Source organism: Leeia aquatica (genome assembly GCF_012641365.1).
Lineage (GTDB): Bacteria > Pseudomonadota > Gammaproteobacteria > Burkholderiales > Leeiaceae > Leeia > Leeia aquatica.
Genome location: NZ_JABAIM010000005.1, coordinates 1 through 56,800, shown reverse-complemented (window position 1 = coordinate 56,800; position 56,800 = coordinate 1). Strand labels below are relative to the sequence as shown.

The following is a 56,800-nucleotide window of genomic DNA, read 5'->3' as shown; positions in this document are numbered from 1 at the left end:
GGTAGGCGGCGCTGGAGCGGAAGTAGGTGTAGAGCTGCATGGGCTGGGGCTCCGTTTCAACATCGTGTTAAAAAGGCGGCTGTCAGAGTGACAGCCGCCTTGCAGGACCGGGTTGCTTCCGCGCTTACTCCATGCGGTAGTTCGGTGCTTCCTTGGTGATCTGCACGTCGTGGACGTGGCTTTCACGTACCCCGGCGCTGGTGATCTGTACAAACTCGGCGCGATCCTTCACATCGGCAATGCTGGCGCAACCCAGGTAGCCCATGCTGGAGCGCAGGCCGCCCATCAGTTGGTGGATCACGGCACTGATCGGCCCCTTATAGGGGACGCGGCCTTCGATGCCTTCCGGCACCAGCTTTTCGGCATTGCCTTCATTGTCCTGGAAGTAGCGGTCGCTGGAGCCTTGCTGCATGGCACCGAGCGAACCCATGCCACGGTAGGATTTGTAGGAGCGGCCCTGATACAGCTCGGTTTCACCCGGCGCTTCTTCGGTACCGGCAAACAGCCCACCCAGCATCACGCAATCGGCCCCGGCGGCAATCGCCTTGGAGATGTCACCCGAGAAGCGGATGCCACCGTCCGCGATCAGCGGTACGCCGGTATTGGCCAAGGCCGTAGCGACGTTGTCGATGGCGGTGATCTGCGGTACCCCCACACCGGCCACAATCCGGGTGGTGCAGATGGAGCCGGGGCCAATGCCCACCTTGACCGCATCGGCACCATGATCAGCCAGCGCACGAGCCGCGTCGCCGGTGGCGATGTTGCCGCCAATCACCTGTACATGCGGGAAATGCTTTTTCACCCATTCCACCCGCTTGAGCACACCTTCCGAGTGCCCATGTGCGGTGTCGACCACGATGACGTCCACGCCCGCTTCGGCCAGCAGGGTCACGCGCTCTTCGGTGCCTTCACCCACGCCAACAGCCGCGCCCACGCGCAGACGGCCGAGGTCATCCTTGCAGGCCAGCGGGTGTTCGCTGGATTTCAGAATGTCTTTTACCGTGATCAGGCCGCGCAGTTCAAAGGCCTCGTTGATCACCAGCACGCGCTCCAGGCGGTGCTGATGCATCAGGTTCATGGCCTCTTCACGGCTGGCACCTTCACGCACGGTGACCAGGCGGTCACGCGGGGTCATGATGCTGGATACCGGCTGATCCAGCCGATTTTCAAAGCGCAGGTCGCGGTTGGTGACAATGCCGACCACCTTGCCGTGGTCGACCACCGGCAGGCCGGAGATGCGGTGCTGGCGGGTGAGCGTCATTACTTCGCGCACGGTCAGGCTGGACGGAATGGTGATCGGGTCTTTGACCACGCCACTCTCGAAGCGCTTGACCTTGGACACTTCACGCGCCTGCTTTTCAGCGGGCATGTTCTTGTGCACGATGCCAATGCCACCTTCCTGTGCCAGCGCAATCGCCAGCCGGGCTTCGGTCACGGTGTCCATGGCAGCGGACAGCAGCGGGATGTTCAGGGTGATGTTGCGGCTCAGGCGGGTGGTCAGGCTCACGTCTCGCGGCAGGATGGCGGAGTGCGCCGGAACCAGCAGGACATCGTCGAAAGTGAGGGCTTGTCGAATGACACGCATCGGGGGGTTCCTTCCGGCAAAGCAGAATTATATCGAAAACAGCCACTTGCGGTAAAGGCGCTGGCCGCTTGTCTACCACTGTTGTGCTGAGGGTTGGAGACCCTATACTGCAAAGTGAGCAGAATCGATGAGGTGAATCATGCGTCGTTTTGGACTGGTGTTGATGATGTGTCTGAGCATGCCTTGGGCGTGGTCTGCATGTCGCCAGCCTTTACGGGTGGCGCTGGAAGATTGGCCACCCTATGTTCATGTCGGGGCGAATGGTCAACCCGTCGGGCTGGAGGTGGAGTTACTGCAGGCGGTGGCGCGGGAAGCCGGATGCACTGTCAAGTTTCTGGGCAATATCCCTCGGCAGCGACGTATGGCTTTGTTCAAGCTGGGCAAGCTGGATGTGATGTACGCCGCATCGGACACGCCGGAACGACGGACATTTGCCTTGTTCAGTGAGTCCTACCGGGATGAAGTGGTGCGCGTGATGGCCGATGGCAGCAATCCTCCGCAGCCCCTGCCGGCCAGTTTTTCCACTATCCTTGAGCGGCGTTTGCCACTGCTGGTGCCGCATGGAGGCTTCTTCGGGACGGAGTATGAGCAGCTGATGCCGCAGCTGAGCGAAGGGCACTTGCTGCTGCCCTTTGAAGAATACCAGCAAGGGGTGGAAATGCTGCGGGTCGGTCGGGCCAGGCTGATCATGGGGGATGAAGTCGCCTTGCAGTTCCTGACATCACGCCATGACGATGGTGTCAAGCTGGTACCCCTGCCGTTTGTAGCCAGCCGCGGTCCGGTACATTACATGCTGAGCAAGATGACGCTCACCCCGGCAGACAAGGCGGCGCTCGACAAGGCGATAGCCAAGGTCATTCGCAGTGGGGAGCGGGCCCGTATTCTGGCCCGCTATGGTGTTCAGGACTGAGCCTTGTGCCGTTGCCAGGCTTCAGTAAAACGCAGGGCCCGCTCGCGGACGGTGGCCACGCTATCGCCGGCTTTGTATAGTGCACCACCAATGCCAAAGCCATTGGCCCCCGCTCCCACATAGTCAGCCATGGTGTCCGGCGTCACCCCTCCGACGGGGAGTAGTTTGCAGTGCGATGGCAACACACTGCGCAAGGCACGAATAGCTCCGGGAGGCACCAGTTCCGCCGGGAAAAATTTGAGTCCATGCGCCCCGGCTGCCAGTGCGGCAAAGCACTCGGTCGCGGTTTGCACCCCGGGCAGGGAGATCATGCCCGCCGCCCGGGTTGCCCGGATGACTTCCGGGTTGCAGTTGGGCGAAACCACCAGTTGGGCGCCTAGCGCTGCCAGTTGCTGCACCTGATCCACTTCCAGCACGGTACCGGCCCCCACCAGCATGCGATCTCCACAGTGAGACAGCAGCCGATGAATGCTGTTGAGTGGATCGGGCGAGTTCAGCGGGACTTCCAGCATGCGCCAGCCTGCCGCATACAGCATGTCGGCCATCGGGATGGCCTCGTCCGGCGTGATGCCCCGCAGGATGGCAACCATGGGTAGCTGCTGCCAGGCCTGTTCAAAGCGTGTTTCATGATTCATACCAGTTGCGCCTCCTTGGCCACCCGCCACAAGCCGCGCATGACGGCCTGATCACCATCAATCAGCTGACTCTCGATGCCCCGGCTGGCCAAGGCACTGGCGTAGTGGTCTGAGAGCGGGGCGCTGGCGACGATGGCTACCTGCTGCAAATCCGGATAACGGGCCAAACCTTGCACCAGTTCATATCCAATCAACAAGCCAGACAGCCAGGCGGCCAGGCTGGAGGGAGGCATTTCAGCCTGTACCCCGCGGGCACGTACCCCAAACAGCTGGGTCAGCCAGTCAGGATGCGAGCGGGCATTGTTCAGGCCATCGTGGAATGCGGCTGCATCCCACGGTCCGTCAGAGGTCACCCCTGCAATCAGGCTGTGTTGCCGCAGGATGGCATACAGCTCACCTGTCATGGCCGTATGTAGCCCGGAAATCCGGGCGCCTTCCAGCCGGATCCACTTGCTGTGGGTGCCGGGCGCAATCAGCAGGGGTACCGGTGCGCTGAGCCCCAGCGCCTGGGTTTCTTCTCCCCGCATCACATCGCGGAATCCGGCGCAGTCTTCAAAACTGGACACCCCGGGGATGATGGCGACCTGTCGTTGCTCGGCTTCAAAGCGCACTAGGCCTCGGCTCAAGGTAGCGAGGTCAGCGGGGGCCGGCAAGTAGGGGGCTTCGCGCCACCCCAGTTTGCTGCCGGCCATGCCACACAGCAGCATGGGGACACCGGGGCACGCATCCAGCCAGTCGTGCAATCCGGCAAGCATCGCAGCGGTGGCTTCGCCCGCCGGGAAGCGGGTGACGCCGTGGGCGGCATGGCGTGTCTCCAGAACTTCACCCTGCGGGTTGAAACGAAACGCCCGCAGATTGGAAGAGCCCCAATCGACGCCGATCAGTACGGTCGTCATGGCTGGCCCTCGTCAAAGCGCTCTTGCTGCCGGCGCAGCATGCGGCCACCGCGCTGGCCGGTCAGCACGCCATCGATCACGGAGAGCACACCATTGACCCACACCTGGTGAATGCCTTGGGCAGGCTGCTTAGGGTCGGCAAAGGTGGCGGTATCGCGAATGTGCGCGGGCGAAAACACTACCAGATCGGCCGCGCAGCCGACCTGCAGGCGGCCGCGTCGCCGCAGGCCAAAGGTATCAGCGGACAGCGTGGTCATGCGGCGGATGGCTTCCGGCAGGTGAAACAGCTTTTCCTCACGGCAATAGTGGCCGAGCACGCGCGGGAAGGCCCCCCACAGGCGTGGGTGCGGGTGGGCATCACGCGGCAGGCCATCCGAGCCGATCATGGTATGCGGGTAGGCGAGGATACGGCGTACATCGTCCTCGTGCATCTGGAAATAAATGCCCCCTGCAGGAGACAGACGGCGCGCCGCTTCTTTCTGGTCAACACCCCATTCTGCCGCCACCTCGGCCAGATCGCGGCCATTGTGCTCCGGGTGGGGTTCGGACCAGCTGACCAGTACCTTGATCTTGCCGTCCACGTAGTCCGGGTTCAGGGTGGTGGAGCCTGCGGTGTAGGGGTAGGCATCCAGCCCGACCGGATGGCGACGCCGCCGCTCGGTGACGCAGGCCAGACTCTCGTTGCTGCGACCCCAGTTGGCCGGACCCGCGCATTTGTGATGGGACAGCACCACCTGCAAGCCCGCAGCTTCGCCTGCATCGCAGGCCTCATGAATGGAGTCGATCACCCCGGCGTATTCGTCACGGATGTGCGAGGTGTACACCCCGCCGTGGCGTGCTGCCACCTTGGCCAGCGCGATCACTTCGTCGTTACCGGCGATTTTGCTGGTGGGGTAGAACAGACCGGAGCTGAAACCCAGCGCGCCGGACTGCATGCCTTCTTCCAGCAGGGCCTGCATCTGCTCGACCTGTGCGGCGCTGGCTGCTTGTGCGGGATCATCCAGCACGTTCACCCGCAGCGTGGAGTGTCCGACCAGCAGGCCGATGTTAACAGTAGGCCCGGCCGCATCCACCGCCGCTGCGTAGGCGGCTACGGTAGGGTAACAATAGTCCGCCTGGGACCCGATCAGGTTGAGCGGTGCGGGGGGCGTGCGATCGGCCACCCACGGCACCAGGCTGATGCCGCAGTTGCCGACCACAACCGTGGTCACGCCCTGGGTCAACTTGGCCTGCATGGCGGGGGCGCTGACGGCCTGCTGGTCGTCGTGCGCGTGTACATCAATAAAGCCGGGACTGATGATCCAGCCGCTGGCATCGTGCTGCTGCTGTCCGTGCAGGCTGCCAGCCGGGGCAATAGCGGCGATGCGGCCGGCCTGTATGCCAATGTCGGCCTGATAGCCGGGGGTGGCGCTGCCGTCGAGCAGGGTGCCGCCGTGCAGTACGGTATCGTAGATGGGGGTGGTCATGACTCAGAAAACTCCAGAAGAATCCGGTGGGTCGGCGTCGTCGCTGGCGCGCAGGGTTTCCAGTCGCGCCCGCGCCCGACGCACTTTTTCAATGCTGCGGGGGCCGCGCCGCAAGGCGGTGCCAATGGCAAGAATGTCCATGATGCCCAGGTGCACCAGGCGGGAGACACCCGGCGTGTGGGGGTCACCATAACGTGGCAGGCGGACCAGCAAGGGAATATCGGCTACCCAGGCCAGCGGGGACCCTGCCGTGGTCAAGGCGATGGTGGTGGCACCGCGCTGCTTGGCAATCTTCAGGCTGTCGATCACTTCCTGGCTGCGTCCAGTGTGTGAGATGGCAAACGCCACGTCACCCGGCTCCAGTAGCCCGGCGGACAGCCGTTGCAAGTGCCCGTCGGTAAAGGCGCTGGCGGCAATGTCCAGCCGCAGGAAGCGCAGATAAGCATCCTCTGCCACGATGCCGGACCCGGCGCCGACGCCAAAGAAGTAGATGCGCGGGGCCAGTGCCAGCGCCCGGATGGCGGCTTCGGTCGCCAACGGGTCGATCAGGTCGCGGCTGTGCTGGAAGGCATGGCTGATGGCATCGCACACCTTGTGGATCAGGGTGTGGGTGTCATCGCTGGCTTCGACCGTTTCCGAATTGTAAGGCAGGCCGCTGGCGACACTATGCGCCAGCTGTACCTTGAAAGCGCGCAGGCCCTCGCAGCCAATGGCCCGACAAAAGCGGGTGACACTGGGCTCGGACACCTGCGCCTTGAGTGCCAGCTCCGCAATGCTGGCGTGCATGGCGAAGTCCACATCGGCCAGCACCGCCTCGCCCACCTTGCGTTCTGCCGGGCGTAATTGCTCCAGCGTGTCGCGGATGTGCAGGATCAGGTTGGCTGAGGGCATGGTGTCTATCCGCAGGTCAGAAGCAGGTGTGAATGATGTCTTGCACCTGATAACCGTCGTCTACCAGCAGCAGGTGTGGCCACTTGTCAAAGGTGGTGCAGGGGTGCGAAATGCCACACATCACCAGATCCCCCACCTGCAAGTCCTGCCGGATAGTGCCTTCCGGCAGCCGCAGATAGGCATGCTGGTCGTTCATCTTCTCGACCTTGCTGCCTGCGGGCAAAGCCTGCAACGGATCGCTGCTGCCGGGGCGATGCCATTGCTGAGGCAGTGGCAGCTCGATGTCGTAGGAGGCATCACGCTTGCCCATGGTGAGAATGGCCAAGTCGGCTTCCGGGCGGGATTGCACCATGCTCCAGACTTCCAGCGCAGGCTGCAACCCGGTATCGCTTGCGCCCAGCCGTTGCTGCATCTCACGGATCAGGCCGTGGTAGAAGCCATGGTCATGGGTCAGGTAGCAGCCGCTGCGCAGAATCGGCAGCAGGGGCCGTGACAGGGTGGGCAGGTTGGCAAAGCCTTCCGCGACCCGGTCAAAATAGGCGGAGCCACCTGCACTGATGATGACCTGTTCGCCCGCAAAGCCCGGCCCGTGGTCGATCTGTTGCAGCACACTGGCGAGTTCGCTGAGGAAGTGCTGTACCGCAGCCAGATCTTGCTCACGATTGGCACTGACCAGCAGACCTTCATAGCCTTCCACCCCAGCGAGGTGGACACCGGGCGCTGCGGCCACGCTGCGGGCCAGCGCCAGTGCGTCCGCGGCTGAACGGCAACCAGTACGGCCTCCGCTGAAGCCCAGCTCGATCAGCACCGAGAACCCGCGTTGCAAGCCGGTTGACTGGGCCGCGTGTTGCAGCCGTTCTACCCCGGCCACACTGTCGACCAGCAACAGCAGCTCAAAATCCGGATCGGCTTGCAGCAGGCGCGCCGCCAGCTGCAGCTCGGCGGGGGCGACCAGCTGATTGGCAAGCAATACACGACGAACGCCAAAGCGGTGGGCGGTCTGTACCTGCGGCAGGGTCGCCAGGGTCATGCCCCAGGCCCCTTGCGCCAGTTGGGCGTCAAACAGCTGCGGGCTCATGGTGGTCTTGCCGTGCGGCGCCAGCTGTACGCCGTAGTGGCGGCAGAAGGCCTCCATCCATTGCAGATTGTGTTGCAATACACTGCTTTTCAGGACGGCCACCGGAAACGGTGTGTCACCACGCAGGATGTTCCACTGCTGTGCCGCGACTTGCGATGGCAACAGGGGCGCATGCAGGGGCAGGCCCTTGCTGCCAGGCAGCAAGGGGGCTTCCTGCAGGGCGGCCAGCTGCAGGCCACCACGGGGTAAAGGGTTATAACGCATATCAGGACTCAATTCAGACGTTGGCCGCTCTGGCTGTCGAACAGGTGGATCTTGTCATCCGGGAAGTGCAGATGGGCAATATCACCGGGCTGCAGATTCAGGCGGCGGTGGGCGGCCACACAGAATACCGCATCACCCACCCTGCTGTAGAAATGCGTTTCCGCACCGGTGGGCTCCACCACATCCACTTTCAGCGGGATACCGCCGTGCGCGTGCAGTTCAATGTGTTCAGGGCGGATGCCCAGCGTCAAACTCTGGCCGGGCACGGCACTGTTGGCGGGCAGCGGTACCACGATACCGGCATCATGCATCAGCACCAGGCCCTCATCGCCTGCGGCTACCGTACCGGGGATGAAGTTCATCGACGGTGAACCGATAAAGCCAGCCACAAACAGGTTGGCCGGGCGATCGTACAGCTCCAGCGGGCGACCCACCTGCTCGATATTGCCGGCGTTCATCACCACGATGCGGTCGGCCATGGTCATGGCTTCGATCTGGTCGTGGGTCACATAGATCACGGTGTTCTTCAGGCGCTGGTGCAGCGCCTTGATCTCGGTGCGCATCTGCACCCGCAGCTTGGCGTCGAGATTGGACAGCGGTTCGTCAAACAGGAACAGTGAGGGTTCACGCACCACGGCGCGGCCCATGGCCACTCGCTGGCGTTGGCCGCCGGACAGCGCGCGCGGCAGTCGCTCCAGATACGGTGCCAGATTCAGCATTTTGGCGGCCGCTTCAATACGCGGACGAAATCCCGATTCCGGCTCCTTGCGCAGGCGTGGCCCAAAGGCGATGTTTTCGTAAACCGACAGGTGGGGGTAGAGCGCGTAGCTCTGGAACACCATGGCGATATTGCGCTTTTGCGGCGGCAGCTGGTTGGCGCGGGTGCCCCCGATCATCAGGTCACCCCCACTGATGTCTTCCAGCCCGGCCACCATACGCATCAACGTGGTTTTGCCGCAGCCGCTGGGGCCGACCAGTACCACGAATTCACCATCTGCAATGTCGAGGTCTACCCCATGCACCACCTGGGTGTCACCGTAGCGCTTGAAAATGCCCTTCAGTTGTACCGCTGCCATGCCTGTTCCCCTTTTGCTACCTGCTGCTTGCCGCGTGATGCAGCATTGTTGTCAATCAGAATGCTTCCAGTGTCAGTTCTTCCGCCATCACCCGGTTACCGGCCATCAAGCCGCCGTCGACGGGCAGGCTGACGCCGCTGATCATGCGGGCATCGTCCGAGGCCAGGAACCAGGCGGCTTTGGCGATGTCCAGCGGTGTGGCGAAGTCGCCCAGCGGATACCACTTCTTCAGGTGCTCGAACACCTGCGGGTTCTTGTCGACGCGCGCCTGCCAGGCGGGTGTCTTGACCGTACCGGGGCAGACAATGTTGGCGCGGATGCCATGGCGGCCATATTCCAGTGCCAATGCGCGGGTATAGCTGATCAAGCCCGCTTTGGCTGCGCTATACGCCGGGTGGCCCAGCGCTGCCATACCATTGACGGAACCGATCAATACGATAGCCCCTTTACCTTGCTGCATCATGCCGGGGCGAACCGCCTCCACACTGTGGTAGGTGCCATTGAGGTTGAGCGCGATGTCCTGTTGCCACAAGGCGGGGGTGGTGTGCTGCAAGGTGGTGGCTGCGGCTGCCCCAGCATTGGCAATCAACACCTGAACCGGGCCATGCGCTTGCAACAGCGGGGCCAGCGCCTGCTGTACGGCGTCGGCATCGGTCAGATCGGCGGTGGCGGTCAGGCAGGCGGCACCCAGTTCGGCTTGCAGGCTGGCCAGCGCGGGGGCGTCCCGGTCCAGGGCAATCACCCGGTCGCCCTGTTCGATAAAGTACTGGCACAGACTGTGACCGATGCCGCCACAGGCGCCGGTAATCAAGGTAAGTCGGTTCATGACAGGTTCCGTGTGTAGGACGACAGGGTCTGGCCCAGCTGGTCCAGCAGGTGAGGGCGCAGCAACCCATGGTTATAAAAGCCGAATTCGGTGATGCCGAGCGCGGTGAGCGCACGCAATGCGGCATCCAGTTGCTGACCATCGGCGAGGTCCGGCGGGCCCGGGCGCAGGATGGCACGAATGCGATCTGCCGGAATGCCACGCTGTAGCAGGTCCAGAGCGTCAGCTGCGACCTGATCTGCATTGGGCTCGTAGAAGGGGACTTCCAGACGGTCAGCCACTTGCGCCAGCGCCTTCAGGTCACTGCCTTCGGTCCAGCAATGGGCGGTAGGCCGTTGCACGGTCGGGATCACCGTCAGTTGCATGGATGCCGGCAAGGCGGTGCGAATGTGCTGCACCAGTGCGGTGACCCGAGCCTGATGCAATTGATGGTACTGACGCAGGGTGTCATCTTCCAGCAGGTCGCTTGCCAGCCAGTGCAGGGCTTGAGTGCTGCTGGCATCGACGGGCGCGCGCAGATAGCGGTCGATACGGCTGGCAATGCGCTGCTGCAGTCCGGCGACATCCAGACCAGCCTGCCCCCCCAAGTGATGGCATGCATCACAGAAGCACAGGCCCAGTTGGGCATCCAGCCAGGCATTGCTGCGCAGCTGGGCAAATTCATGATGGTAGCCGTGTGCATAGGGCAACCAGCCTGGTGTTTCCAGTACCAGGCTGCTCAGCTGCGGGTATTGACTGCTGAGGTCTCGGCACAAGGACACGGCATAGTCGAACACCGCCGGTTGCGATGGGCACAGGCTGTACAGATAAGGATCGCCAAACGCATTGCGGGTGACGTAATCCAGGTGCAGCTGGCCCAGGCGGCTATTGTGCAGCAGCACCGTCCAGCCATGCACGGCAACGCGGCCATCGTCCAGCACCTCGTCCAGCACCCGGCGCAAGGCCGGTGTGCTGTGGGGCAGGGGCTGCAGCTCACCGTATTGACGGGCATCCGGCTCGAAGTACACCACGCCATCTTCAGGGAAGATCACCTTGCCCTGGCGTGCATGCGGGCGCAGGAACTTGCCCGCGTGATAGCTGCTGGCCAAGGTGATGCCATTGAGGTTCCGCGCCTGCAACTGATCGATAAAAGCGGTCACGCCGGTATCGAGCACGTCCCAGCCATAGCTGTACAGGCTGCGATGTGGTGTGGTCATGTCTTGCCCTTGTGAAATTTTCCGACAAATGATACGAGACTGGTTTTATGAATTGCAAGCCGTTTTTAGTACCAATGATGTATTTTTTTCTTGATGAGAAATATTGTTGCGTTGCCAGTTGACATTTGTTCTTTCATCGAACAAACTAAGCCGCACAAGTTGAGATGATTGTTTTTAATGGATTATTTTGTCTGGCTGTTGCGGCGGGCTCAAGCGGTTGTTGGGCGCAAAATCCGTGGAAAACAAAAATCGGGGGCGTGACTTGTTTTGTGATACAAGTTTGATACCATGTGTGGCGTAAGCAAGGGGTTGTGTAGGATAGTTTCATGAAAGACGAGCTTGTGTGAGGCACGGCTTGTCGCAATAAATCACTCAGGAGGAGAGCATGAAAGTACGTTTGACCCAAGGTTTGACCCGTATGGCCTTTGCGCTGACCGCGACCGGTGTACTCAGCCTGGCTGCGCCGATGGCGCATGCCGAGACGGTGCGTGTCACGGTGGCGTATTACAGCGATCAGACCGAGCCGTATTTCAAGAAAATGGCCGAGGCCTTCCAGAAGGCTAACCCGGGTAGCGAAATCAAGATTGAAATGGTGAACTGGGACAGCCTGCAGCAAAAACTGCAGACGGACATCTCCGGCGGCACCAATGCCGACCTCGCCATCATTGGTACCCGCTGGCTGCTGGACTTCGTGAAGGATGATGTGGCGGAGCCGCTGGATGGTTACATGGACGGCGCATTCAAGGACCGCTTCATTGGCGCCTTCATGGCACCGGGTCAGATCAAGGGCAAGACCTATGGCTTGCCGATCGCAGCCTCTGCCCGTGCGCTGTATTACAACAAGGAACAACTGGCCAAGGCAGGCTTCCCGAATGGTCCGAAGACCTGGGATGATGTGGTTGCCGCTTCCAAGAAGATCAAGGCGAACGGCGGCTACGGTTTCGGCCTGCAAGGCAAGGAAATCGAAACTGACGTGTACTGGTACTATGGTCTGTGGACCAACGGTGGTGACGTGGTGGGCAAGGATGGCAAGGCCGCGTTCAACTCGCCGGCCGGTATCAAGGCGGCCACCCTGTACAAGTCGATGATCGACCAGGGCCTGACCCAGCCGGGCGTGACCAACTACAGCCGTGAAGACGTACAGAACCTGTTCAAGCAGGGCCGTGTGTCGATGGTGATTTCGGCCCCGTTCCTGGCCAAGCAGATCAAGAAGGAAGCACCGAACCTGCAATACGGTATTGCACCGGTGCCGATGGGCTCGGCCAATGCCACCTATGCCGTGACCGATTCCATGGTGATGTTCAAGAACGCCAAGTCGAAGAAGACGGCCTGGAAGTTCCTGGACTTCCTGTTCACCAAGGGCCCGCGTGTCGCCTTCTCCTCGGGTGAAGGCTTCCTGCCGACCACCAAGGAAGAAGCCACTGCGCCGCAGTTCGGCGAGCCGGATACCAAGGCATTCGTGAACCTGCTGCCGACCGCACGTTTCGCACCGACCGTTACCGGCTGGGAAGATACTGCCAAGGCGGTGAGCGATGCCATGCAAGCCGTGTATCTGGGCAAGGCCAAGCCGGCGGATGCCCTGAAGGCGGCAGCCGAGCAAGCCAACAAGGCACTGGGCAAGTAAGCCCGTGCTGCCCCGCTGCGATAGCGGCGGGGCCCGCATCTCCTCTGCGCTGAGCAGCTTGCCGCCGGATGACTCCGGCGGGTTTTTCCTCTTGCATAGGTAGTTTTGCATGACGCAGACCGCTTCAGGCCGGCCGTTGACGCCGTGGCTGCTGATCATCCCCAGCTTCATGCTGGCGCTGTTCATTATCAGTTACCCCCTGTTCAATATCGTCAACCAGTCGGTGCACGATGTGTCCCGCTTTGGTTTGTTGCGCGATTTCAACGGGTTGGAGAACTTCCGTACTGTTTTTGCTGACCCGGTGTTCATGGAGACGGTCTGGCGCACCCTGTGGTGGACGCTGGGCGTGGTCGGAGGCACGGTGCTAGTTTCCGTGCCCATTGCCCTGATCCTGCATCAGGATTTCTATGGTCGTGGCATAGCGCGTACCATCGTCATGCTGCCGTGGTCGGTATCGCTGACCATGACCGCCATTGTCTGGCGCTGGGCGTTCAATGACGAATACGGCATGGTCAATGTCACCTTGCAGAAGCTGGGTTTAATCTCAGGTCCCATCCACTGGCTGGCCACGGCAGACTGGGCTTTCCCGGTGGAAATTGGCGTCGGTATTCTGGTGTCAGTGCCGTTTACCGTGACCATTTTCCTCGGTGGCCTGTCTTCCGTGCCATCGGATATCTATGAGGCCGCACGGCTGGATGGTGCCAGCCGCTGGCAGCAGTTCCGCCGCCTGACGCTGCCTTTGCTGCGCCCTTTCATCAATATGGCCGTCGTGTTGAACGTGATTTACGTGTTCAACTCCTTCCCCATCATCTGGGTGATGACGCAGGGTGGCCCGAGCAACTCGACACATATTCTGGTGACCTACCTGTACGAGCTGGGCTTCCGCCTGGGCCGTCCGGGTGAGGCGGCGGCGGTATCACTGGTGATGCTGGCAATCCTGATGTGTTTTACCGTGCTGTATGTGCGCATGCAGCCCAAAGAGAGTGAGGGGGCATGATGCAGATCGACAAGCCCAAACTGTGGCGCAGCCTGTGGTGCTGGCTGGCCTTGGCGCCCTTTGCCCTGATTGTGCTGTTTCCGTTTGCGGTGATGTTCTTTACCGCAGTGAAGCCACCGGAAGAAGTGTTTACCTATCCGGCACGCTGGCTGCCCAGCAGCTTCCGCTGGCAGAACTTTGCCGACATGTGGGAGGCGGTGCAGTTCGGTACCGCGCTGAAGAACAGCCTGATCATCAGCGTGCTGTCCACCTTGATTGCCATTGCGGTAAGTGTACCTGCTGCCTATGCGCTGGCGCGCTTCCCGTTCCGTGGCAAGGGCTTTTATCGCCAGTTCCTGCTGGTCACGCAGATGCTGTCGCCCATCCTGCTGGTGCTGGGCTTGTTCCGGCTGGCCACCATGATTCCTTATGGTGACGGCAATCTGGTGGATTCCCACATTGGGGTGATCGTGTCCTACGCCGCGTTCAATATTGCGTTTGCGGTGTGGATGCTGTCTTCCTACTTCGCCACCATTCCGCGTGATCTGGAAGAGGCTGCCTGGCTGGAGGGCTGTGGCCGGGTGCGTTCCGTGTTCAAGGTATTCCTGCCGCTGGCGGTACCGGCCATGGTAGTGACGGCCATCTTCACCTTCATCAATGCCTGGAATGAGTTTGCCGTGGTGTACACCTTGATCCGCTCGGATGAGAGCAAGACGCTGACGGTGCGGATTACCGATCTGGTCGCAGGTCGGTACTCGGTCGAGTGGCATCAGGTCATGGCCGCAACGCTGCTGGCCACGCTGCCGGTGTCGGTGTTGTTTGCCTGGCTGCAGCGCTTCCTGGTCAAGGGCCTGTCGCTGGGCGCGGTCAAGTAATTATCAAGTCACGGGCGGAGAGCATCCGCCCTCATGGAGTGCATGTTCATGAGCAAGGAAAAGGTCATTTACGGCGCGGTGCCATCCGGCGCCGGCGGGCAACGCTTGCCATTTTCCCCGGCGATCCGGGCGGGCGATTTTGTGTTCATTTCCGGCCAGGTGGCCATGAACGATAAAGGCGAGATCGAGTACGGTGGCATCGAAGCGCAGACGCGGCAGACCTTCCGCAATGTGGAGCGGGTGCTGGGGCTGGCCGGTTGCAGCCTGCAGGATGTGGTCAAAGTCACTGTCTGGCTGGATGACACCCGTGATTTCTGGACCTTTAACCGCGTGTATCAGGAGTACTTTCCAGAGAACCCACCGACCCGCTCCTGTGTGCAGGCCAGCATGATGGTGGATTGCAAGGTGGAAATCGAGGTGGTGGCTTACAAACCGCTGTAAGAAAGCCGGCAGGCAATATTGGAAGGAGTGGGGGGCATGCGCAAGATACTGGGTAGTCTGGTGGTACTGGGCGCAATGGCCGCTCAGGCGGATACACTGCGGTTTACGGTAGCCTACTACAGCCCCGCAACGCAGCCCTACTTCGAAAAAATGGCACGCCAGTTTGAGAGCACCCACCCCGGCCATCGGATCAAGATCGAGATGGCCGGCTGGGATGGGCTGCAAAAGAAGCTGCAGGCTGATCTGGAGCAGGGACGTAACGCGGATATCGCGATTGTCGGGACCCGCTGGCTGCTGGACTATGTCAAGCATGACCAGCTGGAGCCGCTGGATCGCTACATGAGCAGCGAGTTCGAAGGGCGCTTCATCGGCACCTTTCTCGAGCCCTCGCAGATTGACAACAAGACCTGGGGCTTGCCGATAGCGGCGTCCGCCCGTGCCATGTATTACAACAAGCGCCTGCTGACCCAGGCCGGTTTCCCGGATGGCCCCAAGACCTGGGACGATGTGGTGACGGCCTCGCGCAAGATCAAGACAAGCGGTGGCTATGGTTTTGGTTTGCAGGGCAAGGATATCGAGACGGACATCTACTGGTACTATGCGCTGTGGTCGTTTGGCGGTGAGGTGGTGGTGGGCAAGTGGCCGACATTTGCCAACACACCGGGCGTCAAGGCCGCCACACTCTACAAGCAGATGATTGATGAAGGGCTGACCCAGCCGAATGTCACCCAGTACAGCCGTGAGGATGTGGGCAACCTGTTCAAGAAGGGCAATCTGGGTATGGTGATTTCTGCTCCCTTCCTGATCAATCAGCTAAAAGCCGAAGCACCGGGCATGCAGTACGGCATCGCACCCATTCCGACGCAGCAGCGGGGGGCCACCTATGCGGTGACCGATTCGGTGGTAATGTTCCGCAACGCCCGGAACAAGGTGCTGGCCTGGCAGTTCCTTGATTTTCTGTTTACCAAGGAGCCCCGTATTGGCTTTACGGCGGGTGAGGGGTTCCTGCCAACCACCAAGGACGAGGCCTCTGCCCCTCACTTTACCGGTAACCCGCGGTTGCAGACCTTTGTAAAGTTGTTACCGTATGCCAAGTTTGCCCCGACGGTGACGGGCTGGGAAGATACTGCCAAAGCAGTGAGCGATGCCATGCAGGCCATCTATACGGGCAAGGCAGAGCCAGCCGCAGCCCTGAAACAGGCCTCCAAAGCGGCCACTGCTGTGCTGGGGCAATGACCCGTCCCGCTCCTTGCGTTAAGCTATCGCGCTTAGCAAGCAGGGGCGCGGTATGTACGCAGTGCTGATGGTGTGTATGGGGAATATCTGCCGCAGCCCCAGTGCAGAGGGGGTGCTTCGTCATCTTCTGCGCCAGGCCGGGCTTGAAGGGCGGGTGCAGGTGGATTCGGCCGGAACGCACAGCTGGCATGCAGGTGAAGCACCAGATCCTCGCTCCATTGCCGCCGCAGCCCGGCGAGGCTATGACCTGAGCGCGCTGCGGGCGCGGGCGGTGGTGGCGGAAGACTTTCAGCGGTTTGACCTGATACTGGCCATGGATCAGGATAATCTGCAGCACTTGCAACACATGCAAGCCAGATTGCTGAGCCCACGGGCGCACTTGGCGCTGGTCCTTCATTACAGCGCCGCCTACCCAGGCCAGGCAGTGCCTGATCCTTACTATGGCGGAAAAGCCGGCTTTGAGGCGGTGCTGGACCGGCTGGAAGATGCCTGTACTGGGCTGATCGGCCAGTTGCGCGCGCAATTGGGACTGCAAAAAACATAGGCCGCTGCTACAGTGGAAGTGTTGTTACTTCCGGGTGTGTTGACCATGGCAGGCAAACCGACTGTTCTGATCATTGATGATGACACTGTGCTGCGCTCGTTGATGTCTTCCATCCTGCGGCAGGAAGAGTATGTGGTGTGCGGCGAGGCATCGGCTGCGGATGCCGGACTGAAGCTTTGTGAGCAGTTGAAGCCGGGCATCGTGCTGCTCGACATTAACCTTCCGGATCATGACGGGCTGGAGGTGCTGCCGGAGATGTTGCAGATGGCACACCGCCCGAAGGTGATCATGGTCAGCGGCGAAGCGACCATGGAGCGGGTGCGGGCGGCACTGGGAGCCGGGGCCAGCGGATTTGTGGTCAAACCGCTCAACGCCGCCAAACTGATTGCCGCCATGGAGCATGCCCTCAAATCCAGGGCGGGTTAACGGGGTCTGGCTCGCAGACCGGGCCGCTTTCTGCTATGTTGCTACCTGCTTTTTTGCCGCAGGCAGGTTCTCATGAAGTTTCCATTTCGGGTTGGCCAGGGTTTTGATGTACATGCGCTGGTAGAAGGCCGCCCCCTGATCATCGGCGGGGTGACGATCCCTTATCCGCGTGGCCTGGCGGGGCACTCGGATGCAGATGTGTTGCTGCACGCATTGACAGATGCGCTGCTGGGCGCCGCAGCGCTGGGCGATATCGGGCGGCACTTTCCCGACACCGATCCACGCTTCAAGGGGGCGGACAGTCGTGTGTTGCTGCGCCATGCAGCCCAGCTGGTGCGAGAAGCGGGCTGGCAGATTGGTAATGTTGATATGACCATTGTTGCCCAGGCACCCAAGATGGCCCCGCATATTCCGCACATGGTGGCGTGTATCGCGGCTGACCTTGGGATTGAGCCCGGCTGTGTCAACGTCAAGGCCAAAACCACAGAGCGGCTGGGTTTTACCGGACGGGAAGAGGGGATTGCGGCGGATGCGATCTGCCTGTTGCATCTCGGCCACGGAAACTGACCGCTTATCGGTAAATATGCTAAGAGCTTAATTTTTTTGTAAGGTTCGCGTATACTTCACAGTGAGACACATGGTGTGCATAAAACCGTCATGCAGCCATGTTACTGTGATTATCAAGGGCAAACTCACTGAAAAGTGAGGACGCAAAGCCACCGGTCTACGCGCACCATATGTGCTGAGAGACAGCGGAGCTGCATCACGGATCAGAAGGCTCCTGCCAACCAGGGCAGGCACCACTGGCGAGTTTGCCCCAAAAGTATTGTTTGCCCGCTGCCTTGGTAATAAAACAAGGGGGCAGGAATAGTACCCTTGTTGGGTGTTTGCCATGAGTGCTTCCACAAAGCCCGCGAATGTGATTTCGATCTCCGAATTTGATGACCGTCAGAGTGCCAATGGCGTCGACTCACGCCGGTTGCTACAGGAATGTCGCGACTTGGCACTGACGACGTTGTCGCGCTCTCTGTCCAGCATGATGGACAAGATTGAAGACGTATTGTTCGATCTTGCTGAGAAGTCGCATGATCGTGAGCGCAGCAATCTCTACATGAATGCCCGTGGTCTGACCAGCACCAATCGGGCAACGCTGGAAGCCAGCTTTCGGCAGCAGTTCATGGAAGCCTTTGACGCGGCGATCCTGAACCCCAAAGGCCAGTCTGCGAAAATGAACGAGCTCGACTGGGGGTCACTGGAGCTCTCGCTGGTTGATAACAAGGACTACGAAGAATCGTTGGCGGTGAAAAACATCGCCACCAAGCTGCGCAGCAACTGCAATGAAGAGCTGTCCGCGCTGGATCAGCGTCTAGGGGTGCTGTTGAGTTCCCCCGAGCTGGAAGACGAAAGCAGTCCGCTGTCGCCGCACCGCATCTGTGAAGCCTTTGGCAGTGCATGTGACAGCCTGCAGGCCGAGCTGGATGTTAAACTGATCATCCTCAAGCTGTTCGAGCAAATGGTATCGGGCGATGTCCGCAGCATGTACCACGAACTGAACAGCTTTCTGATTGCCCGCAATGTGCTGCCCAAGATTCCCCTGGCCGTGCGTCGCCGTAACGCAGCCAACCAGGGATTCAATCCGGAGCAGGCCCGCGCCGCCGAGCAGGAGCAGCCTCAGGCCGCCTCCGCCGCGGATGCTGCGGCCCTGAACCCGGAGCAGGTTGAGCAGGGGCTGATGGCGCTGTTGCAACAGATGGTGCAGCACGGTCGTGCGCAATTGCCGATGTCGCTGGGGGGCGCCGCCATGCCGGTGTCCAATGCCGGTGCCAGTGTACTGCCGGTGCTGGAGCGCTTGCAGCAAGGCGAAATGCCGGATGGTGTTCACTTCCGCTCCAATATCGACTGGACGTCGCTGGAAACCTTGGGCGCGCCCAATGTGCTGCGTGCCCTGAAAGAGGATGTGCTTGACGGCCAAGCCTCGCAGGTCGAAACCCTGACCATCGACATCGTGTCGATGTTGTTCGACTACATCTTTGAGCAGCGCAATATCCCGGCGGAGATCAAGGCCCTGCTGGGCCGTTTGCAGATCCCGGTGCTGAAGGTTGCCCTGCTGGATGCCAAGTTCTTCTCGCGCAAGCAGCACCCGGCCCGCCGTTTGCTGGATGCGCTGGCGCAATCCTCGCTGGGCTGGAGCGCAGAGGCTGAAGGTGGCGATCGCTTCAAGGCGATGGTCGAGCGCATTGTCCAGACCATCGTGACCGAGTTTACCGACGACGTCGGCCTGTTTGAAACACAGGAAGCGGTGCTACAGCAGTTCCTCGCAGAAGAGGAGCGTCTGGCTGCAGAACTGGCGCAGCAATCTGCACGGGTACTGTTTGCCCAGGAGCAGCTGGAAGTGGCGCGTGGCATGGTGGAAGCCGAGCTGCGCCAGCGTGTACAGAAAGCCGATGTGCCCGCGGTGGTGCGTGACTTCCTCGCCAAGTACTGGGGCGGGGCCATGATCGACGCCTACCAGCAGGGCGGGGTGAATGGCGCGCCATGGGCGGAAACCCTGCAAACCATGGATGACCTGATCTGGTCATGCGAGCCGAAGACCTCTACCGAAGAGCGCATGCGGCTGGTGGGCTTGCTGCAGCCTATGCTGAAGCGGCTGGAAACCGTGATGGACAGCAAGGAAACGCCGAAGGAAGAAAAGGAACGTTTCCTGGCGGAAATGGTGCGCTGCCACTCCGCGGCCATCAAGGCGGGCATGAAGCCAGACACCGCCGGGCCTCAAATCCGCCAGCCTGTGCCTGATGTCAATATCGAGCTGCCCCCTGTGCCTGAAATGCCGGTGCAGCATGAATTGCAACCGGTGGATGTACTGCTGACCGACTTGGTACCGGAACACCTGGAGCCGTTGCCGGAAGTCGAGCAGCCTCTGGTGCCTGCAGATGTGGCCGCGGCGGACCGCTATCTGTGGACCGTGGCACAAATGAAGCGTGGCACTTGGGTGGATTTCATGGCTGACGATGGCATGGTGACGCGCGCCAAACTGGCATGGATCAGCCCGCACAAAGGCATGTACCTGTTTACCAACCGCTTTGGTGGTAATGCCATGTCGATCCCGCGTGAGGCGCTGGCAGCCAAGATGCGGGCAGGCAAGGTTGAGCTGGTGGATGACAGCGCCTTGCTTGATCGTGCGGTGTCGGCGGTGATGGACCGACTGCAGCAGGATGCCGCACCTACGGCCTGAGCGGCAGGGGCTGGTGATAGCGTCAAGCAGATCAAGCCCGGCGGTTGCCGGGCTTTTCTCATGGCGTGGAGAGGGACGTGCCTGGGCGCAAAGCGCGCGCCAGTAGCGCCAATGCGATAAAGCAGCCCGTGATGGCAAACATCACCCAGCGTATCGAGCTTTGATCCGCAATCCAGCCCAATAGCCAGGGACCTGCCAGTGAACCAAGGGAGGCCATGCTGGCGACCACCGGAATGGCGGCCGCGCCGTGTCGGCCTGTGGCTGAAAAAAGTAGAGGAAAGACGGACGCATGCCCCAAGCCCACCAGAATAATCCCCAGAAGCATGCCATCCAGGCGCCCAGCCAGGGTCGCTACCCCCAGGCCGGCAGCGGCTAATAGACCACCGGCTGCAACCAGTTGAGGCGCGCCCCAACGCTCGGCATTGGCATCCGAGCGAAAGCGGCCAATCGTTGCCGCGAGCGCAAACAAGGCCAGGCTCGCGGCGGCCCATGCCTCACCCGCATGCAGCACCTGATTGAAGTAAGCAGGAAGCCAGCCGTTGATGGCGCTCTCGGTCATGGCTGCCATGCAGCCCAGCGCACCCAGCTCCAGTACGGCACGCGAAGGGCGTTGAAACAGGCGGGCGGTGCTGCGTGGTGCGGTCTTATCCTGAATCAAGCGGGGATGGGCGAGGATAAAAACCGCCATGACGGCCATGCCGAGCAGGGGGAAATGCCAGGCAATCGGTAACTGTAGCCGGGCTGCCAGCGCGGCCAGAATGGCACCGGTGAATGTCCCCACGTAGAACACCGCATGCTGGAATCCCATATTGCGTTGCTTGCTTTGAAACTCAAGCAACGCGCCCTGACTGTTGATGGCTACGCCGACGCAACTGCCAATGATCCCCTGCACGAACAGGGCCGCCTGAAGTGTGGCAAGTGATGGCCAGAAGGGGATCAGGCTGAAGCCCAGCCCCATCAGCATACCGCAGCGCAGGCACATGGTCTGGCTACCCCAGTGGTGTAATAGCCAGCGGGTGAGCGGAAAAGCCAGCAGCCCCCCGAGCCCCATCGACAACAGCAGGCGGCTCCAGCCTAGCGCGTCCAGATGGTATTGCAGCTGCAGTGCGGGCTGGCGCGCAAATAGGCTGCTGCCAATGGCGCCGCAGGCGATAAAGAACACGGCCAGTGCAAGGCGAGCATGGCGGTAGGCGCGATCAGGGGACATCCGGATTCCTGGCTGGCGGGACAACGGCATGCACTGCCAGGCGGCATCGGTGGGGGGGAGGACCGGCAGTGGTGTAACCACTATGATACCAGAGCGCCTGCCATTCTGGCAGGCTGAAAAGCCGGCTGTTGGAGGCGGGCGGACTATTGTCCACCCGACAAGGAAGCGGTCAGCGCCGAGGCAGGCGAGGGCGCTTGCCCACTGTCAGCATGACTTCCTGCGACTGATTATTGCGGAGCAAGCGCACTTTCACTGAGATGCCTGGCTTCAACGCGGCAATGATATCCAGCATGCTGTAGGAGTCTTTCAGCGTCTTGCCGTCAATCTCCACCAGCAAATCACCGGATTTGACGCCGGCCTTGTCTGCCGGGCCATTACGGACCACGCCCGCAATCAGGGCACCCTCACTGGTATCCAGGTTGAAAGAAGTCGCCAGTTCGGCATTGAGATCCTGCACCTCCACACCGATCCAGCCCCGTGTCACGCTGCCGTTCTGGATGATCTGCTCCATCACGTTGCGTGCGGTGGTGACTGGAATGGCAAAGCCAATGCCCTGCGAACCGCCGCTTTGTGAATAGATGGCGCTGTTGATGCCGATCAGCTGGCCCTTGTGGTCGACCAGTGCACCGCCAGAGTTGCCGGGGTTGATGGCTGCATCGGTCTGAATGAAGTTCTCGAACGTGTTCAGCCCCAGGTGATTGCGGCCCAGTGCGGACACAATACCCAGCGTCACCGTTTGGCCGAAACCGAAAGGCTGGCCAATCGCCAGCACCACGTCGCCAACCTTGACCTGCTCCGGGTTGCCAAAATGGATGGCGGGTAAGTCCTTGCCCGCATCAATCTTCAGCACCGCCAGATCCGTATCCGGGTCAGCCCCCACCAGGGTAGCGGTCAACTTGCGGCCATCACTGAGGGCGACCTTGATTTCATCTGCCGCTTCAATCACATGATTATTGGTGATGATGAAACCGTCTTTGCTGACAATGACGCCAGAGCCGAGGCTGGAGCTGGGCTCGTCCTCTTCGCTATCCTGGCGATCGCCAAAAAAGCGCTTGAAGAACGGGTCCTCCAGCAATGGATTCTGCGAGCGACGTACCTGTTTGCTGGTAAAGACGTTCACCACAGAGGGGATGGCGGCTTGCACGGCTGGGCTGAAGCTGTTGGTGGTCGGTGCTGCCACCGGTCCGGATGCGGCGTGAGCCGCGGGTGGGGGTAGCGTCACAGGGCGCGGTTGCTGAATGGGCAGGCCCCACTCAGGACGAAAAAGCCCCACCACGGCCCAGACGCCAAGACAGACCGTCAGGGTTTGTGCAAAAATCAGCCACAGTTTTTTCATTGGAATAACAAAGAGATGGTACAGGTCGATCAACTGTCGGAGTATACCGCACAATTCCTGAATGTACGTCAGTTCCGCGATTATGCGCCGAACGGCTTGCAGGTGGCCGGGCGGTCACAGGTCAGCAAGGTGGTGGCGGGGGTGTCTGCCAACCGGCTGCTGATTGAGGCGGCCATTGAGCAGCAGGCCGATGCCATTGTGGTTCACCATGGTTTTTTCTGGAAGAACGAAGACCCCTGCTTGACCGGGTGGCGGCGTGAACGCATCCGCTTGCTGTTGCAACATGACATCAATCTGTTTGCCTATCATCTGCCGCTTGATGCGCACCCCGAGGTGGGCAACAACGCGCAGCTGGCGCTGCAGATGGGGTGGCAGACGACCGCACAGACTGGTGAGCAGGGGCTGCTGCATCTGGGGACGGGCCCACAGTGTACGTTGGCGGAATTGGGGGAGGCCTTGCAGCGACGTTTGCAGCGTGAGCCGCTGCTGCTGGGTGATCCACAACAAGCTGTGCAGCGCCTGGCCTGGTGTACAGGCGGGGCGCAGGGGTATTTCGAGGATGCCATCGCGGCAGGGGTGGATGCCTTCATCACTGGCGAAGTCTCTGAGCGGATGGCGGATATGGCGCGTGAAAGCGGTGTGGCCTTCGTGTCAGCCGGCCACTATGCCACTGAGCAGTACGGGGTACAGGCGCTGGCCGCACACTGGAGCGCTCAGTTTGGGGTGGATTGTCGCTTCGTGGCAGTGCCTAACCCGGTGTAAGCCCGCCTTGCGGGGGGGCGGTGGATCGCCTAAGGTGAAGGGTGAGGGCCCTATTCATGCGGGAATCTGTGCCACGGCAATAATTCACTGGAGCGAAGCTGATGAAAAGTCTGTTCCGTCCCGCTGTCAGTTTGTTCAACCGGCTGGGCTATAGCCGGAAGTTTCTGCTGTTTGCCTTGTTGATGCTGGTGCCTATCGTGGTACTGCTGCTGATGCTGAACCAAGCCATGCAGGACGACATCCACTTTGCCAACAAAGAGCGGGATGGCTTGGTATTGCTGGCACCGGCCAATGACTTGCTGGCCTTGGTAGCTCGGCGGCGAGGTCTGGTGACCGGGGTGGCCATGGGCGACAAGAAAACCATGCCCGCCGCCCTGCAGGCGCATGATCAGAAGGTCGTCCAGGCCCTGAAGGCACTGGAGCAGGCGGAGCAATCGTTGTCGGACCGCCTGGGAACGGGGGCGGAGTTCCAGAAGTTGAAAACAGCCCTGCAAACCTTGCCCAAACCCAATGGGGCCGACGCCGAGGCCAATCGCAAGACCAATGCGGCGGCTGTGAATGCGGTGGCACGCTATATCTCGGCCGTGGGGGACAAGTCGAACTTGATCCTCGACCCGGAGTTAACCTCCTACTACCTGATGGATACGGTGGTAGGTCGCTTGCCCTATCTGCAGGAGTCTGTGGGTGAGGTAGAAGATTTGGCAACGGGTGTATTGGTACGGTCTTTCCCGGATGTGTCGGAAAAAGACCCGATGCAGATCTCACTGTATACCCTGCTGCCCAATATGGACACCGTGACGGGCAACCAGCAGCGTTTGCTGGAGCTGGCACCGACCCTGAAAGGGGCATTATCGGGGCCTACCAGCAGCCTGGAGGCCGATGTCAAAGCCCTGCGTGATGTGTATGGCAAGGAGGTCGTGGGTACGCTGGCTTACACCCTGCCCGTGGCGGAACTCACCAAGAAGGTGGATGCTGTCAGCACAGGTATCCATGCACTGAGTAAAGCCATCTACCCACAACTGGATCGTCTGCTGAGCGAGCGTATTGCGCGCTCGGAAGGCAAGCTGATGCTGGCTTTCATGGTCATTGCCGTGGTGGTGGTGGTGGCGGTCTACCTGTTCATTGGTGCATTTTTCTCCATTGTTCGTGCCATCAATCAGCTGGAAACCGCATCCTCCCAGATGGCCTCCGGAAAACTGTCTGTGCGGGTGGAACTGGAGGCCAAGGATGAAACCGCGCGGGTTGCGGCCAGTTTCAACCATATGGCGGATCAATTCAGTCAGCTGCTGCGGCAAGCTTCAGGTTCTGCAGTAGCGGTGGCCGATGCTTCCCGTGCCTTGTCCAGTAACGCGTCCAGTATTGTTGACGGCACCACGCGGCAGGGTGAGGCCGTTATGGCTGCATCCAGTGCAGTGGAGCAGATGAGCGCCAGCATTGGGGCGGTGTCGGACAGTGTTACGGATACGGTCAAGATTGCGGGCCGGGCCAGCTCGCTCTCGCAAGAAGGGCAGCGCGCGGTGCACGATGTCGAGCGTGAGATCCATGCGGTAGCGGATTCGGTTCGGCAGGCAGCGCAAACGGTGCAAAGCCTGGCGCAACAGTCGGCGGATATTGGTCAAATCGTCAATGTGATCAAGGAAGTGGCGGATCAGACCAACCTGCTGGCCCTGAATGCCGCGATTGAGGCCGCACGTGCGGGTGAGCAAGGTCGCGGGTTTGCAGTGGTGGCGGATGAGGTGCGCAAGCTGGCAGAACGGACCACGCAGGCGACCTCTGAAATCAATCAGAAGATCCAGGGGGTGCAGCATCAGGTCAAGGTCACGGTAGACACCATGATGGTGGGTAATAACCGGGTGGGCCAATGCGAACAACTGGCACAGCAAGCGGCTGAATCCCTGACCGCTATTTACCAGCAGGCTCAGGCGGCTCAAGAGCGCATCCAGCAGATTGCGGTGGCTGCGGAGCAGCAGAATACCGCCAGCCATAATATCGCGGCCAATATTCAGGATATCGCGGACATGGCGGATCGTAACCGGGCGGTGGTGGAGCAGACGGCGGAGGCCATCCGTGGCATGGAAGTCCGCGTGACAGAGCTGAATCAGTCGGTGCAGCGATTCGAACTGTAAGCCTGCCTCAGGCTTCGCGAGTGAGGGCAAGCCGCTTGGCCATGGTGTGGCTCGCGGCATGATGAGGCGGAGTGTGTGACCTGATGGTCGCCGTGGCAGCAATGCATGCGTCAGCCCCTCATCTGCCCCCATGAAAAAACCCCGCCGCAGCGGGGTTTTTTCATGGGGTATTCCTCAGTGACTGAGGGCCGGTTCCGTATCAAACACCAGGGTGACTTGCTCTGCCTCATCCAGGTCGATGGTCACGTGGCCGCCATCCACCAGCCGGCCAAACAGCAGCTCGTCGGCCAGTGCCTTGCGAATGGTATCCTGAATCAGGCGGGACATCGGGCGGGCACCCATCGCCGGATCAAAGCCATGCTTGGCCAGATGCGCGCGCAAGGCCTCGGTAAAGGTCGCGTCCACCTTCTTCTCATGCAGCTGGCCTTCCAGTTGCATCAGGAACTTGTCCACCACCCGCAGGATGATCTGCTCGGTGAGGGGCTGGAAGGAGATGGTTGCATCCAGGCGGTTGCGGAATTCCGGGGTAAACAGGCGCTTGATTTCGCCCATTTCATCACCGGCCTCACGATGGGTGGTGAAGCCAATGGTGGCCTTGTTCAGCGTTTCGGCGCCCGCATTGGTGGTCATGATCAGGATCACGTTGCGGAAATCCGCCTTGCGGCCATTGTTGTCCGTCAACGTGCCATGGTCCATCACCTGCAGCAGCACATTGAAGATATCCGGATGTGCTTTTTCGATCTCGTCCAGCAGCAACACGCTGAACGGATGCTTGGTGATGGCTTCGGTCAGCAGGCCGCCCTGCTCATAGCCGACATAACCGGGTGGCGCGCCAATCAGGCGGCTGACGGCGTGACGCTCCATGTACTCCGACATGTCGAAGCGGATCAGCTCCACGCCAAGCGTATACGCCATCTGGCGGGCGACCTCGGTCTTGCCCACCCCGGTCGGGCCACTGAACAGGAAGGAACCGATCGGTTTCTGCGGATTCCCCAGCCCAGACCGAGCCATCTTGATGGCAGATGCCAGCGCGTCGATGGCTTTGTCTTGTCCGAACACCACGTTCTTCAGGTCACGGTCCAGCGTGCGCAGGGCATTGCGGTCGTCTGCCGATACCGTTTTGGGCGGGATGCGGGCGATCTTGGCAATGATCTCTTCGATCTCGTGTTTGCTGATGGTCTTCTTCTGCTTCGACTTCGGCAGGATTTTCTGTGCCGCACCGGCTTCGTCGATCACGTCGATGGCCTTGTCCGGCAGATGACGGTCATTGATGTACTTGGCAGAGAGTTCAGCCGCACTGGTCAGTGCCGACGGCGAGTACTTTACACCATGGTGTTCTTCAAAGCGGGACTTCAGACCGCGCAGAATCTGCACGGTTTCTTCCACTGTCGGTTCATTGACGTCGATCTTCTGGAAGCGGCGTGACAGCGCGTTGTCCTTCTCGAACACGCCCCGGTACTCGGTGTAGGTCGTCGCCCCAATGCACTTGAGTGAACCATTGGCCAGCGCCGGTTTCAGCAGGTTGGAGGCGTCCAGCGTCCCCCCCGAGGCGGCACCGGCGCCGATCAGGGTATGGATTTCGTCAATGAAGAGAATGTTGTCCGGGTTCTCGACCAGCAGCTTCAGCACCGCTTTCAGGCGCTGTTCAAAGTCGCCACGGTATTTGGTGCCCGCCAGCAGCGCGCCCATATCGAGGGCATAGATGGTGGCATTGGCCAGCACATCCGGCACGCTGCCTTCTACGATGCGGCGGGCCAGGCCCTCGGCAATCGCGGTTTTACCGACCCCGGCTTCGCCCACCAGCAGCGGGTTGTTCTTGCGGCGGCGGCACAGGATCTGGATCACCCGCTCCAGCTCGTGGTCACGGCCAATGACCGGGTCGATTTTGCCGGCCAGCGCCCGCTCGTTCAGATTCTGGGTGTAGTTCTCCAGCGCCGAGCCGTTGCTGCCTTCCTGCTCGTGCTCGCTGTCCTGCTGTTCCTTCGGAGCGTGCTGCTCAGCAGTCTTCTTGATGCCGTGCGAAATGAAGTTGACCACATCCAGCCGGGTGACCCCCTGCTGGTGCAGGTAATACACCGCGTGTGAATCTTTCTCGCCAAAGATGGCCACCAGCACATTGGCACCGGTCACTTCCTTCTTGCCGCTGGACTGCACATGCAGGATGGCGCGCTGGATCACACGCTGGAAGCCCAGGGTGGGTTGGGTGTCGATTTCATCATTGCCAGGAACGACCGGTGAGTTTTCCTGAATGAAATCGCTGAGCTGTTTGCGCAGAGCATCAATATTGATGGCGCAGGCTTTCAGCACTTCAATGGAGGCCGGGTTGTCCAGCAAGGCCAGCAGCAGGTGCTCAACCCCGATGTATTCATGGCGTTTCTGTCGGGCTTCGACAAAAGCCATGTGCAAGGTCACTTCCAGGTCTTGCGCGATCATGTCAATTCTCCTCCATCACGCATTGCAGGGGGTGTTGGTGCTGTCGTGCAAACTGCATAACCTGCGCCACTTTGGTTTCAGCGACATCCTTGACATAGACACCGCATATACCGCGTCCTTGATGATGCACCATCAACATCACCCGTGTGGCCTGAGCCTCGTCCATGTGAAAAAAGTGCTGCAACAGAGCCACCACAAAATCCTGCGGGGTAAAGTCGTCATTCAGCAGGACGACTTTCCACAGGGGCGGCGGTGTGGTTTTGGCCCTTTTTTCGGCAATCCGTTCAATTTCTTGATGCTTGTTACTCATCTGATCCTGCATTGGGGGGAGGTAGGTTATGGCGCCGTCCTTGATTCTGCGGGACATTCGCAACCCGATACAAACACGCCCGGACTGTCTGGGAGTGTAACGCGAAACTCACTGCCCTCCAGTGTTAATTTTTGTCCGGATTGTGGTTTTTGCAAGCGCTACAACTGAGGTTTTTGTAATTGCTTGAAGACACTTGACTTCCCTATGGAAATGCGACTTAATGCGTTGCGTTTGCTCTTTCAAGAGAACGTTGAACCGATTCGATCTGTCGCGCCCTTGAAACTCAAACCTACCCTTGTCACGTAACACTATCAAGTCTGTAAAGCAGGAGCATAAAAAAGATGGCAACTGGTACCGTCAAATGGTTCAACGACTCCAAAGGTTTCGGCTTCATTACCCCGGATGATGGTGGTGAAGACCTGTTCGCACACTTCTCGGCAATCAACATGCCGGGTTTCAAGACCCTGAAGGAAGGCCAAAAGGTCTCCTTCGACGTGACCACCGGTCCGAAGGGTAAGCAAGCTGCCAACATCCAGTCCAACGGCTGATTGTCGGTAGTCTGCAACAAAAAACCCGCCGCTGGCGGGTTTTTTGTTGTCTGCGGCAGGCTGGCTAGAGGCGGGAAGCGGTGGCTTGCAGCGTGGCCCGGCTCATCGGGTAGCACACCTGGTACATCAGCAGCAAGGTCAGGAAGCCGGTCAGGGCAATCACGACCCAACCCAGTGCCGGCAGCCCCCATCGCAAGGCATGCTCGTACAGCCAGCCGCTGGCAATGTAGCCAATACTGCCCGCCAGTGCCATCCCCAGGCTGGCCAACCCCAGATACGAGCCGCGCATGCGGGCATCAATCCGGCTGGCCCCCGCTTCTTGCAGCGCCGGGTCGCCCAGCACAATACCAAGCAGGAACAAGGTCAGCGCTGGCCACAAGGTCAGGTTGTCATTGGCCATGCCCACCAACAGCAGGCCCAGCACCATCAGGCTCATGCCGGTGATCAGGCGGGCCTCACAACGCCAGCGCCCGGCCAGCCAGCGTGCCAGCGGATACTGCACGCACAGGGTGAGCACCATTTCCAGTGTATAGAGCCAGGCCACATGGGTTTTGCCACTGATGCGGCTGATCAGCATGGGCAGAGTAGACATGACTTGTAGCCACATCAGCCAGTAGCCTGCCGTCGCCAGCACAAAACGCGCATAGGGTTTGTCCTGCCAGGCCGTACGCAGGCCATGGAACAGATTATCCTGCCGCACACCCACCCGAAAGGCAGGCAAGAAGCGCAGGGTCACCAGGGAAGCCAGGCCAAAGCTGACGGCGCCAGCATAGGCCACCCAGCGGAAGTCCCAGTGCAACAGCCAGCTGCCCAGAGCCGCACCACCGCTGGCACACAAGGTGCCGAGCATCCCGAGCAACGCATAGTAGCGGGCGCGCTCGGCAGGGCGGGTCAGCTTGACGATGGTGGCAGTCTTGGGCGCGTCAAACAAGGCGCCCCCAATACCCGCAATGACACAGGACAGCAGTAACCCCGCCATGCTGTTGGCTTCTGCCAGCACCAGGAAAGAGGCTGCACGCGTGGCCAGGCCTGCTGCGATCAGTGGCTTACTGCCCCAACGGTCCGCCATGGCACCGCCAAACAGGCCTAAGCCTTGCTGGGTCAAGGAGCGCAGGGCGAGCCCGGTGCTGACCAGGGTGGCTGACCAGCCCAGGTTTTCCACGAAGTGAACCGTGATCATCGGGAAAACCAGGTAGAAGCCGGTGATCACCAGCAGGTTGTCAAACAGGACCAACCACTGTGAGTGGAGGCGGATGCGGTGGGGCGAGCGGGCAGACATGGCGATGGCATTCGGTGAACACAGGATCACAGTCTAGGCGCATGCTTTGATATTCTCTAGAATGATTGGAGTTATATTTCATATCAGTAATGCTTATGTCTATTACGCTGGATGATCTACGCCTGATTCAGGAAGTGGCCACCCATGGCAGCTTCAGCAAGGCTGCCGCCAGCCTGCGCTGCTCGCAGCCGCAGGTCAGCATGCGGGTGGCCCAACTGGAGGCAACGGTAGGGGCCATCCTGTTTGAGCGGCACCGCCGCGGCGTGCGTAGCACAGCGGCCTGCGAGGTCTTGCTTCCGTACTTGCAACGCGCTCAGGCGCAGGTGGAAGAGGGGCTGCTGGCGGTCAAAGGGGTGTCAGCCATTCCCAAGATCACCATTGGCAGCCTGCCGTCACTGGCGCACACCATATTTGCCTCGCTGCTGGGCAAGCTGGCGTCCGCCCCGATGGAGATTACCTGCACCACCGGGCATTCCAATGAAGTGATTCGTGGCATTCTGGAAGATACCGTGCAGGTGGGCTTCATACTGGATGCACCGGCCATGGCAGGTATTCAGATGGAGCTGCTGTGGAATAGCCCGATCATTGCTGTTGCAGCGTCGACACACCCATTGGCTACCCGCAAGACGCTGTCGCTGGCGGATATTGCGGCTTACCGGCTGGCGCCACAGAACTGGGGCGATGAATGTGAAGTGCTGCTATCCACGCTACGCAGCTTGCGTAGCGAGCCCATGCCACTGCACCGGGTGGCACCCGCCAATGCGGCGCGTGCGCTGGTGCTGGAGCAAGGCTTTATTTCTTTCATGCCGGAGATGACGGTGGTGCGGGAACTGAGGCTGGGCAGCATGGTGCGTCTGCCGGTGCAGGACCTGCCGCAGTGGTACTGGCGCATCATGATGGCGTGGCGGGCGGGCAAGCAGATTTCCCCGGCCAAGCAGCAACTGCTGGAAACGGGCCGTGCACTGGCGCGCGCCTTGCGACCCTTGCCGGAATGAAAACGGCCTGCACAGGCAGGCCGTGGGCTTGCGCTGGAGCGGCTTACATCATGTGCTGGCCGCCATTCATGGCGATATTGGCACCCGTGATGTAGCCTGCATCCTCCGAGGCGAGGAAGGCCACCACGCCGGCCACTTCTTCCGGCTTGCCCAGGCGGCCCACCGGAATGCCTGCCACGATCTGCTGGCGGACTTCTTCCTTGATGGCCATTACCATGTCAGTGCCGATATAGCCGGGGCTGATGGTGTTGACCGTGATACCCTTGCGCGCTACTTCCTGTGCCAAGGCCATGCTGAAGCCATGCATGCCGGCTTTGGCGGCAGAGTAGTTGGTTTGACCAAACTGACCTTTCTGGCCATTGATCGAGGCGATATTGATGATGCGGCCCCATCCCGCTTCCAGCATGGCTTCCAGCACGGGCTTGGTGATGTTGTACAAGGAGTCCAGGTTGGTGGCCATCACCGCATCCCAAGCATCCTTGCCCATTTTGCGGAAGGTGCCATCACGGGTAATGCCCGCGTTGTTGACCAGCACATCAATCGTGCCGACCTCACTCAGTACCTTGCCGACCATGGCCAAGCAGGCATCGGTGTCTGTCACGTCACAATGATATGCATGAAAGGTATAGCCTTCGGCCGCTTGGGCGGCCAGCCAGTCGTTTTCCTTGCCGGGGCGGCTGTAGGTGGTAACGACGGTCATCCCAGCATCAGCCAGTCGGCGGCAAATGGCTGTGCCAATGCCGCCCATGCCGCCGGTAACCAAGGCGATGTGCTTGCTGGTGGTCATGTTCTTTCTCCTTATGAGTCGAAATTCAATGGCGCCAGTGCAGCCTGAAATGCAGCGCAAAAAAATCCTATCACGCGTTTATGACGACAGTAAGAAAAGTTTCATGTTGTGAATCAACATTTCACATTGAATCAGGGCTTTGCCCTGTCTTTTAGTACAGCTGGCGCGGGCTGGAACCTGCTAAGCTTGGGCTTGGTCATCATCAAGCAAGGTTGGCATGCAGCGCATTGTCTTTCTGGATCAGGCATCATTACCCGTACCGTTGCCGCCTGTGACTTTCCCCCATGTCTGGGTCAGCTATCCAGCCACCCGAGCGGAAGAGCGGGCTGTGCGCCTGCAGGGGGCAAGCATCGCGGTGGTCAACAAGGTCCGAATGGATGCCGAGCTGCTGGCGGCATTGCCTGATTTACGGATGATCGCGCTGGCGGCGACCGGCAGTGACAATATCGACTTGCAAGCCTGTCAGGAGCGCGGCATTGCTGTCAGCAATATCCGTGACTATGCGCTGGACTCTGTGCCCGAGCATGCCCTGGCGATGTTGTTTGCCTTGCGGCGGGCCTTGCCTCACTACCGACAGGCTATGCAGCAGGGAGAATGGCAGCAAGCCGGGCAATTCTGCCTGTTTGGCCCGCCCTTGCTGGACGTGGCGGGAAGCCGGCTGGGCATCGTCGGGCATGGCAGCCTGGGCCAAGCGCTGGCACGCAAGGCGCAAGCGTTGGGCATGCAGGTATGGTTTGCTGAACGCAAGGGGGCGGTAAGGTGTCGGCCGGGTTATCACCCCTTTGATGAGGTGCTGCAACAGTGCGATGCCATCAGCCTGCATTGCCCGCTGACCCCGGAAACCCGCCACCTTATTGGTGCGCGAGAGTTAGCCTTGATGCCGCGCCATGCCATCGTGCTCAATACCGCACGTGGTGCCCTGATTGAGCCCCATGCCTTGCTGCAAGCGCTGCGCGCAGGCCGCTTGGGGGGCGCGGGGATTGATGTGCTGCCCGAGGAGCCGCCCATTCATGGTCACCCTCTGCTGGAGGCGGCACTGCCTAACCTGCTGGTAACGCCTCATGTGGCGTGGGCCAGCCAGCAAGCCATGCAGCAGCTGGCGATACAGCTGGTCGAGAACCTGCATGCCTTTTGGGCTGGGGAGCGTTTGCGCCGCTTGGTATGATGGGCTCAGCGGCGCCGACCCTTGCCCTCTCTGGGATGGAAATCCCGAGCGTCTTTCACGCGTTGCTGACGCTGCTGCTGCCGTGCTTCCCGTCGCGCCTGCCGCATCTGCTCCAGGCGAGGCTGTCGGTCCAGGTCCAGCCCAAAGCCCTGCCCACGCCGGTTGTGCAGCTGCGACAGCCGTTCACCCAGATCCATATGACGATCGAGCCGGGCCAGCCGCTCACGCAGGCGGCCATCATGCGCCATCAGTAAGCCAGGGCGCGTACTGCTGGCAAAGGCTTCCTGCTCCGGCCCCACGGTCAGCACGTCACCATCCTGTTGAAGCTCGATTTCACCATCGTGTACGCCCGCATAAGTGCCCGCTTCCAGCTCAGCATCGGCACTGTCATCCGTGATCGCCATCACTTCGTAGTCGGTACCGCGAATGCCAATGGTGAGCTGAGGCGTTTTCAATTGGTAGGATGCCGGATGACGCTGACCGATGGCCCCGGTGACCGAACGTAACGAGCCGGTCAACAGGCTGAGCCAGCTGCGACCTTCCTCCGGTTGTTGCGGGTGATAACGATACGCTTCTATCCGTAGTTGGGTCTGTGCCCGCAAGGTCAGGCTGGCGCCATCCTGCATTGACAGGATGACCCAGCTATTCTGACCTGTACTGACCACATCGCCATTCTCCAGGGGATCATCCATCTCAATGGCTTCGCTGGACGTTTTCCCCACGTGGCGGACGGCAACGTTACCCTGACTGGCATGGACGTAGCCAACCGGACTGGATACGACGCTGAGCGAGCAGAGCAGGCTGATCACCGCAGCAAGCAGACATCGTGTCATGAGGCGTGCTCCAGATAGGCGGGAGGGTTAAGCTGCGTGGCGGAAACCACCCGATTGCGGCCTTGAGCCTTGGCGGCGTAGAGCGCCTTGTCTGCGTGATCAAGCCATTGCTCACAACTCTCACCCGGCTGGAACGCAGCAACACCGGCAGACAAGGTGACCCGCAAAGGAGGGGTATCCAGAATGGGCTGGCTGGCGATGTACTCGCGAAGTCGTTCTGCCAGCATCATGGCGGTACTTTCCTCGGTCATGGGCATGACAATGACGAACTCTTCACCGCCGTAACGGGCGATGGTGTCGGTCTGGCGTACCTGTGGGATGCAGCGCTGCACCAAGGCGCGCAAAACCTCATCTCCGATCAGGTGGCCGTGCTGGTCGTTCACCTGTTTGAAATGGTCCAGATCCAGCAGGATCAGGCTGACCGGGTGACGATAGCGCAGGCTTTTCTGCTGCTCCTGCTGCAACAGGTTGAACAGGAAGCGCCGGTTGTAGCAGCCCGTCAAGTCATCGTGGGTGGCCAGCTCATTGATCCGCTGCAGGGCGAGGTGCAGCTCGGCATTGTTGCGTTCCAATTCCTGGTTGGTGTGCTGCAGCACCTGATTCAGATGCGCATTTTCCAGCCGTGCTGAAATGCGGGCACTGAGCAGGCGGGAAGCTCGCCAGCCATAACTGAGCAGTACCACGACATAAACCAGACCGGCCAGGGCCAGAGCATGATCCAGCGCCTGGCCACGCCGGGCCAGTACCCAGAGGATCGGCACCCACATGGTCAGCAGCATGATGGCGCAACTGCGGAACACCACGGCGTAGATGATGATGTTCGCACCTGAAATGCCGCAGAGGAACAACAGCAGCAATAACTCGTACAACTGCGAGGCCGGAGAGAGGATGGGCAGGCTCAGTCCCCAGGCGAGTCCACTGAAGGTCAGGATCAGCAAATGCCGGTTGATCCAGAAGCGCGCTTCGGTGGCAGCAGGCTTGCGGCGAATGAAATGAATGATTTCATAGCCGTAGGCCAGGTCTACCCCGATGCGCAAAGTCAGCCACCACTGCAGGGCCGAGTGGGAAACCGCTGGCCACAGGACATAGCTGAGCAGCAGCCAAGCCAATGGTGCGGCCACCAGGGTGTCGCGAGTCTGATCGTGCAACAGCCGGGCCTGTTCACCCAGGGTTTCCTGCTGCAAGGAATGATGCGCGTGCATGCCCAGCCCCTGCTCCTCTGCAGTTCAGTTGAGGCGCGCTGTACGACGACCCTGTGGACGACGTCAGTCCTCTCTCTGCATTGTAGTGGGCGCTGGCATTTTTTCCGGCAAATGCGAGAGACGGACCTCACCGGCTTCGAACAGCAGCAGCTGCCCCGGCAGAATGGGGGTCCAGGCTTCATTATCGGTCAAGGGCTCGGTGGCAATCACCGCCACGCGGTCGGCCGGTGTGGTGACGGTACTGAAGTCGATCTCGACATCCTCATCCAGCAGGTGCGCAGTATGAAATGGCGCCTGCCGGATCAGGTAGCTCAGCTTGCTGCTGCAGTGGGTGATCAGCCAGCGCCCGTTGGACAGCATGAAATTGAAGGTGCCATGCTGTGCCAGCTCGGCAGCCCATTCGGCCACCACCGGGAACATGGCTGCAACGTCCGGCGCTTGGGTGAAGCGCTGCCGCAGCCGCTCCAGCAGATGGCAGAAAGCCTGTTCGCTATCGGTATCGCCCACCGCGCGGTAGTAGTGGCCCTGGCCAAAACCCGCAGGCAGGTTTTTCAGGTCGCCATTATGGGCAAACAGCCAGTACTCCCCCCACAGCTCGCGCTGAAAAGGGTGGCAGTTCTCCAGTTTGACCTCGCCCTGCGTCGCTTTGCGGATGTGCGCGATGACATTCAGGGATTTGATCGCATAGTGGTCCAGCAACTGGGCCACGGGGGACTGGCAGGCGGCCTGGCGGTCCAGAAAAACCCGGCAGCCGCGTCCCTCAAAAAAACCAATACCAAAGCCATCGCCGTGCTCACCGGTAATGCCGGAACGCTGGCGGAAGCCGCGAAATGAAAACTGGATATCGGTTGGGACATTACAATTCATGCCGAGCAGCTGGCACATGATGCGCTTCCACGACGGTACAATGGACATAGCATAGCGCGATTGCGGCACGCAGGCATGCAATTCCCGGTTTGTCGGCACGCCAATCAGGCACTAAACTGCAATCAGCCAGGACGGTATATGGCCACTGTCTGCCCAGCCCCTTGATGGAGTCCGAGCATGAGCCAGAAGACCATTCAGTTGACCGAACCCTTGTACCAATACTTGCTCAGCCACTCGCTGGCCGAGCATCCCTTGCAAAAGCAATTGCGCGAGGAAACCGATGACCTGCCGATGGCGCGCATGGCGACGGCACCGGAGCAAGGCCAGTTTCTCGGGGTGCTGATCAAGGCGCTACGGGTGAAACGCTATCTGGAGATTGGCACCTTTACCGGCTACAGCAGCCTGTCGGTGGGCTTGCACTTGCCGGAAGATGGCGAGATGGTGGCGCTGGAGCGCAAGCAGGAGTGGGCCGAAATGGCGCAGGTATACTGGGAGCGAGCCGGTTTTGCCAGCAGGGTGGACCTGCGGGTTGGCAATGCGCTCGACAGCCTGCAAGACCTGCTGGCGGAGGGGAAGGCCGGGTGGTTTGACCTCGCGTTTATTGATGCGGACAAGCCGCATTACAACGATTACTTTGAGGCCTGCCTGCAGCTGGTGCGGCCTCAGGGGCTCATCATCATCGACAATGTGTTGTGGCATGGCAATGTGATCAAGGCAGACCACACCGACGCGGATACCGAGGAAATGCGCGCCTTTAACCGTCGCGTACACCAAGACCCACGCGTGGAAATCACCATGCTGCCTTTGGGCGACGGCATGACCTTGGCTTACAAGCAGTGATGCGGCTGGCTGTTACCGTGGGCGTCTTCCGGTACAATAGGGTTTTTGCTGTGAGCTAGGCCATGACCACCATTGTTGTGGTGCGCAAAGGGGATCAGGTGGTGATTGCCGCCGACAGCCAGTCCACCTTTGGCGATACCCGTATTTCGGCTGGATTTGACGCCGCCTGGAACAAGATTTTTCGCAAGGGCGACAACTATCTGGCCATCTCTGGCAGTGCCGCGCACGATCTGGTGCTGCAACAGGCGCTGGGCAAGGAAAAGCGTCTGCGCCTGCATAGCCGGGCAGCCATCTTCGAGACTTTCCGCAAGTTGCACCCCAGGCTGAAAGAGGAATTCTTCCTGAACCCCAAAGAGGAAGAAGATGACCCCTACGAGTCCAACCACATGTCGATGCTGATCGCCAACCCGCATGGCATCTTCGGGGTGTACTCCATGCGCGAGGTCTATGAATACACCCGCTTCTGGGCAATTGGTAGTGGGCGCGAGTTTGCATTGGGGGCCATGCATACGGTGTACGATCAGCTGAACGATGCGGCCGCCATTGCCCGGATCGGGGTTGAGGCGGGGTGCACGTTTGACGTGGGCTCCAGCCTGCCGGAGACACAATATGTGGTGACGCTGTCTGCCACGGCGGGCAATGAAGAGGATTGAGACCATGTCAGACAACCTGAAACGCTTTCTGTTTGATGATGCCCCGGTGCGGGGGGCCATGGTGCAGCTGGAAACCGCTTGGCAGCAGGTGATTGATCGGCATGACTACCCGGATGACCTTAAGCTGGTACTGGGTGAGATGCTGGCTGCTGCGACGCTATTGTGTTCCAACATCAAATTCCAGGGCGCCTTGATCATGCAGCTGCATGGGACGGGGCCGTTACGGCTGGCGGTGGTGGAGTGTACCCATGACCTGATCGTGCGTGCCACCGCCAAGTGGGAAGGGCAGCTGAACGGCCTGACCTTGCAGGACATGCTGGGTCATGAGGGCAAGTTTGTCATTACGCTGGACCAGCTGGGGGCCGCGCAACCTTATCAGGGTATTGTTGCGCTGGAGGGGCGAACCATTGCCGAGATGCTGCAGCACTACATGCAGCGCTCCGAGCAACTGGAGACACACATCTCGCTGGCCGCCAACGAACAGCGAGCCTGCGGGTTGCTGCTGCAGCGGCTACCGGAGGGGCATGGCCCGCAAGAAGGCTGGCAGATGGTCGAACAGCTGGCACACACCGTGACACCGCTGGAGCTGATCAACCTGCCGCCCCTGCAGTTACTGCACCGCTTGTTTCACCAGATGGAAGTCCGGGTGCTGGCGGATGCCGAGGTGGCATTCGGTTGTCGTTGCAGCCGCGACAAGGTGGCCAATATGTTGCGCATGTTGGGGCGCGATGAGGTGATGTCGCTGGTGGCCGAGCAGGGCAGCGTGCAGGTGGGCTGCGAATTCTGCCACACCCAATATGTGTTTGACGGGGTGGATGCCGAGGCGCTATTCGCTTCTGTCGGCAGCAGTGTCGAAGGCTCCTCCCGCCAGCACTGAGGTCATGCCATAAAAAAGGCCCGCATCAGCGGGCCTTTGGGCGGAGCCTTTCAGGACTCATCGTCGGCATCGGCGTCCAGCGGGCTGCTGGACTCGCTGCCACTCTTCCAGCTCTTGGCCGCCTTTTTCAGCTTCTTGTACAGGTCAGGATGCTGTTCGCGCAGGTATTCGACAATTTCAAAATCTTCGCGGCGGACCTTGGTCAGGTCCAGATGCTCAACATGCACCAGGCGCAACAACTCGCGCACCGGTTTGGGCATATTGCGCCCGCTTTCATAGCGGGACCCACCACTCTGCGTAACGCCGATCCTGGTCCAGAACTCTTCCTGGTTCTGCCCCAGTTTCTTGCGAATGTCGCGGGGATTCAAAATCTTTTCAAACAGTTTCATGGCAGAATCTCTCGAATCGGTGAAACACTGCAGCTGACCTTACCTATTAAATGGCATATGCATAGGTACTATTCAGTTGTAGATGACAACCGTCCGGCAAGCAAGAAAAATAATGACGAGTGGGTGGCGAGCCGTTCCCCCGGCACTTGCATTGAGCAGTTATGGCTGCTTCCTTCCGGACCTGACCAGGTTCCTGCCATACAATGCGGGGCGGCCCGCCATGGATCAGCCTCTAATTATGAACGCTCGGACTTTAATTTGCAAAGGAAAAACATTGTTAAGCGCCGATGGATGGCATGATGTGGTTGCTGCAGTGTTGCAGTAGCGCGACGGCGACTGGTGTGATCTGTTACAGCATGTTACATGGCAGCTTGGCAGGGTGTTCATCCAGCATGGGTCAAGCTAGTATAAGCGTGTGCATGGCTGCATGCGGCTTATGCGAGTATCATTGTAATGATGTGATCAGTCAAGGGCGCTATAGGTGGCTGCCAATAACCCGCAATTCCAGACCGGTTTGATCTTTTCCAAAACCCTGCAAGGGGAAGAGGAGGTCAAGTCACGCCAGCTGCAGCTGGAACGGAACGTGCGACTGGTACTCATTCTGGTGGATGGCGTCACGCCTGTTGCGCAGCTGCTGGAGAAAGTCCCCAGCACTGAGAATGTACCCAGCATTCTGGCGCGACTTTGGCGCGAGGGACTGATCGAACCAGCCAGCATGCCATCGCAGGCGCCAGACATGTCGCCGGGCGAACTGGGGCCCGCCAGTCAGACCCCTTTCCGCAACAGCCAGCCGCTGACCCAGCCACCGATCGTTCGCAATGAGCCGGTATGGGGGGATCCTGTGCCGGATGAGCCCCTGACCGAAATGCCGCCCCTGCGTGCAGAGCCACCCTTGCGTGGCGGCCGTAGCGCCACACCAGCCAAGCCGCCGTCTCCGGAGAAGGCCGGTGTGCTGCATCAACTGACACAATGGTGGTCTTCCCGGCGATCCCGCGGGGCTCCCCGGACACGAGTAGATCGCGTCAAAGCCAGTCGACAAGCCGGTTTGATCTTGCTGGTCGGGCTGGTGCTGACTCTGGGCGCGACCGCCGCCTTGCCCTGGCTGCCTATCCAGTGGCAGCCCGCGATTGCCCAGCAGGTGAGTGATGTCTTGTGCGGGCAGGGCTCGCACTATGCCAAAGTACGCGCGGCCATGTGGCCCAGCCCGCATTGGCAGGTTGAAGACATTGCCGGCGACGGATGTACCGCGCCGATTGCATCACTGGAGATCCGTTTTCCCTGGCTGGCGCTGGTGCATCAGGACCTGCCGCCGGATCAATTGTTGCTCAAGGGCATGACCCTGGATGCAGGGCAGCTGTCAGGCTTCCTGCAGCGCAAAGGAGGGGATGGCCGCCTGCCGGTGATCCGCCTGCAGGAGTTCACCTTGAAGCTGGCCGGGCAGGACTGGGCAGGCTTGAATGGTGAAATGACCCTGGAAGCCGCGGGTGTCTCGCACTTGCGGCTGGCAGGGGAGGCCATGAGCTTTACCCTCAAGCGGGAGGGCGCTGGCTATGCGCTGGAGGGGGCGGCAAATGGTCTGAAGATTGCTGGTGTCAGCCTGGATGATGTGTCGGCAAAAGGCGTGTGGTTGAGCGATCGCCTGAACCTGAACGAGCTGGTGGTACGTGCCGCTGGCGGTAGTGCCCAAGGCCGTGGCAGCCTGAGCCTGGGGGCCACCTTGCAGTGGCAGGCCGATCTGGCGGTTCAGCAGCTGGATCTGGCGCGCTGGCCGCGTTCCCCTTTGCTGCCTGAGGGCGAGGCCAAGGGCAATGTGCGTGTGACGGCACAAGGCCAGGATTGGGCTTCCCTGTGGAAGGCCCCGCAGCTGGGTGGCACGCTGGAGCTGAAGCATGGCGTGCTGGCGGGCATGGACTTGCTGGACGTGGCGCAGGCAGAAGCCGCCCAGTTGCCGGGCGGGGGGCGTACGCTGTTTCTGCAGTACCAGACACGGCTGGATTATCGTGCCGGGCAGTGGAGCCTGAGCTCGGGTCAGCTACAAGGACCGGCCCTCAATGCCAGTCTGCATCTGCAAGGCAGTGGCGAGCAGGCGATTACCGGCAGTGTGTCGGTGTCCTCCAGCAAGCTGCGGTTGGCGCCATCAAGCTGGGCCATTCAGGGAGCGCCCGGTCAACTGGGGCTGCGACGCACCAGTGGTGGTGGGGGCATATCTGGCAAAGCGCCCCAATCACCACCCAGCGCATCTACAGAAGAGTCGGCTTCCAGTCCAGGTTGAGCAAGGCCCCGCAGCCGAGGCTGCAGGGCGAGGTCAGGCGGCTTGTTTGGCGAGGACGCGAAACCCGGCGCACTGATAGCTGTGATCACCCAGGGTGGGCGGGGTGAGCTCAATCTCGTAATGCTGGCTGCCCGCCAGCATCTGGCAAGGGTGACGGTCGTCGAGTACTCCGGTTGGCAGTACCAGCGCACGCTTGAGTCCAAGCTCGGCGTTATCCGGGAAATAGAGCGCGGTGGCCTGACGGTTGCCTTGCTGCAGGGTGACTTGGCGGAACTGGGTTGCCAGCAGCTCAATCCCGAGCTTGAGTTTCTGGTCGTTGCTGATCCGGCGCACCACGCCGACGATCAGTTGCTCGCCACGCTGCAGGCCAACCAGGTCTTGCATGTGAATCGGCACTGCATGCTCTTGCTCGGTCATGATGCCGAACCCCCGGATACTCTCGTCCTCCAGCTGCCAGTCCGGGCTGGTCATCAGCTCAACATCGGTTGGCAAAGGGCGCGGGCTGCTGACGCTCCGCCGTTGCAACACTTCCAGCTCTACCGGCTGACGATGGCTGCTGCTGGCCACCGTGCTGCCGCCGGTCAGGTTGTGCAGAATCGCATTCAGGCCGATCAGGATCTCCACTCCTTGCTGGCGGTTGTTGCGCTCAAAGCGGCGTGACGGATATTGATCACGCGACCAGCAGGCCAGGGCGCGCTGCAGGCCGGGTTCGTCCCGGTTGCGCTGGAAGTGTTCACCCAGGCCCAGCTGCGCTGGCACTTCGCCCATTTCCAGCTCGGATTGCGTTTGCTCCAGCGCTTCCAGCAGCGGCTGGGTGTTGATGTAGCGGTAAGCGGCCGCAATCATGTTGCGACGCAGCCGGTGCGCCGGGCGATGTGCCTCCAGATTGATGGCATAAACCTGCCGATGCGGTTTGATATCCCGATCCAGCTGCACCAGCTTGGTCTGCCGCATCAGCCACTGGTCAAGGGCATCAATCTGCCGGGCACTCAAGCCTTCGGGCTGGGCCAGATGCAGCAGGTGCATGCGCAGCAGCACATCTTCACAGCTGATGGCCGGGGTACCGACATGAAGCACCATGGGGGTGCGCGCAAAACGGTGTTCTTCCGCAAACAGGTAAAGGCGATCCAGATTGCGCCACACCCGTTGTCCGACCGGGTGATACTGCAGCAAGGACCACTTGCCCAGTTCGGCAAAAGCAGAGAGGGCACGAGCGGTGGCCATCGGGATGGCGTCTTGCAGTGCACGGCTGGGTTTGCGCTGATAATCGCGCAGCACCAGGCGATAGCCATCTGCCAGTGCCGTCCAGTATGCACGCAGCAGGTCAACCTGTGGCTTGATCAGCTGGGGTTCCCGGTCCAGCTGGCGCAAACATTCGCGCACCAGGCCCAACTGCAAAGGCTGGGCTTTTTCATCAATGTATTGCAGGGTGCGCAAACGTTCCTTGCTGGACAAGCGGCCATTCTGGTTCAGCTCCTGCAGGGATTTGATGATGGCGCGATGGGCGGAGGTCATGTCGCGATCTGCCAGTCCCGCCATCATCTGGGTGGCGGTGGTGAGATCACTGACGGCACCAGACTTGCGGGGACGCAGCAAGGCGGTAATGAAACCCTTGATGTCAAACATGGGGAACACCCTGGAAACGGAATGAGTGGAGTCTGGTTTTTACTATAGCCGAGACTGCGCACTCTGAAGGTGAACAATTGTTATCCAGGGCGGGGGGTTACAGCACCTTTCGCAGGCGCTCTGCCATCTGCTCCAGTCGGGGAACCGGCACCGTATAGGCGAAACGTACGTGCTCGCGGGCGCGATGCTGACCAAAGTCGATGCCCGGTGTGATGGCGACATGCGCTTGTTGCAGTAGCCGTGCGCTCAATGCTTCACAGTCACCGGCCAGTGTGCTGCTGTCGGCATAGACATAAAAAGCCCCTTGCGGCTGGCTGTTGATCCGGAAACCCAGCTGCTGCAACATCGGCAGCAGGGCATCGCGCCGGGATTTCAGTTCCAGCCGACGTTGCTCCAGCAAGCTCAGGGTATCGGGCTGAAAAGCCGCCAGCGCGGCGTGCTGTGCCGGCGTCGAGGCGGCTATGAAGATATTTTGCGCCAGCCGGTTGACGGCATTCAGGTAGGCCTCCGGCACCACCAGCCAGCCCAGCCGCCAGCCGGTCATCTGGAAGTACTTGGAGAAGCTGTTGATCACGAATAGCTGGTCCGACTGGGCCAGTGCGGTATGGGCCGCCTGGTCATAGACCAGGCCCTGGTAGATTTCATCGACGATCAGGCGACCACCCCGTGCCAGCGCTGCGGTATTCAACGCGGCCAGCGCTTCTGCAGACAAGAGTGTGCCAGTCGGGTTGGACGGGGTGGCCACGAGCGCTGCGACCGTGTCCGCAGACCAGTGCTGGGCCAGATGATCCGCAGTCAGCTGATATTGGCTATCCGGGCCGACCGGCAGGTTGACGGCGCGACCTTCCAGCAAGTGTACAAAATGGCGATTGCAAGGGTAGGCCGGGTCACTCAGCAACACTTCCTTGCCGGGGGATACCAGCGCCGCCAGCGCCAGCAGCAGGGCACCGGAGGCACCTGCGGTGATGACAATACGGCGGGCTGGTACCTGTACGCCGAAGCGGCGGGCATAGTCCTCTGCAATGGCTTCGCGTAGCGCGGGCAACCCCAAGGCCGGGCTATAGCCGGTGTGTCCGGCCTGCAAGGCGGCCATGCCCGCCTGGATGATGGCGGGAGGCGTGCCAAAGTCGGGCTCGCCGATCTCCATGTGAATGACATCATGCCCTTGCTGCTCCAGCTGGCGAGCTTGCTCCAGCAGCGACATCACATGAAAGGGGGCGATGAAGCCCAGGCGGCTGGCCAGTGGGGAGGGAGGGGTCATGGCTGCTGGGCTTCCTCATCAAGTTGTTGCTTGAGCTGCTCACTGTCTTTCAGAAAACCATCCAGGCTTTGATCTGCCGTCAGGTGCAGGCCAGGTGGCAGCAAGGTGGTGTCCACATCCAGGGTGTCGCTGGGTGTCAGCGATGCGGCATAGCTGAACATGATCCAGCCCCCCCACAGGATGAAGGCTGCTGCACTGCCGATCCAGCGCAGGGTGCGGATACGCAGCCGACTGGCCAGGCGCAGGTGCAGGTAGACCAGCAGTGCCAGCCCCAGCCCAACGGCAATGAAGCTGAGCCAATCGGCCAACTGGGGCAGATTGAAGGAATAGGACAGCAAGATGTGACCGATTTGCAGCAGCACGCTGCTGAGCACGGCCAGGGTGGCAATGGTACCGTGGGCAAAGAACAAGGCCCGGCCCGTGAAGACCCGACCCAGGGTACCCCACAGGGCTGCCCATACCGGCAGCCCTACCAGCAGCGGCCAGCTGGCGTTCAGGATATCGGGCAGGGCGCGCGGCTGAAAACTGTTCCAGTAGCCGTCAAAGCCGGCCAGTGCCAGGGTCAGCGTGAACAGGAACAGAAACAGCCAGACCCGGTTGATACGGGGTTGCGGCAGGCGCACGGTATCCAGTGGGCGGGTAGGCCCCAGGTTGGCATGCGGGGTGCGCAGGCGCAGTTCGCATTCCCCCAGACGCAGCATCAGTTCGTCACGCAGCGGAGCTTGCTGGATACGGCGCTCGCCGGACCAGCTGCCGTTTTCGCTGTCGCAGTCGATCACGTACAGGCCGTTGTCGCCCAGTTGGATGGACAGATGCAGGGGTGAGACGGTGTCATCGTCCAGGATCACATGGTTGTGATAATCACGGCCCACGGTAACCGGGAAATGCGCCAGCCGGTGACGTTCCTGTACTTTGCCGTGCGCGTCCAGGACTTCCAGGAAGACTAGTTCTGCCATGCGAAGGCCTCGATGAATTGACGGGTCAGCAAACGGCTGTTGTCAAAATTGATGCCAGAGATGGCATAGGTGCTTTGCAGGCCGCGCTGGTTTTCGTTGAGGGTGGCCAGCTTCAGCACCATGTCGTACAAGCCGGAGAGCCGTTTGTATGGGCGCAGGCACAGGGCAACCCGCATTTTCAGCTTGTTGTGCGCCACAAAATCGGTCTGGCAGGCAAAACTGCCGACATCGACCAGCGCACTGCCCAATTCACCGCCCTGCTGGGCAAAGAACTGCTGATACAGATTGTAGAAGCGGAAGCGGTTGACGCCGGGGGCCTCCAGATAGTCATGCTGGAAGCTCAGTTTGCCGGTATTGCTGTCACCATAGAGAAAGATGTCATCCTCACTGGAGCACTGTTGCGAGTAGCGGCGGTAAAGCTGCGAGCCGCTCTGGTCCGTATCTGCCCAACACTTGCTGAAATTGCCCAGGGTACTGGGCACCCGGTAGCCGTGAAACAGGGTGGTCGGCAGGGGGTGTTTGAGCAAGCTGCTACTGATGCGCGCCTGATTGGTCAGCAGCTGGTCACGCACGGCATTGAGCGGGGTGCCACTGTAAGGCTTTTGCTGGAGGAGGCGGAGCGCATAGGTGGCCGGTACCAGAAAGCCGATCTGGTTGCCTGCAGTGGCAACATTGATGCCCACCACCCGGCCATCGCCCAGAATGGCAGGGCCGCCACTCATGCCGCTGTTGATGGCGCCGGTGTAATGAATCTTCTCGTAGAGTGAGCCCACCAGCAGACCATTATAGGTGCCTTCGACAATGGTAAAGCCCAGATCATGCGGGGTGCCGATCGCGTAGACGCGGGTACCTTTTGGTGGCGCGGTGGGTTCAATCTGGAAAAAATCGTTGGCAGGACGCCCGGTTTCCACGACGGCGAGGTCATGAATGACATCCACATTCACCACTTTCAGCGGGCGGACCTCGCTGTCGCTGTAGAACACCTCGCCACGGTACAGGTCCGGACGGAAGACCAGGTCGGAGATGACATGGTAGTTGGTGATGATCTGACCGCGGCTATTGACGATAAAGCCGGAGCCTAGCGAGGTTTTTTCGTTGGCACTCTTCTCCAGAATGCGCAACTGCACAAAGCGCTGCTTGCTCTGCTCAAACACGGCTTCTGTGCTGGGCGCATTGTCTGCCTGACTGGAGAGGGGCAATACGCCAAGCAGCAGGGCAAGGCCCAGTTCAAGAAGGGTACGGCGCATGGTGATCAGGCCATTCGGGCAAAAGCGGTATTGTAGCCTGATTTGGCGGCCCGGCGGTGTGGCTTCACGGTCAGGGTGAGGAGGGGGAGAGCGCCGGCTGGGCTTCTTGTTCACGCAGTAGTTGTTGCAGCAGGTGCGTGGCATCGACCGGTCGGCTGAACAGGTAACCCTGCATGTAGTTGCAGCCGATCTGGCGCAAGAAGGTTGCCTGCTCTTCCTGCTCGATGCCCTCTCCGGTCACTTCAATACCGAGCGAGTGCCCCATGTTGACGATCATCGACACCAATTGGCTGTGGTTGCTCGAACCGGGGACGCCGCTCATGAACATGCGGTCGATCTTCAGCTTCTGCACCTGGAACTGCAGCAGGTAGTTGAACGAGGCGTGACCTGCGCCAAAATCATCAATGGCAATCGAGATGCCCAAGGTACGCAGCTGTGCCAGATTGGCTCCCAGTGCGGGGGAGGGCTCCAGCATGATGCGCTCGGTGAGCTCCAGCTCCAGTGCGCGTGGCGGCAGATTGTGGCGGGCCAGAATCTGTTCCAGCATGACCGCCAGCCTGGGGTCATGCAGTTGTGCGGCAGACAGGTTGACCGCCACCGGCAGCAGACGGCCACACTGGTTGCGCCAGAGGGCAATTTGTTCCCCCGCCGTCTGTAGTACCCAGTTACCGATCGGAATGATCAATTCATTGGCCTCTGCCAGTGGAATGAACTGGTCTGGCGGTACCATGCCCAGCGTGGGGTGCTGCCAGCGCAAGAGCGCTTCGACTGCAACAATGCGCCCGCTACGGCTCTCTACCACCGGCTGGTAATGCAGCATCAACTGCTGCCGCTCCAGCGCATGGTGCAGATCGTTACTCAGCAATTGTTGCCGGGCCATTTGTGCCTTGACCTCGGTATCAAACAAAGTCCAGCCCTGATAGGCCTGCTGCAGGTTTTGTTGCAGGGCCAGTTCGGCGTGTTGCAGCAGGCTGTGGAAATCGTCTGCATCGCGGCCATGTACGCTGATCCCCAAGCGGGGGCGCAATACCAGTTGGTGGCCTTGCACCGACAAAGGCTGGCTCAGGTTGCTCAGCAACATATCGATCCGCTGCTCCAGCGTGAGGGGGGGCGCAATGTACAGCAATAAAGCGAACCGTGTGCGCCCTATCCGGGCGAAGGCCTCTTGGCCGTACAGCAAGGGTTGCAGGCGCTGTACCAGTTGTGCCAGCAGGACTGGCCAACCGCCAGGCCCCAGCAAACCCGAGAAATCGTCCTGCAGGTTCAGGTCCAGCAGGGCGCATACCCGAGTGGTGGTGTCTGCCGGGTTGCGCTGCTGCCACTGCATCTGCAGATGCAGGGTGTTGGGGGCATTGCTTTCAGCATCGTAGTAAAGCTGGCGGTATAGCTGTCCCTCGACCTGGCTGCGGGCACTGCGCTCCTGCTGCAAGGCGATGAAGTCTGCCAGTGCCGCCAGGTAATTCAACTCGTCTGAATGCCAGTTGTGTCCGGCTACAGCGCCTGCACACAGCAGGCCGCCAAACTCCCCCTCATGTTGCAGCAGCTGCCAGGCCAGACTGGCGGGGTCGGACAAGTTGGCTTGCAGTATCACGGCATGCATGGCCGGGTCAGGTGGCTCTGACACCACCGTATGTTGTTGCATCAGCCGCTGCCGGTGTGGGGCACTGAGCGGGAAAGGGATGCACTTTCCCAGCAAAGCCTGAGCCGATTCCGGGCTGACATGGGTGCAGCGTAGCTGCTGTTGTACAGGCTCCAGTTGCCACAAGCTGATAAAGGGGCGCTGCAGGGTATGCACTGCAATGCCCAGGATGTGATCAATTCGCTGGTTCAATGGCAGCACCTGGGTGCTGGTCGAGCTGACCATGGTACGCAGGCTTTCCCCTTGCTGGATCAGCCGATGGCTGGCTGCCGCGGTGCGTCGTTGCCCTGCGCGGATCACGGTAGCCAGCCAGCCGGCCAGCCCCAGCAGCAAGCCACAAAACAGCAGAACGGGTAGCCACAGCCGCTGCAGCATGCGTGCTCCTGGCTGCTGGACTTGCCAGACCAGGTAGCCGAGCGTGCTGTTGTCGGGTGTCAGCAGAGGGATATAGGTGGGCTTGGCCGGATCCGGACGGGCCTGCAGGATGAGGCGGTCCAGGACCAGCTCCTTGCGGATGGCGTCGAGATACTGCGCTGAGATTTGCCGGTAGAACACCATATAGCGATGTGAGCGCGCAACATTACCGGCGGTTTGCTTCTGTATGGGCATGAAGGCCACCCAGTAGTAGTAATTGCCTTCTCGCAAAACAATGGACTGGGCGCGGGAGACGGAAGTGCTGGGGTGACGAGTCGCACTTTGCAGGGTACTCCAGCCCGGCAGCACGGTGGCGCTGCGGAAACTGCGCTCGTGGCCCTGCTGCAGAACGTAATACAGCAAGGCATTATCGGGGTCGAAAATGGCCGCCGTATCAATCTGGAAGTCCGAGTAGATGGTCGGGGTCAGATTGGAGCGTAGCCACACCAGATCAGGTGCACTGTCGTCGGGGATGCGGATGGCCATGTCATCCCATACCGCGTAATCCCGCAGCTGTTTGACCAGCAGTGTTTGTTCCGCCAGCAAGCGGGTGCGCAGTTGCTGGTTGGTGTGCAGGGTGAAACTTTGATCCTGCCAGCGGGCGGCCAGCCACACCATCAGCATGAAGCCGGACAAGGACAGCATGACCAGCAGGCTGAACGGGACTAGCGGCTTGAGCAGGGTGTCGCGGGTGAGTCTTGGCACGCAGACCTCAAGAAATCATGAACCTATGATTCCCATTATAGGTGGCATGCAGGAAACTGACAGCTCTGCGCGCCTTACAGCGGAATGGTCAGCAGGTCTTGGCCTTGCGCCGGAGCGGCTTCATAGCTCTCCAGACTGCTTTCGACAGTCGGCAGAATGGCTGCGACCGTGAAGTAAGGTTTCTGAATGACCTCGGAATCACGGATGGCGTCAATCAGGGCGTAGTAAGACGGCAGGTCATTGGTTTCCAGCATGATGATGTCGCTGACCTGGGCCGAAAAATACTCACCGTCAAAGAAGCGGACGTTGACCGCAGGGAAGCGGGCAAACACCGGAAACAGCTGCTGGGCAATGTACTCGCTGCGCGCTCGCCGGGACAGGGCCAGCCAGGCGGGGGTGGCGTTCAGATGAATGAAAAAGGTGTGCTTGAACATGGCCGGCAACCCGCTGCAAGGATGTGAGGCGGGCCATTCTGGCCTCGACGGGCTTGCCCTGTCAATGCCGTCTGCGTGCTGTCAATGCGCGTCACTACTGATGTTACCGGCGCGTGTCTTTTTCATGACGGTCAGCAGGGGCAGGACCAGCAGCATCACCAACCCAAAGCCAAAGAACAGCTGCTCGTACGACAGCATGGCGGCCTGCTTGCTGATCTGGTTGCTCAAGGTGGCCAGGGCACGCGCCTTGGCCACCCCTTCCGACGGGGAGAGGCTGGCAAAATGCTGCTGCAGTGCCTGCAGGCGCTCCTGGGTGGCCGGGTCGTTCAGCGCAGTATGCACCAGCAGGCTGGAGCGATTGGCGTTTTGCAGGCTGCTCAGCAAGGTAGCCGAGACGGCGATGCCCACACTGCCACCCAGCTGGCGGCACAGGTTGTAAATCCCGGTTGCATTCGGCGTTTCATGCAGCGGGATGTTGGCCATGGCCACACTGCTGAGCGGCACAAAGATCAGCCCGAGCCCGATGCCCCGCAGTACCAGTGGCCAGAAAAAGTCATCAGCACCCGACAAGGTGGTGAAGTGTTGGTGCTGCCACATGGAGAACAGGAAGATCACCACGCCGGTGAAGATGATGCGGGTGGGTTTGACCCCGCGCTGCAACAGTTTGCTCGACATCATCATCATGATGCCGCTGGCAATGGCGGAAGGCAGGATGGCCATGCCGGTCTGCCAGGCATTGAAGCCCATCAGGGTCTGTACATATACCGGAAACACAAACACCGTACTGTACAGGGCCGCGCCCAGAATGAAGCCAAAGATCATGCCCGCCGCAAACTGCTTGTCCTTGACCACGCGGACATCCACAATCGGATGCTCGATTTCCAGCTGACGGATGATAAAAGCAGACAGTCCCAGAATACTGGCCACGATATAGGTGATGACCTCGTTGGATTCCAGCCACTCCAGCCGTTCGCCCCGCTCCAGCAAGGTTTGCAATGCCCCGACACCGATCGCCAGCAGCAGCAAGCCGATATAGTCCACCGACTCAGCCTTCTTGCCATGTCTCGAGTCCGGCACAAACTGCAGGCTCAGCAGCAACGCCAGCGCGCCCAGCGGAACGTTGATGTAGAAAATCCACGGCCAGGAGTAGTTTTCGGTCAAATAGCCGCCGACGGTAGGTCCCAGCATCGGGCCGACCATGATGCCCAGGCCGAAGATGGCGAATGCACTGCCCATTTCTTGCGGCGGGAACACTTCGGACAAGGTGCTTTGCGCGGTCGACAGCAGACCGCCACCACCCAAACCTTGCACGATGCGCCAGAACACCAGCCCACCCAGCGAGGTGGCATTGCCGCACGCTACAGAGGAGATGATGAAGACAATGATGGAGAAAGCAAAATAATTGCGCCTGCCAAACTGGACCGACAGCCAGCCGGAGATCGGCAGCACGATCACATTGGCCACCACATAGCCAGTCGACACCCAGGCAATCTCGTCCAGCGTGGCTCCAAGGGTACCCATCATGTGCGGGATGGCAACGTTGACGATGCTGGTGTCCAGCAGCTCCAGCACTGAAGCCAGCGTCACGGTGAGAGCAATGATATAGCGGCTGGCGTACTGCGATTCCTTGCTGGTGGTGCGTGCCAGACCCGGTAGCCAGGGTTTCATGCGGGCACTTCCTGTGTATCCGGCTGGCTGAGCCGCTGCTTGAGCTGGCGGCGGAAGCGGGCGGTCCATAGCCCCAGCAGTGCAAAGCTGCCATACAGAACGAAGGGTGAGATCGCCAGATAGTGGGCGATGGGCAGGCTCCAGGCCAGGCTGCTGCGCAGCGCGGCCTCGGCCAGCATACCGCCGCCCCACACCAGCGTCATGGTGCGCAGCGCTTGCTGCATCACCGGGTGGGATTGTCGTTGCTGGAAGCGCAAGAGTGCTTCGTGGCCCTCACGTCGCAGGGTGGCTTCCGCCAGGTGGTACAACACGGGCCGACGTGCCAGTAGACTCAGCAGGGCCAGTACCCCCAGCACACCGGTGATCAGCGACTCACGCACCAGCAGCAGGCGCGGGCTTCCCCCCAGCAGCAAGGCCAGCAGCGACAGCGCAATGCCCAGCAAGCTGACCAGAGACAAGGCATCCAGCCGGCGGTGCCACAGCCATTCCACGCCGCTCCACAACAGGGAGGGCAGCGCGGCATAGATCAGGGCACGGGTGTCGCCGACGCTGGACGACCAATGCTGGTAAATCCACCACGGCAACAGGATGTTGACCGCCAGATCAAGCAGCAGCATGCGGCGCTTGAGCAGGGCCTCCATTACATGACCACCGTTGCGACCACACTCATGCCCGGGCGCAGGGGGTAGTGTGCCGGGTCCAGCTTGTTCAGGCGTATCTTCACCGGCACCCGCTGTACCACCTTGGTGAAATTGCCGGTGGCGTTGTCAGGCGGCAACAAGGAAAAGCGTGCGCCGGTGGCGGCAGACACCGAATCCACTTCACCTTCAAACGCATGGCCGGGGTAGGCGTCCACTTCGACTTCAACCTTCTGCCCGGCGTGGATGCGGCCGATATCGGTTTCCTTGAAGTTGGCGGTGACCCACAGATCATTTTCCGGCACTAGCGACAGCAAGAGTTGGCCGGGCTGCACCAGTTGGCCGGGCTCCAGCGATTTTTTGCTGACCCGGCCGGCGACGGGGGCCTTGATCTGGCTATAGCTGAGCTGCAAGGCGGCGTAATCACGTGCGGCACGGGCGGATTGCACGCGTGCTTCGGCCTGCTTCAGGTTGGCACCGCCGACCTGCACCTGTTCACCGGCGGCGTGGGCATTGCTGCGCATGGCCTGCAGATTGGCTTCGGCGGCTTGCAGATTGGCTGCTGCGGCGTCCAGCTGTTGCGGCGGCAGGAATTTTTGCGCCACCAGAGACTGGATACGCTGGTAGTCCTTGCGCGCCTTGTCGGCGTTGGCTGCCGCCTGCTGGATGTTGGCGCGCGCAGCAGAGGCATTGGCTTCTGCCACGCTGATCTGCGCCTGGATCTGTCCGGTCTGGCCCTTTTGCCCGACGGCAGCCTGGGCGGCGGCCAGCTCGGCTTCGGCCTGGTTCAGGCGTGCCTGCAAATCACGGATGTCCAGCACGGCAATGACGTCCCCAGCTTTGATCAGCTGGTTGTCTCGCACACTGATCTGGTCGATATAGCCTCCGATCTTGGGCAGTACCGGCACAATATGGCCTTCGATCTGGGCATTGTCCGTGCTGACATAATGGTTGCCATGCCACCACTTGTAGCCGAGACCGGCGCCAATGCTGAGGGTGGCCAGCAGCAAGACCAGGCGGGCTTTGTTCTGTTTCTTCGGCGCAGCAGGGGTATCCATGGGGTCAGTTCCGCTCAGGGTGGGCGCGCAGGCCGTTCAGTTGCAGATTCAGGTGGAAATCCACATAGTCGCGGGGCGTCATGTCGCTCGATTCGAACGCAGCGAAAGAATGCAGCCAGATGTGATACAACAGGATAGGCGCGATCAGGTTGCGTGCCGCCAGCAGGGTGTCCATCGGTCGGAATTCGCCGGAAGCCACCCCTTTGTCCAGCACACTGGCAAACAGACGGCGACCACGCAGTACCACCTCTTGATGATAGAAGGCCGCAATCTCCGGATACTGATTGCCATCTGACAGCATGACCTTGGTCAGGCACACGCCTTTGCGCTCCAGCAGTTTTTCGACCCAGCTGTGGGTCAACGCCTTTAATAACTCGGTGGCACTGCCTTCAAAGCTGGCGACGCGGGACTCTCCCAGCTCCAGCATCGGCACCACCATCTCGCGGATGGCGCTGAAGAACAGCTCTTCCTTGCTGTCGAAATAGAGGTAAACCGTACCTTTGGTGACGCCCGCCAGTTTGGCGACTTCATCCAGCTTGGTGGCGGCAAAGCCACGCTGCGTAAACAGGGTCAGTGCGGCGTCGATGATTTCCTGGGGGCGGGCGTCTTTGCGCCGTTGCCAGCGGGTTGAGGTGTCGGTCATGGTCTTTAAAAATAACTAACTGGTAAGTTATTTTAATGGTGTGGCAATGGAAGTCAAGCATTCCTTGCCTGCTTTGAAATGCTGCCAGCCCGTTACAGTCATGTATAATCAGTCGTTTAGCTTGAATCGCGCACCTTTGCCGGGTGCGCCGTAAGGGAAAGAATCATGGAAATCGAACTGCAGAATGCCATCGACAACAATCTGGCAGACCTGACCGAGCGCACCGCGTCGCTCCGGGGGTATCTTTGACTACGACCGCAAAGCGGAACGTCTGGAAGAAGTAGACCGGCTGCTGGAAGACGCAGCCATTTGGAATACCCCGGAAAAAGCGCAAGAGCTGGGTCGTGAAAAGAAAGCCCTGGAAGGCGTGGTGCTGATGCTGGCCCGTGTGGACCAGACCCTGCGCGACGCACGCGAACTGTTTGACCTCGCCAAGCTGGAAGACGATACCGACACCATCGCAGCGGTGCAGGACGACATCCAGGGCGCGCAGGCGGAAATCGAGAAGCTGGAATTCCGCCGCATGTTCAGTAATCCGCAAGATCCGAACAGCTGCTTTGTGGACATTCAGTCCGGGGCCGGTGGTACCGAAGCCCAGGATTGGGCAGGCATGCTGTACCGCATGTATACCCGCTATGGGGAGCGCAAAGGCTTTACGGTAGAGGTGCTGGAAGAATCCGAAGGGGAAGTGGCCGGCATCAGTAGCGCCACCCTCAAGCTGACCGGTGAATATGCCTACGGTTTCCTGCGTACCGAGACCGGGGTGCACCGGCTGGTGCGGGTGTCACCGTTTGACTCCAATGCCCGTCGCCATACCTCGTTTGCCAGTGTGTTCGTCTATCCGGAAGTGGACGACAGCATCGAGGTGGACATCAACCCTGCAGACCTGCGGGTGGATACCTACCGCGCCAGCGGTGCCGGTGGTCAGCACATCAACAAGACGGACTCTGCGGTGCGGATTACCCACTTGCCGACCAATATCGTGGTGCAGTGCCAGAATGACCGCTCGCAGCACAAGAACCGTGCCGAGGCGATGAGCATGCTGAAGGCGCGTCTGTACGAGCTGGAGCTGCGCAAGCGCAATGAAGAAAAGCAGGCGCTGGAAGCGGGCAAGTCCGATATCGGCTGGGGCCACCAGATTCGCTCCTATGTATTCGACCAGAGCCGGATCAAGGATTTGCGCACCAATGTGGAAGTGGGCAACCTGAAGAGTGTCATGGACGGTGACCTGGACATCTTCATTGAAGCCAGCCTGAAGCAAGGGGTGTAAGCATGCGTATGCGTCTTGCTGCCCTGGCTTTGCTGTGTCCGCTGCTGGCCTTGGCGCACGGTGGCCATGGCAGTAACCCGGCAGACTGGCCGGAGGCTTACCGCCGCTATGCGGGTAAACCGGCGGAGGTGGTGGCGCGGCAGGCGGATGTTCGGCAGGCCTGGCAAAGCCTGCTGCAGCCGCTGGCAACGCAATACCCCTGGCTGGCGCAGTTCGGTACGCAGCGCCCCAGCGAGCTGGCTGGCTTCAATGCCCGCCAGTACCTGCTGTACGAAGGTTGCCGCCCGGATGATTGCGATGGCGAGCGCTACCTGATGCTGTTTGACCCCAACAGCGGCAAGGCTTGGGCCGCGCTGCGGCTGGATCAGCACGCAGAGGGCAAGACTGCAACCACCCGCATCCAGTGGCTGGGCGCGCCTGACGAGCCCACGCTGACCTATATGGCGAGCCACCTGTTTGAATTTGCCGATTGAGCGATCAATCGTCCCTGTTTATTTGGATTTGAGACCGGACCCATCATGACTGACAAGCACGCGCCCGACGCCGCGCAGGAACCCGTCAACGAAAACCAGATCATTGCCGAACGTCGGCAGAAGCTGACCGAACTGCGTCAGCACGGTGTGGCTTTTCCCAACGACTTTGATCGCACCCACTACGCTGCAGACCTGCACGCCGCCTACGACGAGCTGGATAACGAGGCGCTGGAAGCCAAACAAGTGGAAGTGGCGGTGGCAGGGCGCATGATGCTCAAGCGCGTGATGGGCAAGGCGGCGTTTGCGACGGTGCAGGATAGTGGCGCACGCATTCAGCTCTTTATTGGTGTGGATCAGGTTGGCGCTGATGCGCTGGCGGCGTTCAAGCATTGGGACATGGGCGACATCCTCGGTGCCCGTGGCACCATGTTCAAGACCAAGACCGGCGAACTGTCGGTCAAGGTGACCGAGATTCGTCTGCTGGCCAAGGCGCTGCGCCCGTTGCCAGAGAAGCATCATGGTTTGACCGATACCGAGCAGAAGTATCGCCAGCGCTATCTGGACCTGATCACCAACGAGCACACCAAGCTCACCTTTATTCGCCGCTCCCGCATCATTCAGGGGGTGCGCGAGTTCATGACCGCGCGTGGCTATCTGGAAGTGGAAACGCCGATGATGCACCCGATCCCGGGCGGCGCCAATGCCAAGCCGTTTGTGACCCATCACAACGCACTGGATATGCCGCTGTACCTGCGCATCGCCCCGGAGCTGTACCTCAAGCGCCTGGTGGTGGGCGGCATGGAGAAGGTATTCGAGATCAACCGCAACTTCCGCAACGAAGGCATGAGTACGCGGCACAACCCCGAGTTCACCATGATGGAGTTCTACGAGGCCTACCGCGACTACCGCTACATGATGCAGATTACCGAAGACGTGATCCGCCATGTCGCCAAGCAGACCCTCGGCACCACCCATATACAATATCAAGGCAAACCGCTGGACCTGTCCAAGCCGTTCGCCCGCTTCACCGTCAGCGAAGCCATCCGTCACTATCATCCTAACTACACGGCCGAGCAGCTGAATGACCGCGCCTTCCTCAAGGAAGAAATCAAGCGTGTGGGCGGCAAGCCGGTGCTGACCGATGGTATCGGTGGCCTGCAGTTCTCCCTGTTTGAAGAAACCACCGAGCAGCTGCTGTGGGAGCCGACCTATATTGTCGATTATCCGGCAGAGGTGTCGCCGCTGGCCCGCGCGATGGACAGCGACCCGCGCTATACCGAGCGCTTCGAGCTGTTCATGGTAGGCCGAGAGCTGGCCAACGGCTTCTCCGAGCTGAACGATCCAGAAGACCAGGCCGAGCGCTTCATGGCCCAGGTCCGCGCCAAGGATGCGGGCGACGACGAAGCCATGCACTTCGACGCCGACTACATCCGCGCACTGGAACACGGCATGCCACCGACCGGCGGCTGCGGTATCGGCATCGACCGGCTGGTCATGCTGCTGACCGACAGCGCCTCCATCCGCGATGTGGTGCTGTTCCCGCAGATGCGCCCGGAGTAAGTAGCGACGCGAGCGCTTTATATACATACAACAACACCGCCTGATGGCGGTGTTGTTGTATGTGAAGTCAGGAAAGACACCTTGAGAGGTGATTGGGGCGGCTTATCGAGGCAAAAAACGCGCAACGCGCCGTCGAATTTCCAGTCAGGA

52 protein-coding genes, 1 other RNA gene and 1 riboswitch (1 of these 54 cut by a window edge) are annotated in these 56,800 nt (G+C 60.4%); of the genes, 22 read left to right on the top strand and 31 right to left on the bottom strand.

Going from position 1 to position 56,800, the window contains the following annotated elements:
• Together maiA and guaB are read right to left on the bottom strand one after the other, a co-directional pair.
• Positions 1–40: the 5' end (the start) of a maleylacetoacetate isomerase gene (gene maiA / locus HF682_RS16715; protein WP_168878485.1), read on the bottom strand. The gene continues 602 nt to the left of window position 1, outside the view; the window shows 40 of its 642 coding nt (coding positions 1–40); its start codon is at positions 38–40; the stop codon falls past the left edge of the window.
• Positions 41–124: 84 nt separating this feature from the next.
• A complete protein-coding gene (gene guaB / locus HF682_RS16710) occupies positions 125–1,585 on the bottom strand; it encodes an IMP dehydrogenase (RefSeq protein ID WP_168878484.1) in 1,461 nt (486 codons plus the stop codon).
• A 139-nt stretch (positions 1,586–1,724) separates the two neighbouring features.
• Between guaB and HF682_RS16705 the strand changes: the two genes are divergently transcribed.
• Positions 1,725–2,495: a substrate-binding periplasmic protein gene (locus tag HF682_RS16705; protein ID WP_168878483.1), complete on the top strand. Its 771-nt coding sequence runs from the start codon at positions 1,725–1,727 to the stop codon at positions 2,493–2,495.
• Here the strand turns inward: HF682_RS16705 and HF682_RS16700 are convergent.
• From HF682_RS16700 to HF682_RS16665, 8 genes are read right to left on the bottom strand one after another with little or no spacing between them, the layout of a single operon-like run.
• Positions 2,486–3,130: a 2-dehydro-3-deoxy-6-phosphogalactonate aldolase gene (locus HF682_RS16700; RefSeq protein WP_168878482.1), complete on the bottom strand. Its 645-nt coding sequence runs from the start codon at positions 3,128–3,130 to the stop codon at positions 2,486–2,488. The genes HF682_RS16705 and HF682_RS16700 overlap by 10 nt on opposite strands.
• The gene (locus tag HF682_RS16695; protein ID WP_168878481.1) at positions 3,127–4,026 is read right to left on the bottom strand and encodes a 2-dehydro-3-deoxygalactonokinase; all 900 of its coding nucleotides are present in this window, start codon (positions 4,024–4,026) and stop codon (positions 3,127–3,129) included. The genes HF682_RS16700 and HF682_RS16695 overlap by 4 nt, the downstream gene beginning before the upstream one ends.
• On the bottom strand, positions 4,023–5,492 hold the full coding sequence (locus HF682_RS16690; protein WP_168878480.1) for an N-acyl-D-amino-acid deacylase family protein: 1,470 nt from the start codon (positions 5,490–5,492) through the stop codon (positions 4,023–4,025). The genes HF682_RS16695 and HF682_RS16690 overlap by 4 nt, the downstream gene beginning before the upstream one ends.
• 3 nt (positions 5,493–5,495) lie before the next feature.
• Positions 5,496–6,383 carry a MurR/RpiR family transcriptional regulator gene (locus tag HF682_RS16685; protein WP_168878479.1) on the bottom strand — a complete coding sequence of 296 codons (888 nt, stop codon included), beginning with the start codon at positions 6,381–6,383 and terminating at the stop codon, positions 5,496–5,498.
• Positions 6,384–6,399: 16 nt separating this feature from the next.
• Complete coding sequence (locus HF682_RS16680) at positions 6,400–7,725, bottom strand: amino acid deaminase (RefSeq protein ID WP_168878478.1); 1,326 nt, start codon at positions 7,723–7,725, stop codon at positions 6,400–6,402.
• 8 nt (positions 7,726–7,733) lie between these two features.
• A complete protein-coding gene (locus tag HF682_RS16675) occupies positions 7,734–8,801 on the bottom strand; it encodes an ABC transporter ATP-binding protein (RefSeq protein WP_168878477.1) in 1,068 nt (355 codons plus the stop codon).
• 55 nt (positions 8,802–8,856) lie between these two features.
• Positions 8,857–9,627 carry an SDR family oxidoreductase gene (locus HF682_RS16670; protein ID WP_168878476.1) on the bottom strand — a complete coding sequence of 257 codons (771 nt, stop codon included), beginning with the start codon at positions 9,625–9,627 and terminating at the stop codon, positions 8,857–8,859.
• On the bottom strand, positions 9,624–10,823 hold the full coding sequence (locus HF682_RS16665) for a hypothetical protein (RefSeq protein ID WP_168878475.1): 1,200 nt from the start codon (positions 10,821–10,823) through the stop codon (positions 9,624–9,626). The genes HF682_RS16670 and HF682_RS16665 overlap by 4 nt, the downstream gene beginning before the upstream one ends.
• 385 nt (positions 10,824–11,208) lie before the next feature.
• Here HF682_RS16665 and HF682_RS16660 point away from each other — a divergent pair, with 385 nt between their 5' ends.
• The 9 genes from HF682_RS16660 (at position 11,209) to HF682_RS16620 (ending at position 20,177) form a co-directional block, all read left to right on the top strand.
• A complete protein-coding gene (locus tag HF682_RS16660; RefSeq protein ID WP_205882144.1) occupies positions 11,209–12,447 on the top strand; it encodes an ABC transporter substrate-binding protein in 1,239 nt (412 codons plus the stop codon).
• Positions 12,448–12,556: 109 nt separating this feature from the next.
• Positions 12,557–13,444 (top strand): carbohydrate ABC transporter permease, encoded by an 888-nt coding sequence (locus HF682_RS16655; protein WP_168878474.1) that lies wholly within the window; start codon positions 12,557–12,559, stop codon positions 13,442–13,444.
• Positions 13,441–14,298: a carbohydrate ABC transporter permease gene (locus tag HF682_RS16650; RefSeq protein ID WP_240947327.1), complete on the top strand. Its 858-nt coding sequence runs from the start codon at positions 13,441–13,443 to the stop codon at positions 14,296–14,298. Before HF682_RS16655 ends, HF682_RS16650 begins: the two co-directional genes overlap by 4 nt.
• Before the next feature lie 48 nt (positions 14,299–14,346).
• A complete protein-coding gene (locus HF682_RS16645; RefSeq protein ID WP_168878473.1) occupies positions 14,347–14,739 on the top strand; it encodes a RidA family protein in 393 nt (130 codons plus the stop codon).
• A 36-nt stretch (positions 14,740–14,775) separates the two neighbouring features.
• On the top strand, positions 14,776–15,975 hold the full coding sequence (locus tag HF682_RS16640) for an ABC transporter substrate-binding protein (RefSeq protein ID WP_168878472.1): 1,200 nt from the start codon (positions 14,776–14,778) through the stop codon (positions 15,973–15,975).
• A gap of 52 nt (positions 15,976–16,027) precedes the next feature.
• Entirely contained in the window at positions 16,028–16,519 is a 492-nt protein-coding gene (locus HF682_RS16635) for a low molecular weight protein-tyrosine-phosphatase (RefSeq protein ID WP_168878471.1), read from the top strand.
• A 45-nt stretch (positions 16,520–16,564) separates the two neighbouring features.
• On the top strand, positions 16,565–16,945 hold the full coding sequence (locus HF682_RS16630; RefSeq protein WP_168878470.1) for a response regulator: 381 nt from the start codon (positions 16,565–16,567) through the stop codon (positions 16,943–16,945).
• 72 nt (positions 16,946–17,017) lie between these two features.
• Positions 17,018–17,512 (top strand): 2-C-methyl-D-erythritol 2,4-cyclodiphosphate synthase, encoded by a 495-nt coding sequence (gene ispF, locus HF682_RS16625; RefSeq protein ID WP_168878469.1) that lies wholly within the window; start codon positions 17,018–17,020, stop codon positions 17,510–17,512.
• A gap of 108 nt (positions 17,513–17,620) precedes the next feature.
• Positions 17,621–17,711, top strand: a riboswitch (cyclic di-GMP riboswitch).
• A 126-nt stretch (positions 17,712–17,837) separates the two neighbouring features.
• Positions 17,838–20,177 carry a DUF1631 domain-containing protein gene (locus HF682_RS16620; RefSeq protein WP_168878468.1) on the top strand — a complete coding sequence of 780 codons (2,340 nt, stop codon included), beginning with the start codon at positions 17,838–17,840 and terminating at the stop codon, positions 20,175–20,177.
• Positions 20,178–20,235: 58 nt separating this feature from the next.
• On the opposite strand, the gene HF682_RS16615 is transcribed toward HF682_RS16620, so the two are convergent.
• Both HF682_RS16615 and HF682_RS16610 read right to left on the bottom strand, forming a co-directional pair.
• Positions 20,236–21,384: an MFS transporter gene (locus HF682_RS16615; RefSeq protein ID WP_168878467.1), complete on the bottom strand. Its 1,149-nt coding sequence runs from the start codon at positions 21,382–21,384 to the stop codon at positions 20,236–20,238.
• 169 nt (positions 21,385–21,553) lie between these two features.
• Positions 21,554–22,720 (bottom strand): Do family serine endopeptidase, encoded by a 1,167-nt coding sequence (locus tag HF682_RS16610; protein WP_168878466.1) that lies wholly within the window; start codon positions 22,718–22,720, stop codon positions 21,554–21,556.
• A gap of 15 nt (positions 22,721–22,735) precedes the next feature.
• Between HF682_RS16610 and HF682_RS16605 the strand changes: the two genes are divergently transcribed.
• Together HF682_RS16605 and HF682_RS16600 are read left to right on the top strand one after the other, a co-directional pair.
• Complete coding sequence (locus HF682_RS16605; protein ID WP_168878465.1) at positions 22,736–23,482, top strand: Nif3-like dinuclear metal center hexameric protein; 747 nt, start codon at positions 22,736–22,738, stop codon at positions 23,480–23,482.
• 101 nt (positions 23,483–23,583) lie between these two features.
• Positions 23,584–25,608 carry a methyl-accepting chemotaxis protein gene (locus HF682_RS16600; protein WP_168878464.1) on the top strand — a complete coding sequence of 675 codons (2,025 nt, stop codon included), beginning with the start codon at positions 23,584–23,586 and terminating at the stop codon, positions 25,606–25,608.
• A gap of 174 nt (positions 25,609–25,782) precedes the next feature.
• Here the strand turns inward: HF682_RS16600 and clpA are convergent, their stop codons facing one another.
• Together clpA and clpS are read right to left on the bottom strand one after the other, a co-directional pair.
• Positions 25,783–28,041, bottom strand: a complete 2,259-nt coding sequence (clpA, locus tag HF682_RS16595; RefSeq protein ID WP_168878463.1) for an ATP-dependent Clp protease ATP-binding subunit ClpA — start codon at positions 28,039–28,041, stop codon at positions 25,783–25,785.
• A 1-nt stretch (position 28,042) separates the two neighbouring features.
• Positions 28,043–28,408 (bottom strand): ATP-dependent Clp protease adapter ClpS, encoded by a 366-nt coding sequence (clpS, locus tag HF682_RS16590; RefSeq protein WP_444543173.1) that lies wholly within the window; start codon positions 28,406–28,408, stop codon positions 28,043–28,045.
• A gap of 284 nt (positions 28,409–28,692) precedes the next feature.
• On the opposite strand from clpS, the gene HF682_RS16585 reads away from it, so the two are divergent.
• Positions 28,693–28,899 carry a cold-shock protein gene (locus tag HF682_RS16585; protein ID WP_168878462.1) on the top strand — a complete coding sequence of 69 codons (207 nt, stop codon included), beginning with the start codon at positions 28,693–28,695 and terminating at the stop codon, positions 28,897–28,899.
• Between the two features lie 64 nt (positions 28,900–28,963).
• On the opposite strand, the gene HF682_RS16580 is transcribed toward HF682_RS16585, so the two are convergent.
• The gene (locus HF682_RS16580) at positions 28,964–30,178 is read right to left on the bottom strand and encodes an MFS transporter (RefSeq protein ID WP_168878461.1); all 1,215 of its coding nucleotides are present in this window, start codon (positions 30,176–30,178) and stop codon (positions 28,964–28,966) included.
• A 95-nt stretch (positions 30,179–30,273) separates the two neighbouring features.
• Here HF682_RS16580 and HF682_RS16575 point away from each other — a divergent pair, with 95 nt between their 5' ends.
• Entirely contained in the window at positions 30,274–31,173 is a 900-nt protein-coding gene (locus tag HF682_RS16575) for a LysR family transcriptional regulator (protein ID WP_168878460.1), read from the top strand.
• 43 nt (positions 31,174–31,216) lie between these two features.
• On the opposite strand, the gene phbB is transcribed toward HF682_RS16575, so the two are convergent.
• Positions 31,217–31,960 carry an acetoacetyl-CoA reductase gene (phbB, locus tag HF682_RS16570; RefSeq protein ID WP_168878459.1) on the bottom strand — a complete coding sequence of 248 codons (744 nt, stop codon included), beginning with the start codon at positions 31,958–31,960 and terminating at the stop codon, positions 31,217–31,219.
• Between the two features lie 217 nt (positions 31,961–32,177).
• Between phbB and HF682_RS16565 the strand changes: the two genes are divergently transcribed.
• Entirely contained in the window at positions 32,178–33,125 is a 948-nt protein-coding gene (locus tag HF682_RS16565; RefSeq protein WP_168878458.1) for a D-2-hydroxyacid dehydrogenase, read from the top strand.
• A gap of 5 nt (positions 33,126–33,130) precedes the next feature.
• Here the strand turns inward: HF682_RS16565 and HF682_RS16560 are convergent, their stop codons facing one another.
• The 3 genes from HF682_RS16560 to HF682_RS16550 all read right to left on the bottom strand — a co-directional run bounded on the left by HF682_RS16560 (position 33,131) and on the right by HF682_RS16550 (position 36,045).
• Positions 33,131–33,958 (bottom strand): FecR family protein, encoded by an 828-nt coding sequence (locus HF682_RS16560; RefSeq protein ID WP_168878457.1) that lies wholly within the window; start codon positions 33,956–33,958, stop codon positions 33,131–33,133.
• The gene (locus tag HF682_RS16555; RefSeq protein ID WP_168878456.1) at positions 33,955–35,160 is read right to left on the bottom strand and encodes a GGDEF domain-containing protein; all 1,206 of its coding nucleotides are present in this window, start codon (positions 35,158–35,160) and stop codon (positions 33,955–33,957) included. The genes HF682_RS16560 and HF682_RS16555 overlap by 4 nt, the downstream gene beginning before the upstream one ends.
• A 63-nt stretch (positions 35,161–35,223) precedes the next feature.
• A complete protein-coding gene (locus HF682_RS16550; RefSeq protein ID WP_168878455.1) occupies positions 35,224–36,045 on the bottom strand; it encodes a class II glutamine amidotransferase in 822 nt (273 codons plus the stop codon).
• 159 nt (positions 36,046–36,204) lie between these two features.
• Between HF682_RS16550 and HF682_RS16545 the strand changes: the two genes are divergently transcribed.
• From HF682_RS16545 to hslO, 3 genes are all read left to right on the top strand, one after another.
• Positions 36,205–36,867, top strand: a complete 663-nt coding sequence (locus tag HF682_RS16545; RefSeq protein WP_168878454.1) for an O-methyltransferase — start codon at positions 36,205–36,207, stop codon at positions 36,865–36,867.
• A gap of 62 nt (positions 36,868–36,929) precedes the next feature.
• On the top strand, positions 36,930–37,520 hold the full coding sequence (locus tag HF682_RS16540) for an MFS transporter (RefSeq protein ID WP_168878453.1): 591 nt from the start codon (positions 36,930–36,932) through the stop codon (positions 37,518–37,520).
• Between the two features lie 4 nt (positions 37,521–37,524).
• Complete coding sequence (hslO, locus tag HF682_RS16535) at positions 37,525–38,397, top strand: Hsp33 family molecular chaperone HslO (RefSeq protein WP_168878452.1); 873 nt, start codon at positions 37,525–37,527, stop codon at positions 38,395–38,397.
• Positions 38,398–38,447: 50 nt separating this feature from the next.
• Here the strand turns inward: hslO and HF682_RS16530 are convergent, their stop codons facing one another.
• On the bottom strand, positions 38,448–38,786 hold the full coding sequence (locus tag HF682_RS16530; RefSeq protein ID WP_168878451.1) for a helix-turn-helix domain-containing protein: 339 nt from the start codon (positions 38,784–38,786) through the stop codon (positions 38,448–38,450).
• 122 nt (positions 38,787–38,908) lie between these two features.
• An RNA gene (gene ffs, locus HF682_RS16525) (signal recognition particle sRNA small type) lies at positions 38,909–39,006 on the bottom strand.
• Positions 39,007–39,267: 261 nt separating this feature from the next.
• Between ffs and HF682_RS18035 the strand changes: the two genes are divergently transcribed.
• Positions 39,268–41,058 (top strand): AsmA-like C-terminal region-containing protein, encoded by a 1,791-nt coding sequence (locus HF682_RS18035; RefSeq protein ID WP_168878450.1) that lies wholly within the window; start codon positions 39,268–39,270, stop codon positions 41,056–41,058.
• 33 nt (positions 41,059–41,091) lie between these two features.
• On the opposite strand, the gene HF682_RS16515 is transcribed toward HF682_RS18035, so the two are convergent.
• From HF682_RS16515 to HF682_RS16470, 10 genes are all read right to left on the bottom strand, one after another.
• Complete coding sequence (locus tag HF682_RS16515) at positions 41,092–42,684, bottom strand: cyclic-di-GMP receptor FimW-related protein (protein ID WP_168878449.1); 1,593 nt, start codon at positions 42,682–42,684, stop codon at positions 41,092–41,094.
• A gap of 97 nt (positions 42,685–42,781) precedes the next feature.
• Positions 42,782–43,945: a pyridoxal phosphate-dependent aminotransferase gene (locus tag HF682_RS16510; RefSeq protein ID WP_168878448.1), complete on the bottom strand. Its 1,164-nt coding sequence runs from the start codon at positions 43,943–43,945 to the stop codon at positions 42,782–42,784.
• Positions 43,942–44,901: an FHA domain-containing protein gene (locus tag HF682_RS16505; protein WP_168878447.1), complete on the bottom strand. Its 960-nt coding sequence runs from the start codon at positions 44,899–44,901 to the stop codon at positions 43,942–43,944. The genes HF682_RS16510 and HF682_RS16505 overlap by 4 nt, the downstream gene beginning before the upstream one ends.
• Entirely contained in the window at positions 44,889–46,148 is a 1,260-nt protein-coding gene (locus tag HF682_RS16500) for a S1C family serine protease (RefSeq protein ID WP_168878446.1), read from the bottom strand. The genes HF682_RS16505 and HF682_RS16500 overlap by 13 nt, the downstream gene beginning before the upstream one ends.
• Positions 46,149–46,218: 70 nt before the next feature.
• Entirely contained in the window at positions 46,219–48,906 is a 2,688-nt protein-coding gene (locus tag HF682_RS16495) for an EAL domain-containing protein (protein ID WP_168878445.1), read from the bottom strand.
• 74 nt (positions 48,907–48,980) lie between these two features.
• Positions 48,981–49,340 (bottom strand): darcynin family protein, encoded by a 360-nt coding sequence (locus HF682_RS16490; RefSeq protein ID WP_168878444.1) that lies wholly within the window; start codon positions 49,338–49,340, stop codon positions 48,981–48,983.
• A gap of 81 nt (positions 49,341–49,421) precedes the next feature.
• On the bottom strand, positions 49,422–51,008 hold the full coding sequence (locus HF682_RS16485) for a DHA2 family efflux MFS transporter permease subunit (RefSeq protein WP_168878443.1): 1,587 nt from the start codon (positions 51,006–51,008) through the stop codon (positions 49,422–49,424).
• Positions 51,005–51,649: a VC0807 family protein gene (locus HF682_RS16480; protein ID WP_168878442.1), complete on the bottom strand. Its 645-nt coding sequence runs from the start codon at positions 51,647–51,649 to the stop codon at positions 51,005–51,007. Before HF682_RS16480 ends, HF682_RS16485 begins: the two co-directional genes overlap by 4 nt.
• The gene (locus tag HF682_RS16475; RefSeq protein WP_168878441.1) at positions 51,649–52,704 is read right to left on the bottom strand and encodes an HlyD family secretion protein; all 1,056 of its coding nucleotides are present in this window, start codon (positions 52,702–52,704) and stop codon (positions 51,649–51,651) included. The genes HF682_RS16480 and HF682_RS16475 overlap by 1 nt, the downstream gene beginning before the upstream one ends.
• Positions 52,705–52,708: 4 nt before the next feature.
• Positions 52,709–53,347, bottom strand: coding sequence for a TetR/AcrR family transcriptional regulator (locus HF682_RS16470; RefSeq protein ID WP_168878440.1), 639 nt, complete (start codon positions 53,345–53,347; stop codon positions 52,709–52,711).
• A 165-nt stretch (positions 53,348–53,512) separates the two neighbouring features.
• On the opposite strand from HF682_RS16470, the gene prfB reads away from it, so the two are divergent.
• The 3 genes from prfB (at position 53,513) to lysS (ending at position 56,650) form a co-directional block, all read left to right on the top strand.
• Positions 53,513–54,617 (top strand): peptide chain release factor 2 gene (gene prfB / locus HF682_RS16465; RefSeq protein WP_168878439.1). Its coding sequence is split into 2 segments (ribosomal slippage): positions 53,513–53,593 and positions 53,595–54,617, totalling 1,104 coding nucleotides; the frame shifts between segments, so codons are not numbered across the junction.
• Positions 54,618–54,619: 2 nt separating this feature from the next.
• Positions 54,620–55,090 (top strand): Ivy family c-type lysozyme inhibitor, encoded by a 471-nt coding sequence (locus tag HF682_RS16460; protein WP_168878438.1) that lies wholly within the window; start codon positions 54,620–54,622, stop codon positions 55,088–55,090.
• Between the two features lie 45 nt (positions 55,091–55,135).
• On the top strand, positions 55,136–56,650 hold the full coding sequence (gene lysS / locus HF682_RS16455) for a lysine--tRNA ligase (protein ID WP_168878437.1): 1,515 nt from the start codon (positions 55,136–55,138) through the stop codon (positions 56,648–56,650).
• Positions 56,651–56,800 lie beyond the last annotated feature (150 nt).

Bases quoted from the DNA above. Each gene is read 5' to 3' on its own strand.
- guaB (WP_168878484.1), bottom strand. From the start codon at position 1,585: ATGCGTGTCATTCGACAAGCCCTCACTTTCGACGATGTCCTGCTGGTT.
- HF682_RS16705 (WP_168878483.1), top strand. From the start codon at position 1,725: ATGCGTCGTTTTGGACTGGTGTTGATGATGTGTCTGAGCATGCCTTGG.
- HF682_RS16700 (WP_168878482.1), bottom strand. From the start codon at position 3,130: ATGAATCATGAAACACGCTTTGAACAGGCCTGGCAGCAGCTACCCATG.
- HF682_RS16695 (WP_168878481.1), bottom strand. From the start codon at position 4,026: ATGACGACCGTACTGATCGGCGTCGATTGGGGCTCTTCCAATCTGCGG.
- HF682_RS16690 (WP_168878480.1), bottom strand. From the start codon at position 5,492: ATGACCACCCCCATCTACGATACCGTACTGCACGGCGGCACCCTGCTC.
- HF682_RS16685 (WP_168878479.1), bottom strand. From the start codon at position 6,383: ATGCCCTCAGCCAACCTGATCCTGCACATCCGCGACACGCTGGAGCAA.
- HF682_RS16680 (WP_168878478.1), bottom strand. From the start codon at position 7,725: ATGCGTTATAACCCTTTACCCCGTGGTGGCCTGCAGCTGGCCGCCCTG.
- HF682_RS16675 (WP_168878477.1), bottom strand. From the start codon at position 8,801: ATGGCAGCGGTACAACTGAAGGGCATTTTCAAGCGCTACGGTGACACC.
- HF682_RS16670 (WP_168878476.1), bottom strand. From the start codon at position 9,627: ATGAACCGACTTACCTTGATTACCGGCGCCTGTGGCGGCATCGGTCAC.
- HF682_RS16665 (WP_168878475.1), bottom strand. From the start codon at position 10,823: ATGACCACACCACATCGCAGCCTGTACAGCTATGGCTGGGACGTGCTC.
- HF682_RS16660 (WP_205882144.1), top strand. From the start codon at position 11,209: ATGAAAGTACGTTTGACCCAAGGTTTGACCCGTATGGCCTTTGCGCTG.
- HF682_RS16655 (WP_168878474.1), top strand. From the start codon at position 12,557: ATGACGCAGACCGCTTCAGGCCGGCCGTTGACGCCGTGGCTGCTGATC.
- HF682_RS16650 (WP_240947327.1), top strand. From the start codon at position 13,441: ATGATGCAGATCGACAAGCCCAAACTGTGGCGCAGCCTGTGGTGCTGG.
- HF682_RS16645 (WP_168878473.1), top strand. From the start codon at position 14,347: ATGAGCAAGGAAAAGGTCATTTACGGCGCGGTGCCATCCGGCGCCGGC.
- HF682_RS16640 (WP_168878472.1), top strand. From the start codon at position 14,776: ATGCGCAAGATACTGGGTAGTCTGGTGGTACTGGGCGCAATGGCCGCT.
- HF682_RS16635 (WP_168878471.1), top strand. From the start codon at position 16,028: ATGTACGCAGTGCTGATGGTGTGTATGGGGAATATCTGCCGCAGCCCC.
- HF682_RS16630 (WP_168878470.1), top strand. From the start codon at position 16,565: ATGGCAGGCAAACCGACTGTTCTGATCATTGATGATGACACTGTGCTG.
- ispF (WP_168878469.1), top strand. From the start codon at position 17,018: ATGAAGTTTCCATTTCGGGTTGGCCAGGGTTTTGATGTACATGCGCTG.
- HF682_RS16620 (WP_168878468.1), top strand. From the start codon at position 17,838: ATGAGTGCTTCCACAAAGCCCGCGAATGTGATTTCGATCTCCGAATTT.
- HF682_RS16615 (WP_168878467.1), bottom strand. From the start codon at position 21,384: ATGTCCCCTGATCGCGCCTACCGCCATGCTCGCCTTGCACTGGCCGTG.
- HF682_RS16610 (WP_168878466.1), bottom strand. From the start codon at position 22,720: ATGAAAAAACTGTGGCTGATTTTTGCACAAACCCTGACGGTCTGTCTT.
- HF682_RS16605 (WP_168878465.1), top strand. From the start codon at position 22,736: ATGGTACAGGTCGATCAACTGTCGGAGTATACCGCACAATTCCTGAAT.
- HF682_RS16600 (WP_168878464.1), top strand. From the start codon at position 23,584: ATGAAAAGTCTGTTCCGTCCCGCTGTCAGTTTGTTCAACCGGCTGGGC.
- clpA (WP_168878463.1), bottom strand. From the start codon at position 28,041: ATGATCGCGCAAGACCTGGAAGTGACCTTGCACATGGCTTTTGTCGAA.
- clpS (WP_444543173.1), bottom strand. From the start codon at position 28,408: ATGTCCCGCAGAATCAAGGACGGCGCCATAACCTACCTCCCCCCAATG.
- HF682_RS16585 (WP_168878462.1), top strand. From the start codon at position 28,693: ATGGCAACTGGTACCGTCAAATGGTTCAACGACTCCAAAGGTTTCGGC.
- HF682_RS16580 (WP_168878461.1), bottom strand. From the start codon at position 30,178: ATGTCTGCCCGCTCGCCCCACCGCATCCGCCTCCACTCACAGTGGTTG.
- HF682_RS16575 (WP_168878460.1), top strand. From the start codon at position 30,274: ATGTCTATTACGCTGGATGATCTACGCCTGATTCAGGAAGTGGCCACC.
- phbB (WP_168878459.1), bottom strand. From the start codon at position 31,960: ATGACCACCAGCAAGCACATCGCCTTGGTTACCGGCGGCATGGGCGGC.
- HF682_RS16565 (WP_168878458.1), top strand. From the start codon at position 32,178: ATGCAGCGCATTGTCTTTCTGGATCAGGCATCATTACCCGTACCGTTG.
- HF682_RS16560 (WP_168878457.1), bottom strand. From the start codon at position 33,958: ATGACACGATGTCTGCTTGCTGCGGTGATCAGCCTGCTCTGCTCGCTC.
- HF682_RS16555 (WP_168878456.1), bottom strand. From the start codon at position 35,160: ATGCACGCGCATCATTCCTTGCAGCAGGAAACCCTGGGTGAACAGGCC.
- HF682_RS16550 (WP_168878455.1), bottom strand. From the start codon at position 36,045: ATGTGCCAGCTGCTCGGCATGAATTGTAATGTCCCAACCGATATCCAG.
- HF682_RS16545 (WP_168878454.1), top strand. From the start codon at position 36,205: ATGAGCCAGAAGACCATTCAGTTGACCGAACCCTTGTACCAATACTTG.
- HF682_RS16540 (WP_168878453.1), top strand. From the start codon at position 36,930: ATGACCACCATTGTTGTGGTGCGCAAAGGGGATCAGGTGGTGATTGCC.
- hslO (WP_168878452.1), top strand. From the start codon at position 37,525: ATGTCAGACAACCTGAAACGCTTTCTGTTTGATGATGCCCCGGTGCGG.
- HF682_RS16530 (WP_168878451.1), bottom strand. From the start codon at position 38,786: ATGAAACTGTTTGAAAAGATTTTGAATCCCCGCGACATTCGCAAGAAA.
- HF682_RS16515 (WP_168878449.1), bottom strand. From the start codon at position 42,684: ATGTTTGACATCAAGGGTTTCATTACCGCCTTGCTGCGTCCCCGCAAG.
- HF682_RS16510 (WP_168878448.1), bottom strand. From the start codon at position 43,945: ATGACCCCTCCCTCCCCACTGGCCAGCCGCCTGGGCTTCATCGCCCCC.
- HF682_RS16505 (WP_168878447.1), bottom strand. From the start codon at position 44,901: ATGGCAGAACTAGTCTTCCTGGAAGTCCTGGACGCGCACGGCAAAGTA.
- HF682_RS16500 (WP_168878446.1), bottom strand. From the start codon at position 46,148: ATGCGCCGTACCCTTCTTGAACTGGGCCTTGCCCTGCTGCTTGGCGTA.
- HF682_RS16490 (WP_168878444.1), bottom strand. From the start codon at position 49,340: ATGTTCAAGCACACCTTTTTCATTCATCTGAACGCCACCCCCGCCTGG.
- HF682_RS16485 (WP_168878443.1), bottom strand. From the start codon at position 51,008: ATGAAACCCTGGCTACCGGGTCTGGCACGCACCACCAGCAAGGAATCG.
- HF682_RS16480 (WP_168878442.1), bottom strand. From the start codon at position 51,649: ATGGAGGCCCTGCTCAAGCGCCGCATGCTGCTGCTTGATCTGGCGGTC.
- HF682_RS16475 (WP_168878441.1), bottom strand. From the start codon at position 52,704: ATGGATACCCCTGCTGCGCCGAAGAAACAGAACAAAGCCCGCCTGGTC.
- HF682_RS16470 (WP_168878440.1), bottom strand. From the start codon at position 53,347: ATGACCGACACCTCAACCCGCTGGCAACGGCGCAAAGACGCCCGCCCC.
- HF682_RS16460 (WP_168878438.1), top strand. From the start codon at position 54,620: ATGCGTATGCGTCTTGCTGCCCTGGCTTTGCTGTGTCCGCTGCTGGCC.
- lysS (WP_168878437.1), top strand. From the start codon at position 55,136: ATGACTGACAAGCACGCGCCCGACGCCGCGCAGGAACCCGTCAACGAA.